Raw genomic sequence first — 57,671 nt, 5'->3', positions numbered from 1 at the left:
CCGGAGAAATGATTATAGATTCCATGAAACCCATGCATGAGCGTTCAAATGGGTTAGGAGGCGGTTTTACCGGATACGGTATTTATCCTCAGTATAAGGATTTTTATGCATTCCATATGTTTTATGACTGCAGAACCACGAGAAAAAAATGTGAATCTTTTCTGAAGGAACACTTTGAAATTATTCATTCTGAACTGATTCCCACATGTAAGATTCCTACCATTACAGATGAACCTATTATTTGGCGATATTTTGTTGATCCTCTGAAATCCGTTATGACAACCATGCAATTAGACGAGAAGGAATTCGTAGCCAGAACTGTTATGAAAATTAATACAGATATGCCCGGTGCCCATGTTTTTTCCAGTGGTAAAAATATGGGAACATTTAAGGCTGTCGGCTTTCCCGAAGATGTGGGTGTGTTTTATAAATTAGAAGAATATGAAGGATATTCCTGGATTGCTCATGGGCGCTATCCTACAAATACACCTGGATGGTGGGGAGGAGCACACCCCTTTACCCTGCTTGATTATTCTATTGTTCATAATGGTGAAATATCCTCTTATGATGCAAATAGACGTTTTATTGAAATGTTCGGATATAAATGTACCTTACAGACAGATACAGAAGTGATTACATATATGATGGATTATCTTCTTCGCGTACAGGAACTTACTTTAGAAGAGGTTGCCAATGTGATTGCAGCACCTTTTTGGAGCACCATTTCTACTGAAAGCAACTTAGAACTACGTGATAAATTAAAATACCTGAGAACCATCTTTTCCAGTCTCTTGATAACAGGTCCGTTTTCTATTGTTTTCGGTTTTAACGGAGGATTGATGGCTCTTAATGATCGTCTTAAACTACGCTCGATGGTTGTTGGCGAAAAAGACGATAAAGTGTTGATTGCCAGTGAGGAGGCAGCAATACGCATGATGGAGCCCCATGCAGAAAACATTTGGGCACCTGATGGCGGAGAACCAGTTATCGTTAAAGTGAAGGAAGGTGTAAATGAATGGGCTTAGAATTTATATATCCTGAATTTGAAGTTGTCAGAAATGAAACCAGATGTACCCATTGCCGTATATGCGAACAACAATGTGCGAATGAGGTTCACTATTTTGACGAAGAAAAAAGCATGATGAAATATGATGACACGAATTGCGTAAATTGCCAGCGCTGTGTTAGCCTCTGCCCTACTAGAGCTTTAAAAATTGTAAAAACCAATTGTACTTTACGTGAAAACGCCAACTGGCAGAATGATGTTATAAAAGAAATTTACAAACAAGCAAATAGCGGAGGTGTTCTTCTGTCCTCCATGGGTAATCCAAAGCCACTTCCTGTTTTTTGGGACAATATACTTATGAACGCTTCTCAAGTCACGAACCCCTCCATTGACCCTCTGCGTGAACCAATGGAGACACGGGTTTATCTTGGTAAAAAGCCGGAAAAGATCAAGCGTCTTTCAAATGGCAAGCTCTCTTGTAAATTACCGCCGCAACTAGAGCTATCCATGCCGTTACTGTTTTCTGCAATGAGTTATGGCTCTATCAGCTATAATGCTCATAAATCACTTGCTCTTGCTGCTACAGAGCTTGGCATTTTATATAATACCGGAGAAGGTGGTTTGCATGAAGATTTTTATTGCTATGGCGAGCATACAATTGTCCAAGTGGCATCCGGACGTTTTGGTGTACACGAACAATTTCTGAATACAGGAGCTGCAATTGAAATTAAAATGGGACAGGGTGCTAAACCGGGAATCGGTGGACATTTGCCTGGAACCAAAATTGTCGGTGATGTATCTCGTACTCGAATGATACCTGAAGGCTCTGATGCCATTTCTCCGGCTCCCCACCATGACATCTACTCAATTGAAGATTTAAGACAACTTGTTTTTTCCCTAAAAGAAGCCACAGCGTATAAAAAACCTATTATCGTTAAAGTAGCTGCTGTGCATAATATTGCCGCTATTGCCAGTGGTATTGCCCGTAGTGGTGCAGATATCATTGCCATTGACGGATTCCGTGGCGGTACAGGTGCCGCTCCAACCAGAGTACGTGACAGTGTAGGTATTCCAATCGAACTGGCATTGGCCGCAGTTGATCAAAGACTTAGAGATGAAGGAATTCGCAACAATGTATCTTTAGTGGTCGGTGGTAGTATCCGAAATGCCGCTGATGTAGTAAAAGCAATCGCATTAGGTGCTGATGCATGTTATATCGCCACTGCTGCTTTACTTGCCCTAGGCTGCCATCTTTGCCGGACATGCCAAAGTGGTAAGTGTAATTGGGGAATTGCCACGCAGAATCCTGATCTTGTAAAACGACTCGATCCAGAAATTGGAAGTAAACGGTTAGTAAACGTAATGAAGGCATGGCAACATGAAATCAAAGAACTAATGGGTGGTATGGGAATTAATTCTATAGAAGCACTGCGTGGTAACCGTCTGATGCTTCGTGGAATTGGTCTAAACGAAAAAGAATTAGAAATTCTCGGTATCTCCTATGCAGGTGAATAAACGGCTTATTTGGATTTTAACAGAGAAATGATACATCTGTTAGCATCGATTTTGAGACATTAAAAAGACATTCTAAAGAAACTCGTAAAAATGTGATGGGAGGTATGCTATAATGCAATTGATAAATGCTACAGGTTTAGATTACAAAACAATAAATGAAATGATCCGTAAAACGGATGATAGCTACACTATAAAAGCATGCTGTGGACAACGCTTTATCGGAGCCGGTATGTCTAATAAAAATATCACCATACTAGGGATTCCCGGAAATGCCCTCGGTGCATATTTAAATGACGCAGTCATTACAGTAAATGCAAACGCACAAGATGCAGTCGGTGATACCATGAATGAAGGAAAAATCATCATTCATGGTAATATCGGTGATGCTGCCGGCTATGCTATGCGTGGTGGTAAAATCTATGTAAAAGGCAATGCCGGTTATCGTGCCGGCATCCATATGAAGGCATACAAACGTAAGATTCCTGTCATGATCATCGGCGGTTCTGCAGGAAGTTTCTTAGGTGAGTATCAGGCAGGGGGAATCATTATTGTTTTAGGCTTAAATTCTAAGACTGAGCATATTGTCGGTCATTTCCCATGTACAGGCATGCATGGTGGTAAAATATATCTACGTGGGAATTATGATACTATTAACTTGCCAAAACAGGTTACAGCCAAAGTAGCAACTTCAGATGATATGAAAGAAATCGAAGAATACCTTTGTGAATATTGTCTTGATTTAGGACAGGATCTAGAAACTATATTAAATGCCTCTTTTACCGTCATTACTCCTGACAGCAAAAATCCATATAAGCAAATGTATGTAGCAAATTAAAAGAAAGTAGGTACGCTTATGAAGTATTCAAAACAAGAAATTTTACAGTATGTGAGCGAAGAAGATGTTAAATTTATAAGACTTGCTTTTTGTGATGTATTTGGCAAACAAAAAAATATATCCATTATGCCGGAAGAACTTCCTCATGCTTTTGAGGATGGCATTGCCATTGACGCCTCCGCTATTGCCGGCTTCGGCGATGAAACACATTCTGATTTACTTCTTCATCCTGATGCAGATACATTAATGCCTCTGCCGTGGAGACCGGAACATGGACGAGTTGTTCGATTGTTCTGCAATATATCGTATCCTGATGGAAGGGCGTTTGAATGTGATACTCGCTCTATACTGAAAAAAGCTATTCAGGTTGCAGATAAGGCAGGTATTCATTTTTACTTTGGTGCTGAGCAGGAATTCTACCTTTTTACAGTAAGTGAAACCGGAGAAGCCACAAAAAACCCATATGATAATGCCGGATATATGGACATTGCCCCGGATGACCGAGGTGAAAACATTCGACGTGAAATTTGTCTTACTTTAGAACAAATGGGTATTTATCCCGAACGTTCTCATCATGAACAAGGTCCCGGGCAAAACGAAATTGATTTTCGCTACTCTGATCCACTTACAGCCGCAGATAATGCAATGACCTTTCAAACAGTTGTGAAAACCGTTGCCGGATGTAATGGATTGATAGCTGATTTTAGCCCTAAACCACTAGCTGATAAACCAGGCAACGGTTTTCATATTAACATTTCAGCTAAGGCAGATGATAACTCAGATTATTTACACCAGATTATTGCGGGCATTCTTGCAAAAGTTTGTGATATGACTCTTTTTCTAAATCCATTAAATTGCTCTTATCAAAGATTCGGTAACGATAAAGCACCACAGTATATTTCTTGGTCTAGTGAAAACCGTTCGCAACTGATACGAATTCCCGCTGCAGTAGGAAAATATCGTCGAGCTGAACTTCGTTCCCCCGATCCGACAGCCAATAGTTATTTAGCATTTGCATTAATGATATATGCCGGACTCTATGGTATTCAGAATCACTTGCAATTAGCAGAACCTACAGATATCAATCTTTACAAAGCTAATGCAGATGTACTTTCAAAGTTCAAAATGTTACCATCTTCATTAAAAGATGCCTGTGAATCAGCCCTTAACAGTGATTTCATTAAACAACATATTCCCAATGAAATATTAGAAATATACTGTAATAGATAATATCAATAAGTGGAAGGAGGAATGCAGCATGAGTCTAAAAGAGCGTTGCTATAGCATACTTATCGTATCAGCAACAGATAGTTTTACTTCTGCCATCGGCGTGTTGCTTCCTGAATCCAGATATACTCCTATACATAACGCAACCACTATCAATGTGGCGAAAAGAATGATTGCTGAGCGATCCTACGATTTTGTTATTATCAATTCTCCATTATCAGATGATATTGGGACACGTTTTGCAATTGACACATGCACTCTAAAGCATACCGCTGTATTGCTCTTAGTAAAGGCCGATATACATGCCACAATTCACGATAAAGTTGCTGAACACGGTGTGTTTACATTACCAAAACCAACCTCCAAAGCGATTTTAATACAAGCACTTTACTGGATGGAAAGTATGCGTGAACGTCTAAGACAATTTGAGAAGAAATCAGTCTCTATTGAGGAAAAAATGGCAGAAATACGTATTGTCAATAAAGCAAAATGGCTATTAATCAGCGAATTGAAAATGAGCGAATCAGATGCTCATCGTTACATAGAAAAACAGGCGATGGATCAATGTATAACAAAAAGAAGCATTGCAGAGGTTATCATTAAAACCTACTCTTAGATCAACAAAGTCCAAAGTATAGTGATTTTCTTACTATTGGACTTTTTTACTATGCCATCCTAATCGACGGATTCAATACATTATTCTTATCCTTAATGTGATAATGCGCATTCCTATGGAATATATCAACTTTAAACATAAGCAGGGATAAATAAAAAGCAAAAACAATATTCAGAAGATCTAAGTTGTTTCTACAAACTCATTGACTTCACAATTTTACCTTTCTGTTTTCATTTATAAAATACACCGAGCTTGAACGCCTTCTTCTCTACCCTGAACTCTCATTTTTTACCTCGTGTTGCCTTGATGCTGATTTGATTGATCACAAAATGTATAGCATTTGCAATATTTTCCTCAATATTTCTCTAGTTGGAGCCGTTTAAATCGTTGAATTGATAAGAGTACTGATTTAATATACTCATTCTATCATTTTTTACATACTTGTCCCAATTTCCTAATTCTGTTCATATCTTTATATTTTAAATCCTTATCCAAAAATATTTACCTAAATCACCTAGAGCCAACTTTTTTATAAAATAGGAACGTAGGGCAAGCGTTGGATTTATTACGAAGGTTCATATACGGTCACCTACCCCTTTAAAGCACGAAGGGTAATGGAGCGCACGATGATTCAAATTTTGTCAATCCTGAGAAAAAAAAGACATTTATACTTTTTGGATTCTTACTTAAGCTTGCAAATTTTCAACTTCTAATTTACGAACAATCGATTAAGAACCACTTTTTGTATAAATGCATCTTTTTTATTCCTTTAACTTAATGACATTGGCTAAAACTCTTCCTCATCAAATCCTTCATCCAGATCACTGCTGTATTCTTCCATATAGCCTGCCTGTTCATCGGCGTCTGCACTGACTCTGCACAAGGCATACAGCAGAACGAACAGGAAGAAGACAGCTGCAATGCCTACGATCCATAGTACACTTGTCATCATATCCCTCTTTTCTGCTTCTATTGTATGTGTCTATGCAGAAGTCATGCGTTCGTTTACACGCCAAGTTCTGGCAATCAGGCAAGTGTATCGCTAAACGCCTTCATAAAGATATCCAAATAATTCAGCTGCTCCACGTCCTGATCAACACCGACTGGAGCCTCCATCGTATAGCCGTCACTCATCGTGATTTTCACCGTTCCGATAGCTTCCATAGCCTTATAAGGAGGCGTGTCTTTGGTAATCGTGATCTCCTTCTTTTGCTCTTTTGGTTCGCTTCCCTTTTCAAATACATAGACAAGATCCTTCAGGGTGACCAGATTGACACTGGAGGGCTTGCCGTTTTCCATCGTATAAGTCTTCAGCTTTGTTCCCTTCGGATACAGCAGTCCCTGTGCATACTGAGAAAAGCCATAGTCCAGCATCTGCTTGATTTCCGCATTGCGCTGCTTGCTGCTGGGTTCACCCATGGCTACAGCCACCAGACGCAGGTCCTTTTTCTTTGCCGTTACGGTTATACAGGACATAGCCTCTGTCGTAAAGCCTGTTTTCAGCCCGTCCACACCCTCATACTGCTTCAGCAGCTTATTGGTATTGACCAGCCAGAATTTCTTGTCCGTATTCTCGCGGATGTAGGCATCATAGGTGGAGGTGATACGCAACAGCTCCTCCCCGCCCTCGGCAATCAGAGCACGGGCGATAATCGACATATCCTTTGCACAGGTATAATGCTCGGGATCGTGCAATCCTGTCGCATTCATGAAGTGGGAATTGCTCAGCTTCAGCTCCTTTGCCTTGTCATTCATCATCGCCACGAAATGATCATTGCTGCCGCCTACTTTTTCCGCCATAGCCACCATGGCATCATTTGCACTGGCGATACAGATGGATTTCACCATATCGCGCACACTCATGGATTCCCCAGGCTCCAGAAACACCTGACTGCCTCCCATACTTGCAGCATACTCGCTTGCCGATACAGATTCATCCCAGCTGATTTTCTTGTCATGGAGTGCTTCAAAGATAAGCAGCAGCCCCATCATCTTCGTCATGCTGGCCGGATACAGCTTATCCGTTTCATGCTTGGCATAGATCACTTTGCCGGTTGTGTTCTCGACCAGATATGCCGCTTTGGCATTCGGTGCGAGATCCTGCGCATTCTGAGCAGGATCCTGTTTTGTTTTGTCATCCTGTGCGTGAATCTGCTGGGGAAGCAGACCCATGCAAAGACATATACTCAGACACAGTACAATAAGTTTTTTCATTTGCATCTACCTCACTAAAGTATATGGGGAAAGTGATGGCTTATGTCAAAAGAACAGGAAAAAAGGAAGGATCTGCTTTCTATAACAGTGACAGCACGCATATTTCATTTTGATGACAGCACAACCAGACAAAAAAAGACGCATCGCCATCCTTTTCAGAATATACGGATACGATTCACGTCTTTTCTTGTGAATGATGTTTCGCAGCTGTATGCTAACGCCCGGTCTGCTTCTTGCTTTTTTTATGCATGCCCGGTATACCGGCACGCGTCATTTCCCGAATATTAAGCACTTCCTCCAGCTTATCCTTACTCATCAGACCATTTTCCAGAATCAGCTCCTTCAGCTTCCGATTTTCCTTCAGGGCCAGCTTTGCCATTCTGCTTGCCTGTGCGTACCCAATATGAGGAGCCAGTGCTGTTGCTGTACCGAGGGAGTTCTCCATGACCTCTTTGCAATGTTCCGTATTGGCCTGTATGCCCATAACGGCATGTATACGCAGAGTATGACAGGCATTGCGCAGCAGGTCTATGGATTGAAACAGATTAAAAAACAGAACCGGTTCGAAAACATTCAGCTCCATCTGTCCGGCCTCCGCAGCCTTCGTAATTGTTACATCGTTACCGAATACCTGAAAGCAGACCTGATTGCATACCTCGGGAATGACGGGATTTACCTTACCCGGCATAATGCTGCTTCCCGGCTGCCTTGCCGGCAGAACGATTTCCGCAAGTCCCGTTTTGGGACCGCTGGCCATCAGACGAAGATCATTGCACATCTTTGATAAGGAAACACAGAGCGTTTTCAGGGAAGCATGCGCAAAAACAAAGGGGTCTACATTTCTGGTGCCATCGATAAGATCACGTGCACTCGTCAGCTCAATCTGCGTAATATCACACAGATGCTTTACACAGATGCGTTTGTAGCGTTCATCCGTATTGATGCCTGTACCGACAGCAGTTGCTCCCATATTTACGGATTTCAAATTGGAAAAAGCCACTTTGATCCTTCGGATGTCACGCACAATTGCCGTCGCAAAGGCATGAAACTCCTGTCCCATGCGTATCGGTACCGCATCCTGCAGATGTGTACGTCCCAGCTTGATGACATCATTAAATTCAATACTTTTGTCCAGCAGTGCCTCCTGCAGCAGCATCAGCTCCTCCAACAGGTCTTCAACCAGAAATAAGGCTGTCAGCTTTCCGGCAGTCGGAAATACATCATTGGTAGACTGACCGAAATTCACATGATCATTGGGATGTATGTAATCATAGACACCCAGCGCCTTCCCTGCCAGCTGAGCGGCACGGTTTGCCACAACCTCGTTGGCATTCATGTTGGTGCTTGTTCCTGCACCACCCTGTATGACATCCGTGATAAACCAGCAATCGAGCTTTCCCTGAATGATTTCATCACAGGCCGCTATGATATACCCTGTCCTCTCATCATCCAGATGCCCGCATTCGTGATTGGCCATGGCACAGGCCTTCTTGATCATGCCCAGCGAACGAATCATCGCCGGATGTGTCCGTAGATGTGTGATGGGGAAATTCTGTGCTGCACGCACCGTCTGTACTCCATATAATGCATCACAGGGTACCTGCCCCTCCCCCAAGGAATCTTTTTCAATCCGAAATTGTGTCGTCATAGTTTTCTCCATCTCCATTGTATTTTCTTTATCTTCATTATACTACGAAAGCGCTTTATTTACCTGTGCTTCCCGTATAAAATTTTCTAATATCCATTATAAGCCGCTTTATACATGCTTCACAGTTCCAAATTTCTGATTCACTGCTTATACACTGGATTCACATATCATCTGTAATCATCAAAATAGGCCGGTACCTCCTGCATCCTTTGGTATATGCCGTTTCTTTAATGAACGCCCTGCTCCTGTTTTCTATGCTTTTCTTTTCTATGTTATCAAAAGATACAAAAAAATGAAATGCCTGTATCATTCCATTTTTTGTATGATAAACTCCTGAAAAGCTCTCAACTCAATGCAGGATGCCTGCAGCACATGCACACTGCAATTTTGTTTCTGAAGGCTCTGTACCAAAGCAGAGCCGCCATCACTATCCTTACGGTAATGACTTCCCCGCAGCATGTACATGGGAAGAATTGCCACGCTTTCCTCTCTCCAAGACAGTATGCAATCCATTGTCTGCTTTTCATGAACGGCATGGAAATGGACATCCTCTTTCATAAGTCCCTGCAGCAGTTCACTGAATGCTCCGTCTACACACGAATGATAGATAACAAGCAGATTGGCACAGCCGCTTTCCCTGCGTACCTCCTGCAGACATTGCCAAACCTCTGAGCGTTCTTGAAACATAAGCGGCTTTACCCGTACATTCTCACTCTTTATGGAAAGAAGACGGCTGTAATAGCGGCCGTTTTGAAACAGCATCGGCACCAGGGTGACCGGAATATGCAGGGACTTAACGATTTGCAGCCATTGCGCAACCGGCTGTGCTGATGTATCACTGACACCTTCGAAGAGAAATGCCGCTGCAGCTACAAGATTTGTTTTCCTGTGCTCTATGGCGGCACAAAAGTTCTCCAGTTCCTGAGACACATCCTCCTTCACTCCATGAAAGCATACCAGCTGCAGGCCTTTCCCCTGCAGGGCCTGCTCTATACAATACAGATCACGCTGAGACATTCTTACCAGACGGGAAAGCAGCTGCGGGCGTTCCACCTTCTGGATATGCTGCAGGATATATGGACGCAGCTTGCGCAGCATGGCGATACGGGAAGCGTAGGTCTCCTTCACAACAGCATTCATTTCCTTCAGAATCTGACGGGCAAGCAGCGGACTTGCCCCTTTTGTCCCTGCTGCAAGCACATACTCTGCTGCTTCCTCCACAGCCAGAGCATGCATGCTGGCACCACAATTCTGCTGGACACTCATCGCAAAGATACCTGCCTGCTTGGCATCCGCGCATATCTGCCTATTGGTGATCAAATCATCACAGCAGGCAATGACCAGCATCTTCCCCTGCAGCTGCTGCGGGCGATAGGAATCGGTTATGCAGGGATAAGCAGCCCCTTGAAAGCATGCATCAAACTGCTTTGCGATAACGACAAGCTCTGCCCCCTCCTGCTCCAGCTGACAGCACTTGCGATAGGCGATGCGACCGCCTCCGATGACCAGTACCGGCACACCCTGCAGCGACAGCTGTACACACAGACTCATATAAGCTGCTTTAATGCTTCCCGCATGATTTGCAGGGTATGATCCAGCTCTTCATACGTATGGGCAGTAGAAAGAAACATTGCTTCATATGGCGATGGTGCAATTAAAATGCCATGATCATAGAGATAGCGGAAATAGCGCTCGAACAACGTCCCATCGCAGGTCTGCACATCCGCAAAGCTGTGAACGCTCTGTCGGGTAAAAAACAGGGTCAGCAGACTTCCCGCCTGATGAAGCTGATACGGCAGCTTCAGCTCCTGTAGAATTGTCTGCATACCTTCTTTCAAATACGCCCCCTTCTCCTCCAGCTCAGTATAAGTTTCGGGATGCTCCTTCAGATATCGCAAAAGACGGCAGCCCAGGTGCATCGCCAGCGGATTACCGGACAGCGTACCTGCCTGATACACCGGTCCGCTGGGACTTACCGATTGCATAATGTCCGCTCTGCCGCCATACGCACCAACCGGAAGTCCGGCTCCGATGATTTTTCCGAAGCAGGCCATATCCGGTACGATTCCATACAGCTCTGCAGCTCCGCCATACCGTACACGAAAGCCGCTGATCACCTCATCAAAAATCAATACGATGCCATGTACGTCACATAGTCTACGCAATCCCTGAAGAAATTGAGGTTCTGCTTTCACCACACCCATATTCCCTGCAATCGGCTCCAGTATAACTGCCGCAATCTCCTGTTCATTCGCTTTGATTACTGCCTCCACATTCTCCAGATCATTGTAGCTGCATACAAGGGTATGCTTTACAACATCCGCCGGAACACCCGGGCTGGTAGGCGTTGCAAATGTCAATGCTCCGGAACCGCTTTTCACCAGCAAGCCATCACTGTGCCCGTGATAACAGCCTTCAAATTTGATTATTTTATCTCTTCCTGTAAAACCGCGGGCAGCCCGTATGGCAGACATGGTTGCTTCTGTGCCGGAATTCACCATACGTACCATGGCAAGACCGGGATATGCATCCGTGATCAGCCGGGCAAGCTCCACCTCCTGCGCTGTGCAAAGGCCGAAGCTGATGCCCTTTTGAATAACCTCCTCCAGATGCCTGCTAAGCAGCGGATGGGCATGTCCCAGAATCATCGGTCCCCAGGAGCCGATATAATCCAGATAAGTGTTGCCATCCACATCGACGATATGGGATCCATAGGCATGATCCGCAAACAGACAATCCGCATGAGCGCTGGAAAAGGAGCGTACCGGTGAATTCACACCCCCGGGCATCAGCGCACAGGCCTCATGAAACAGAGCAAGACTCGATGTATGCTTCATATCACTGTACCCCCTCATCAATTTTACGGGCGAGATACAAAGCAAAATAGGTGATGATCAAATCGGCACCTGCGCGCTTCATTGCCAGAATGCTTTCAAAGATTGCTTCCTCACGAACCAGGCCCTGATCCACCGCCATTTTCAGCATGGCATATTCTCCGCTGACATTATAAACTGCCAGCGGCAGGGAGAACTGCTCCTTCGCTTCTCTGACAATATCCAGATAGGCAAGCGCCGGCTTCACCATCAAAACATCAGCGCCCTCATCCACATCCGCCTGCAGCTCCCGCAATGCCTCTTCCCTGTTTGCATAATCCATCTGATAGCCCTTTCGATCCCCAAAGCTCGGTGCAGAATTGGCAGCAGCTCGAAACGGTCCGTAGAAGCTGGAGGCATACTTTGCGCTATAGCCCATAATGGCAACATTCTGAAAGCCTGCACTGTCCAGTGTCTGTCGAATGGATGCTATATGACCATCCATCATATCACTTGGCGCAACCATATCGATGCCTGCCTGTGCATAGCTGAGTGCAATGCGGTTCAGATAGGACAGCGTTTCATCATTCATCACATCTCCCTCGGCATTGAGAATGCCGCAATGACCGTGGTCGGTATATTCACACATGCACACATCCCCAATCACATAGATTTCCGGTGCATACGACTTGATAAAGCGAATCGCCCTCTGTACGATACCCTCCTGTGCATACGCCTGAGTGCCGCAGGCATCCTTATGATTCGGAATACCGAACAGGATACAGGACAGAACCTGCGCTTCTCTCATTTCATCCAGAGCCTCACACAGACGATCAATGGAATAATGATAAACCCCGGGCAGTGTTTCAATTTCCCGGCATATATTTTCGCCTTCCACAACAAATAGTGGATATATCAAATCTCTTTTCGTCAGTACCGTTTCCTTCATCATGGAACGGATAACCTGGTTTTTTCGCAGTCTTCTTCCTCTATACATGCGCTTCCTCCTCTATGATACAGGTGCCGAACAGCCCTTTATCCGCTTTCGGCAGCTCGATAATATGTTTACAGCCATAGCTGCGTAATGCTCTTGTAGTATGTGCTCCCATGGAATAGACCTTCAGCTCAGTAACATCCTGACACTCCATGAGCCTTCCAAGACAGGCATGCACATGGAAGCTGCATGTGAACAGCGCTCCGTCATAGACGTGCTGCGGCAGGTCAAAGGGCAGCTCTTGCACCGTATAGGCCTTGCAAAGTGATACATGTGCATGCTCCTGCAGCTGCTCAAACAGCACACGATTATCATTGTCCGCCTTCACAAGCACGAGACGGTCATTTTTTGAAATATGCTTTTGCAGCTCCAGTGCCAGATGCTCGCTGTCCTCCTGCTGCGGCTGTATGTCCGCCTGTATGCCATAGCGGGCCAGCACCTGCCTGCTTTTCTCACCCACCACGGCGATTTTAACAGTAGAAAGCTGACGTACATCCTGTCTGCGCTGCACCAGCTGTGTAAAGAAAATCTCAATGGCATTGCGGCTTGAAAATACAAGAATATCTGTTTCCTGCAGATTGACATCATTCAACAGAGCCGGGTTTGCACAAATCCTTCCTGTTGTTATGCAATCAACGGCAGCACCCAAATCCTGCAGCTCAAGCTGCAGCTCTCGCTTCGCATCGGAAAACTGAGGAAGCAGGTAGCGTTTTTGAAACAAGGGACGCCGTTTCATGAAATTCAATTCCTCCTGCAAATTGATTACCCCGCCTATAACAATCAGTGCGGGAGAAACAATTGCGGAAAGATCTCTGTCTTCGATATCCTTTAGCGTTGCCGTCACCATCGTCTGTGTCGCTCGGCAGGCATTGCTGACAAGTGCAATCGGTGTATTTGGATTACGCCCTGCCTGCATAAGTCCGGATACGATTGCGGACAGCTGTTGCAGCCCCATATAGAAAATCAGCGTATCCCGGGTATGTGCCATACCTGCGTAATCAAGGTCGCTCATGGTGCCCGCTTTGCCATGTGCACTCATCAGGCGGGCACCACTGGCATAATCGCGATGCGTAATCGGAATACCGGCAAATGCCAGACCGCCGATTCCGCTGGATATACCGGGTATGATTTCAAATGGTACATGGGCCTGCGCCAATGCCTGTGCTTCTTCCCCGACACGACCGAACACACAGGGGTCCCCTCCCTTGAGCCTTACAACCGTATCAAACCGGGCCGCCTTCTCAATCATCAGACGCTGAATCTCCTCCTGTGCCATGGCATGCTTCCCTGCCTTTTTGCCAACATAAATGCAGTCACAGTGCTTTGGTGCAAATGTCAGGATTTCAGGATCCAGCAGACGATCATACAAAATGCAGTCCGCTTTTTGAATCATCCGCATCGCACGCAGTGTCAGCAGCTCCCAATTGCCGCAGCCGGCTCCGGTAAGATAAATCATAGACCTTCCTCCACTTTTTTCCGTAGGCGCTGCGCCGCTTCAATGGCCATCGCCTGTGCCTGTGCTCTTGGTCCGCTCACATGCAGATCAAACAGCCTGGCTCCATCCTCACTGCCATAGACCGCAAACAGCTCTGCATCAGCCTCATGTAGTATGCATCTGGCGCCCAGCGGTGTATGACAGCCACCGTTGAGCTCCTGTAGAAAGGCACGCTCGGCACAGACCTCCTCATCCACACGCTTTGTACACAGTGCATTGACAAGCTCCACAAGGTCATTCCTCTTTTTGTGCACCTCTATGGCAATCGCCCCCTGTGCAACCGCCGGTACCATGATATGCTCCGGCAGGGTTTGAGTTATATACTGTGCAAGCTGCAGCCGCTTTAATCCGGCAGCTGCCAGAACGATACCATCCAGCTGCTGATTCTCCAGCTTTTTCAGCCGTGTTTCGATATTTCCGCGTATGCCGACGATTTCCAAATCCTCACGCTGCCGCAAAAGCTGAAACCTGCGTCGCTTGCTTCCTGTTGCGATGCGGGCATGCAGGGGCAGTGACTCCAGAGATGTTGCATTACGCAGTACGAGGACATCGCGTGCATCCTCTCGTAAAAGCGTTTCGGTAAAGCACAGACGCCCATCCAGCACCGAAGGCATATCCTTCATGCTGTGTACAGCAAGATCAATCGTATGCTCCAGCAGCTGCTGCTCTATTTCCTTTACAAAGATTCCCTTATCCTTCATCTGGTCCAATGCCACATGCTGGATACGGTCCCCCTTTGTGGTAATCACACAGATTTCAAAGCTATGCTGGGGATACGCCTTTTCCAGCAGTGCCTTTACCTCTTTGCATTGAGCCAGCGCCAGCGCACTTCCTCTGGTTCCCATTCGTATATGCATGATCAGTCTCCTTTCAGCATCGCTTCCAGCAGCCGCGCATACAGCTGCTGATCCTGCCCCTTCGCTTTTTTCAAGGCCAGCATCGGCTCCTTGACCATTCGCAGAAAGGAGGTGTGCAAAACCTTTTTCAGCACCTGCTGCTCATGCGGGCTGAGCTGCAGCCTTGTTTGGAGCAGGGCATAGGTATCAGCAGCCATCTGCTCACTACGCTGCTGCAGAGACTGAATCAGATGATCCACCTCCTGTGAATGCAGGCTGGCATACGCTTCCTGTGCCGCAGCCTCCAGCATGGCGTGAGCCTTCTGCAGCAAGGCTCTTCGCTGCTCCAGCTGCTCATCGGCCTCCCGCTGCAAATGATCGATATCAATCACCACACGCCCCCTTTGTGCCAGCTGCGGATCGATGTCTCTTGGCATCGCCAAATCCACATACAGCTGTTTTCGATCAATCGGCGGCATGTCCTCCCTGCGCAGAATCCGATGCGGGGAGGCTGTCATGGAACAGATCACATCACAGTATGGAAGAACCTCATAGCGCTTTGAAAAGGGAATGTATTCCATAGCAGCTGACATCACCTGCCGGGCCTTGTATCGGCTGCGGCTGCACACATACAATGCGGACAGCTCCTCTTCCTGCAGGTACTGCAGCATCAGTGCAGCCATTTCTCCACTCCCGATAACCAGAACACTCGCATTGCGCAAAGACATGGCATTGCGGATATTTTTCACAGCCAGATAGGCAATTGATATCGGATGCTCACTGATTTTATATGCTGTTTTCAGCTGTTTAACCGCCGCAAAGCAGCTTTGAAACATGCGATGCAGCTGTTTTCCACACGCCTGACACTGATTGGCCATTTGATAGCAGCTCTGTACCTGCCCCAGAATCTGATCCTCGCCAAGCACCATGGAATGATATCCGGCAGCAACCTCAAACAGATAACAGGCAGCAGTCACGCCTGTTTTCAAAAACAGCGGAACAGCCTTTCCGGCAGCCGCCAGAAACAGCTCCCTTATCTGATCCAGCTGTTCCTCCTTTTCATATATGAAATACAGCTCGCTGCGGTTGCAGGTGGATAGAATCACAGCCTGTGTGATATCCACATCCAGCAATTGATTATACAGCTCCATTTTCTGTGTATCGGAAAATGCAGTACAATCTCTCACATCCGCATCGGCTTCCTTATAAGACACACCGTATATCCCGAACTCCATGCCTTCACCTCTTCCTAAAAATCCAACCAGATATATTATAAAGGCTGTAGGATGCAGATACAAGCAGGCAGGATAGAAACCGTATAAGAATTCCTTATACCCCTATAACACAGAACAATTTGTCGATGTGCCAAATTCGTGCTACTATGATACATGAGTGCAATTTTAACAAGGAGGAATTTATGAACGACAATCTGAGAGAAGAACTGCGTTCGGAAATAGAGGATTTCCGTACACAGACCAAACGGTTTCTGGACAAGGAACTGAATGTAAAGGAATTTAAAGGCTATTCCGGAGGCTTTGGAAGCTATGCCCAGCGGGGTGCCACCAGCTTCATGCTGCGGCTTCGTATGAATCAGGGGGTCATGACAAAGGACAAGCTGAAATTCATATGTGATACCTGTAAGGAGCATGGGGTAAGCAGAGCGCATTTTACGACCTGCCAGACGATCCAGCTGCATGATTTAAGCGGTATGGAGATTCCCATTATCATGTCAAATGCTCTGGATCACGGCATTGTCTGCCGTGGGGGCGGCGGTGATTTCCCGCGTAATGTCATGTGTTCCCCACTGAGCGGTGTGGATCCGCAGGAGGCTTTCGATGTCCTTCCCTATGCGGCGCGTGTCGGCGAATACCTGCTGTCCATCGTAAACAAGTACACCCTGCCACGCAAGCTGAAGGTTGCGTTTACAAACTCTTCGCGCAACGAGGCACATGCGACCTTCCGTGATCTGGGCTTTGTTGCCAATCCGGATCATACCTTTGATGTATATTGTGCAGGAGGACTTGGTAACAATCCGCGCATGGGTGTACGTGTGGGTGAGCATGTCGCACCGGAAACAATTCTATATTATGTATCCACGATGGTATTGATGTTCATGGAATTTGGAAATTATGAAAACCGCGCCAAGGCAAGAACCCGTTATATGCAGGAAACGCTTGGCAGTGAGGGCTTTGTGGATGCTTATCGTGAGCGTCTAAAACGCGCTTTGCAGGGACAAAGCCTTACCATAGCTGTCCGTGAGGAAGCAATCACGAAAACAGGTGATGCACAAGTGCTGAGCGATCGCAGAGTCTTTACCCAGAAGCAGCATGGGCTGTATGCTGTCTATTATCACCCGATCGGCGGAAGTCTGACACCGCAGAAGCTGCAGGAAATCTATGACTGCATTCGGGATATGGAAGCTGTAGAGCTGCGTCTGACTCCCCAGCAGGGTGTTTACATCATCAACTGTACCGCTGCCGAGGCCAAATGTGTACTGGCTGTCACAGGGGATGGTGCCCGCAATACCTTTGAAGAAAGTACGGCGTGTATCGGAGCCTCCACATGTCAGGTGGGGCTGCGCGATTCTCAGGGTGTGCTGAAGGATGTCATCCTCTATCTCAGAGAAAAAAATTATGCAGATCATGTATTGCCGAAAATATTTATTTCCGGATGTCCAAGCTCCTGCGGAACCAATCAAATTGGACAGCTGGGCTTTCAGGGAACGGTAAAGGTCATTGACCGCAAGCCGTATCCGGCCTTCACCCTCAGTGTATCCGGCAGTGATTCTTTGTATCACGAACGCTTTGGAAATGTTGCCGGTGTTGTTCTGGAAGAGGACATGTGTCTGTTTTTAGCGGCCATTGCCGATGCCGTAACCGCAGCGGGTATGGATTTCAACACCTGGCTGGAAAAAGAAAAAGAACAGCTGGATGCCATTCTGAATACATATTTGAAATAAGAATCCGACAGTATGGAAATGCTTAGCTTCATCCTGAGTATTTCTGTCACCACTGTCTGTAGGGTGCAGGTTCATCTGCACCTTTTCTTTTTCGCTTCCGCACTCTCTTTGATATATGATGCATAGAAGCCCCTGTCAATCTGATTCTTTCGGTAACAGACCCGCACAGGCAACCATATACCGGAGCCATTTCGGATAATAGGGATACTTCGGGTGTATGCCATCATACTCATAGACCTCATCCTCCCATTCCATCAGCGAGCTGTTATCGATAAAGGTGAGCTGAAGCGCATCGCACATGTCCTTAAGCGCCCGGTTGTAGCTATGATACCTGTGCTCCCCGCCATTGCGCCGCATGACATCTCTTCTCAACGGAAGAATGGAATTTATATAAACTGCCGTCTGTGGCAAAGCACTCTGCAGCATCTGTATCTGTCTTCGGTAGCAGGCAATAAAGGCATTGAGATCTTTCCCGGAACGGAGCATATCATTTTTTCCATATTCCATGAAAATCACCGAGGGCTGCATGGAAATAGCAAACAGCAAATCGCCCTGAATACTGTCGATGCAGCGGTTCCGCTTTGCCACAACATTATGTTTTCGAAGCAGGCGGAAATCCAGTATGGATTCTGCCAGTGAATCCCCCAGAATCACTGCTTCCTCATAGCAGGGCACCATCTCGTAAATCGGCTGTGTCTGCTTCTTTTTTGAAATCCGGTAGCGTCTTGTTTTTTGTCCATCTGCATCTGATTTTGTCATCATTCTATCCACCTCGGATTTCCATAATCCTTTATACACGATCCTTGACCGTAGTAGTACCACTTATCATTATATGATGCATGTGTGATAATTTCAACAGTAAGAGCAACGGATTTCATCAGATGTATATGCGATGCGAACTCAGCCGGTGCTATATTTTTTCTATGTCTGTCATTATGAAAGCAAGGGCTGCCACAGCTAACCCACAAAGCCTTTTCGCCTGCATATCAGGATGATATTTGTCCTATCGGCTGCTTTTCTGCTTGTTATATCACATATGCTTTAACTGCAAAAATACCGCATTCATATCTTCTGCTTTTGCTCACTTCCGCTATCTGCAAAAAGGCAATGAGAAAAGGCAGTTACACGAAGCTCTGCTTCGATTGCCCCAGATTTCCTACAGATAAAAGAGGTATGCTTATGAGCTTTCTTTTATTTTTATCCGGTATACAGGCCTGCCCAAATAAAAAAACTTACCAGGCAATATCTTTCCTGATAAGTAGTAGTATGCTGCATTTCTCATGTATGCAAAGAGCGTGACAGCAATATGACAGCGCCTTTAGCACCTCTTCATTTTCCAGCTGCCCGTTTCATTATGCAGCAGGGACTGCATAAGCTGTATCGCCCTGCGTCGTTCTCTGTTGCGCAGTGTTTGGCACAGACTTTTCATATCCTGCTGTATCTGTTCATCGGCTTCATGTCCAAACAGCGTTCGGATCAGCATACTGCCGCATACCGCTTCCTCGAGCTGCTCTGCGATATTGCAGATACACGGATTCTCATGATGCTTTATAATGAACAGAACCGATTCCGGTGACAACCTCTTTTTCTCCTGTATCTCCTTTGCAAGACCTTCCAGCTCCTTCCATGTACAGCGCTCCATACATACGGAAAGGGTTGCCTTGGCGAGGAGCTCTGTCAGCTCCAGCATACAGATGTAATAATCCAGCAGGGGATGCAGCTGTTCCTGCTGCTGAGAGGATATCTTCTGCTGTGAAGTATATACAATGCGGCTGCCAAGTCCGTTGCGTGTTTCCACAAGCTGCAGATCATTCAGAAACTTCATTGTCCTGCGCATTGTACGCAGGGATACCGCATAACGCTCGCTCAGCTGCTCTAGGTTCAGCAGATGACCATCCGGATAGCGGTTTTCCGCAATATCCTTTACGATGCTTCCCGCCGTCTTCATATACAGAAAGGACACCTCACGCCCCGTATACCATTCAAATTCAATTCCCTCTTGCGGATGGATTCCCTTACAGATCCGCTCCAGATAACGCATGCTGTCCTTTTTTGTAGTCTCGCAGAAATAGCGTATCGTCTTTTTCATCATGAATGGATTATTCTGCATGACAAAGAGCAGAATCTTGGCAAGTGTTTCACTGAGCTTCACCTTATTATCCGCAAGCGCTTCCTCGGAATTCTCTTTCTTTGCATAGGGCAGATACAGAAAATCAAGAAGCTGCTTTGTCAAATCCAGAAGATAGGCGTTTCCAAGAAAGCCTAAAACCTTCAGATACAGCTGCTGCAGAGCCTCGTTCAGCTCATACAGGGTATGCTCCTTCTGCGTCAGCTGACGAATCCCGAACTGCAGCTCCTCCAAATGCTGTGCATCGGCATGCTGTAAGGCTGCATGGATTGCTGTCGGCATTAACATCCCCAGAGCATCATACACATGAGCAACCCCATCCCGTGAACAGGCCATGCGATACAGAAAATACCGATTCTTCTCGAGATGATGTATATCCAGACTTACCCGGGCACAGCTCCCCTTTTCCCGCTGCAGTGCCCCATCCTTCTCCAGCAGTGCTAGAGCTGCGCGAATCGTATTTCTTCCGACTCCGAACTGCTCACACAGTGCCTGCAAAGAAGGCAGCTTTGTACCATAGGGGTAGGTTCCTTTATAAATATCCTGCAGAAGCTGACGACTAATCTGCCGATATAATGTTGCTTCCTGTTCCATGCGATCACCCTCCAACAGCTACAGTATACCGCACCAGCCGCTGTTTGGGTACTCTTTTTTACTTCACTTCTTTTTTCAGTATCTCATTGAGGGAATCATCACTGAAAAAGGTATTTGCATTATATAGAAACAGAATTTCCTGTATTCCCTGCTCTTCGATCAGCTTGTCCAGATCATCATAGTAATAACGCGGATCAACAACGGTGATACTTTTGTAATACGGTATCAGAAACGGCAGAAAGCAGTTGGCGTAGGAATCCTTGATAACGAGCAGCCGTTTGCCACTCTGCGCTGTATCCAGCTGCATCAGACCGTGATTGCCGCCGAAGAATACATCATACGGATTTGCGGATGCCGCCTTGTCTCGTTCAAATACAGTCGCAGTCCTTCGCTGCTCCTGTACATAGGTGACCACAAGCTCCTGCGATTTCTCTGGCACATAAATATCCACATGATCTTTTTTACCGCGATAATAGCCGCTGGCATTTGCCAGTGTACCGTAAAACTGATCGTTTACCGTATATACCTCATAGTCTGTTTTTCTCTTCTTCTTTTCCGCTGCACACCATGCATCAAAGGCAACGGCTGCCCCCCGCGTTGTCCAGTGATGATCACTGGCATAATACAGCTCCTCACCCCGGTGCTGCCAAAGCGGTGCTGCCGCATCGATCCAGGTAATGGCAGCCGGCAGCTTTTTATGAAAATCCTTTAACGTTTCCAGCTGGTCCTCCCCCTGCTCGTACACCGGCAGCTTCTCTTTCCAGATTGCCGACTTATTGGGGATAAGCAGCATGGACAGCTTCTTATCCCCATGCCGCTTTGCGAAAGACCGCAGCTGCCCTGCTTTTGTCTGAAGCCGTTCTTGATTTGGCCTTTCCTGCTTTTGAAACAGAATACCGTCCTGGCCGATAATAACATCCTGCAGCTCTCGCTTCCCAAGTATATAATTCAGGTTGGCGTGAAGCTGTACAAGTGCAAAGCGCTGATCAAACTGATCCCGGAGCCATGCTTCACTCTCCTTCTGAAAGCTGCCATGGAATACGGCTGCCATATCCGCAGCGGGGCGCTGCTGTAAAACACGGTTTTCCTTTTCTGAAAAGGCAAGGTCCCGATGTCCAAGATGCAGCAGGATAAAGCCGATCATACAAAGCAGCATCGTCGAGATGACACCATAGCTGCGAAGAGCATTCCTGATTTTCATAGCGATACCTCCTTAAAACTGCACATACAGAAATGACTGGTATCCTGCAGACATCAGACAGGACAGCAGAATGACAAACACGACAACGGTCAGCACCGGCTTCAAAAACCACTGCTGATCACGCAGGGCATACATGAGATTACTGCTTACTACAAGCGGAGCACGGGTGGAGAACACCGCTGCCGCACACAGCCAGAAGCCGTAATTCACAAGCAGGGAAAGTGTCTGCCTATCGACGACTCCATGGGTTGTCGTAAACAGCTGTCTGTAGTACACGACCGCCTGGGACAGTCCGTCACTCGCAAAGAGCACCCAGCCCAGCATCACCATAGCGAAGGTAAGCATCATGCGAGCAGCCGACGGCAGCCGCTTCAGGTAGGGATGAAGCACGAATTTTTCCAGTATGAGCAATATGCCGTAATACAGTCCCCAGAGCAGAAAGGTCCAGCTTGCACCGTGCCAGAATCCGGTAAGCCCCCATACAAGCATCAGATTTCGCAGGGTACGCCACAAGCCCTTTCGATTGCCTCCCAGTGGAATGTACACATAATCGCGAAACCAGCTTCCCAGAGTCCTATGCCAGCGGCGCCAGAAGTCCGTGATGCTGGTCGATGTATAGGGATGATCAAAGTTTTCCTGCAGACGAATACCGAACATCCTTCCCAGTCCGATTGCCATATTCATATAGCCCTGAAAATCAAAATAGATCTGAAAGGTGTATGCAAGCAGGCCCAGCCAGGCGCTGGCCATGGATACGCTGTGCGTGCTTGTATAGGACCAAAGCGGTGCCAGTGCATCTGCCAGCAGCAGCTTTTGAGAAAGCCCCATCAGAAAGCGGATGGCCCCTTCCTCCAGCATGGCAGGCTGCCAGGTGTTTTTCAGCTGCCCTCCCCATACATCATAGCGTTCAATCGGTCCCATGATCAGCTTAGGAAAAAACGTCAGATAGACCGCAACCTGTAAAAAGGAGGCAGGCCGTATGACTTCGCGACGGATATCGATGAGATATGCCATTGCTGTAAAGGTGATAAAGGATATCCCGGGCGGCATAGGCAGCACCTCATAGGATATGGGTACGGATAAGACCGCAAACAGAGTATCCAGAAAAAAGCCGTAATATTTATAATAAAACAGAAGCACTACCAGCAGCAGTATGCTTTCTGTTAACCGTCGTGCACGCCGCTTTTTCTCAACCGCCCCGATATAGCGGCCAAGAGCGTAAACCATGCAGACAAACAGCAGTAATAAGCAGGCATTGCCAATCCCGCCCCATGCATAAAAGAATAGGCTGAACAGCAAAAGCAATACCTTCCTGACCTTCGGCTTCACCACGATGTACAGTCCCAGTGCACAGGGTAGAAACAGAAACAGGAATATCAGGGATGGAAATGTCATAGCACGGTTACCAGGCCTTCTTCAACAGCTGCCGCAGCCGGGACTGCTGCGGATGAATCAGGACAACGACATAACGCCCATCCTCGTAAACGGCGGCTTTTTCCAATAGTGCACTCTGTCTGGGCGCATAACCCTGAAAGCTTTTCAGCTGCCGGTTTGTACGCTCCTGACAAAGCTTTTGAAGCGCTTCCCGCTTCGTCTTGTCCGCTTGCTTAAATACTGCGATTTCATTGACCTCCATCGCAGAGGCTGCACCGTAAACCAGCGCCTGCTCATATGCGGCACTATCCAGATGGTACTGCTTGCGTAACCATGCGGCATCCTTCTTCTCCATATCTGTCACATAGGGGGCAAGCGGCTTCTTCAATGTATCCAGATTGATTTCCCTGCTGCCTCTGGCGAAGGGTAATGCAAATGCGAAAGCAGCCAGCAGCATGCAGAGTACGTATATCATATTGCGTTTCATATTCCGGCCTCACTTGCCATATGTGCCAGCCAGATCGGATAGTAGGAATATTGGGGATGCACACCGTCGATTTCATACACGGCAGGTGACCAGTCCATCAAAGCTGTATTATCGATATAGGTGATATGTTCTTCCTCACACATCTGTTTTAAGGCCTCGTTAAACTCCTTATACCTGACATATACGGGTACTTGGGCAATTGCTGCCGCATCCATCGGTATGAGTGAATTGATAAAAATTTTCGTATTCGGCAAGGCCTCTTTCAGCTTATGGATCTGTTTCTTATATTGTCGGATAAACCGCTGTGCATTTCCCCGGCAGTATTCCAGATCGTTCATGCCGTAGGACAGAAAGATCGTACGCGGTGCCAGTGATATCGCAGTTGCTATTTCCTGATCGATATTATCCGTACGCCGCCCCCGTGTGGCAAGAAGATTACTGCTGCTCACAAGCTGATAATCACCAAATGCCTCAGCCAGAGAATCTCCCATGATCAATGCATTTTGAAACCGGAGCGACAGCGGCTGCGAGGAAAGCTTCTGCAGACGCTCCTTCTGCTCCTGGGCAGCTATCTTCTTATCCACGGAAGCCACGCTCTGCTTGGCGAGCTTTTCCATGACCGCATGTCCCTTCTTGACCTGTGTGCTTTGTCCATCAGCTGCCACCGAGGGCAGCAGAGCGTCCAGCATAAGCAAGGCCAAGGCCGCAAGCACAAGGGAAACTGGTGTTTTGTACTTCATATAATCTCTCCCATCTTCAACAAGCTTTTGTGTATTCCGTTAGAATTATACAGGATATCAAAAGGCTTCCGCCAAAAAAGCAGCGTTTTTGAAGAAATCCTGAATTCTTACATTCTTTAGACGAAGGTCAGTCTAAAAAAGTTTATCATATGCCCAAACTTATTTTCTTATAATGTTACCATTTGTATAATCGAAAGAAAAACCGAATGTGCAGGACACACATTCGGTTCACGTTCTACGATACATCTGCTGTTCACTCACAATCATATCCAGAGGCACGTCATGCGCATGAAGCTGCAGGATGTCCTTCTGACATTCAAAGGCGATACCGATTGTTGTTGCTCTGCACGCCGGCAGATAGCGGTCATAATAGCCACAGCCATGTCCCATGCGGTTACAGGCTTCATCAAAGGCTACCAGCGGCACCAGAACAATGTCCAGTTGCGATGCTTCGGCAGGCAGTGCATGGATCGGCTCCCAGATACCAAACCTGCTCTTCCGATATTCAGTTGATTCATCAATGTGATAAAAGCGCATATCCGCTTTGCTGCATGCCGGAAGACAAAGATGCAGACCGCTTTTATCCAGATAGGAAAGATCAGCCTCACTGCCCACAGCACGATACAGTGCAACGATACCGTGCAGCAATGGCTGTACACGTTCACAGATTCTGCGGCTGTATTGTATGCGTTCTTCCCTGCTCAGTGCATTCCTGCGCTTCAGCGCACGCGCTCTGACATCATCCAATGGAGTCACTCATATCCAGCTTCAGAAGCTGGTTCAGCTCCACCGCATATTCCATCGGCAGCTCTCTGGTAAAGGGCTCCAGAAAGCCCATTACGATCATCTCGGTCGCAGCACTGCGGCTCAGTCCCCTGCTCATCAGATAAAACAGCTGTTCCTCACTGATATTGGAAACGGTTGCCTCATGTTCAATCTGCGATGTCATATTTTTGGAAATATTGGTCGGTATGGTGTCGCTGCGGGACTGCTTGTCCAAAATCAGCGTATCACACTCCACCTTGCTTTTCGCAAAGGCGGCATTGGGACCATGCAGCACCAGCCCACGATAGTTGACCTCTCCACCGTTTCGGGAAACGGATTTGGATACGATATTGCTGTAGGTATGGTCTGCCAGATGAATCATCTTGGCTCCGGCATCCTGTATCTGATGCTTCCCCGCAACGGCAATGGAAATGCACGTTCCCTTTGCATACGGCTCTGCCAGAATACAGGCCGGATATTTCATATTCGTCTGAGAACCGATGTTTCCATCGATCCACTCCATACTTCCGTTTTCAAACACCTTGGCGCGCTTGGTCACCAGATTGATGATGTTATCGCTCCAGTTCTGTACGGTGGAATAGCGGCAGCGTGCATTTTTATGCACGAAGATTTCCACGACAGCCGCATGCAGCGAATCCTTGGAATAGGTCGGTGCCGTACAGCCCTCGACATAATGCACATCTGCGCCTTCATCCACGATAATCAGCGTACGCTCAAACTGCCCCATCCGCTCCGTGTTGATACGGAAATAGGACTGCAGCGGTTTTTCCAGCTTTACCCCTTTCGGCACATAGATAAAGCTTCCCCCGCTCCACACACAGCTGTTTAAGGCTGCGAATTTATTGTCGGTATACGGTACCAGCCTGCCGAAATATTTCTGAAACAGATCCGGATGCTGCTTTAAGGCTGTATCGGTATCCAGAAAAATGACGCCCTTGGATTCCACCTCCTCCAGCATATTGTGATACACCGCCTCGGAATCATACTGCGTGGTTACGCCGGCCAGAAACTCCTTTTCCGCTTCGGGTATCCCAAGCTTGTCAAAGGTATCCTTGATCGTATCCGGAACATCCTCCCAGCTTTTCTCCGTTTTATCACTTGGCTTGATGTAGTATGTATAATCATCAAAATCCAGATTGGTCACATCCGGACCCCAGGTCTGGATATCCATGCTTTCAAACTGTTCAAAGGCACGCAGACGGAAATCCAGCATCCACTGCGGCTCCTTTTTTTTATGAGAGATTGCCAGAATTGTATCTCTGGTCAGTCCCTTTCCCGTATTGTAAATACTGACATTCTCGTCATGGAAGCCGTATTTATATTCTTCATTTACCGGAATTCTGGTTTCACTCATGACGCTCCTCGCTTTCCTCGATCATTTCCTCCATCGCCTTCCAGCCGATGGTGGCGCATTTGATCCGGTTGGCCTGACTTCCCACATTGTGGAATGCCACCGCCTCCTCCAGCTTCTCCTCATCATAGTCCCGCTGATCGATCATGTGAAAATAATTGGCGATGATGTCCTTTGCCTCTTCCACGCGTTTTCCCTTCAGCAGCTCACTCATGATGGAGGTGGAGGCTGTGGAGATCGTGCATGCCACACCGTCAAAGCGCACGTCCTCCACAACACCGTCCCGTATTCTGCTTTGTACATAAATATCATCAATGCAGGATTCACTGGCCATATGCTTCTGCACATAGCCGTCCTCCTTTGTCAGCTCATGATTTCTTGGATATTCATAATGATCCATGATGATGGAACGCAAAATCATCGGATCCTTCATTAAGTCACTCATTTTTACGACCTCCTAAAAAAAGACATCCAGACAGGCTTCCATGGTTGCTCTGCGGCATACATCCAGAAACCGATCGACATCCGCATAGGATGTATACAGATAAAAGCTTGCCCGGATGGTTGCGGACGTATCCAGCATATTGTTTAACAGCTTGGCACAGTGCTGTCCGCTGCGCACGGCAATCCCGTTCGCATTGAAGAAGGTCGCCGCATCCTGTGCAAATACATTTTTTACATTAAAGGTAATGATGCCCGTGTCTGCATCCGGATTGTATACCTCAATATTATCCAGCCTGCGCAGCTCACGGATCGCATAGTCATGCAGCTCCATTTCCCATGCGTGGATATTCTTTCGTCCGATGCTTTGGATATACTGTAAGGCTGCATGCAGACCGAAGATGCCTTCAATCGGCTGTGTGCCGCTCTCAAATTTATAGGGTGCGTTTTTCAGCTGAATATTTCCGCACATGTCAAAGCGTGCATTGCTGTCCCCGCCCAGATACAGCGGATCCATGGCATCTAACAGCTCCAGCTTGCCATAGAGTATTCCGATTCCGGTCGGTCCGCACATCTTGTGCGCGGAGAACGCCAGAAAATCACAGTCCATAGCGACGACATCCAGCGGGATATGCGGCACACTCTGCGCACCGTCCACGACAACCACGGCTCCATAGCGGTGTGCAAGCTCGCATATTTCACGCATCGGTGCCAGATAGCCAAGCACATTGCTGATGTGTGCAAGCGCAACCACACGCACGCGCTCATTCATCATGGAAGCAACTGCCTCCAGGGTGATGCGTCCCTGCGCATCCAGCGGCACATACTGAACAACAGCTCCGCATTCCTGTGCAACACGCATCCACGGCAGCACACACGAAGCATGCTCCGCCACACTGGTCAAAATGATATCGCCCCGTTGCAGAAACTTGCGGCCATAGCCGTATGCCACCAGATTCAAAGCAGAGCTGGCTCCACTTGTATAAACGATTTCCCGTGCATCCGCCGCATGCAGAAAGGCTGCGACATCCTTACGGGTCTGTTCATATTCCTGATCCACAAAATAGCTCAGATCATAATCTCCGCGGTGCGCATTGGCACCGTAATTCTCATAATAGTTGACGACCGCATCGATTACCTGCCGGGGCTTTAAGGTCGTTGCCCCGCTATCCAGATAAACGAGCGGATGTGACTGCATGGTTTTCTGCAGCATAGGAAAATCTTTTCTGATATTTGCATTGTCAAGCATGTAGACCCACCTTCATTTCGATTTCGTCCTTCAATGCAGTACGTACTTCTTCCTGATCAAACAGCTCTGTGATCGGCATGATATAGCCGACGGTCAGCAGACCGAGAGCCTGCCGGCGGGAAAGCCCGCGTGTCTGCAGGTAATACAGCTGATTTTCATCCGGCTGTCCAAGCGTTGTCGCATGGCTTGCCTTCACATCATTTTCATCAATCAGCAGCACAGGCACCACTTCACTGCTGTGCCGCTCACTCATCGTCAGCACTCTTGTCTTCTGATGGGAATTGCTTTCCCTGGCACCCTTGATGATTTTTCCGGTGGCCTCCATGCGATACTGTCCGCCTTCTTCCACGACGGCATAGTTTTCCATGAGACCCTCCGTATGTGCCTGCAAATGATTGCACTGCATGTGAAACTGCTTGCGGCTTGCGGCAATGCATGCGCTGCGCAGCATGGCAAAAGCCCCCTCTTCACATAAATCAAGGGTAACCCTTGCCTGTGTATTGCCTGCATTCAGCTCACACAGAGCCAGTGTCAGGGAGGCGTCACGGTAGACACTGCCGCTGACCTGCAGCACCACATCCTCACTGCCATCGTTTTTCAGCATGAGCGTTAATGAGCTGTATGGAGAAGCGATGACCTCCACCTGTAAAGACTCCCACGTTCCACTGTATGTCACAAGCAGAGAAGCGTTTATGCGTTCGTCCACCACAAGCTTCAGCTTTTCCGTATTCCGGGGTGAAAGAGCCAGCGTTTCAAAGCCGCTGTGTACGCTATATTCCATATTATGCACCCCTGCTTGCGCCGCAGGAGCCAAGCAGCTCGACTTTCTTTTCTTCCTCTCTGACAACCTGCACATCGTATTCCTGTTCGATCCAGTCATAGCCCTGCTGATCAATTTTCTCCACCAGCTCGCTTCCCCCGCTGACAACGATGCGTCCATCCACGAGAACATGCGCATGGGTCGGCTTCAGCAATTCATAAAAGCGGGCATAATGGGATACGATCACAAGCCCCATATTCTGTTCCCTCTGCATAGCCGCAACAGCCTCGGCTACGATTTTCAAAGCATCCACATCCAGTCCGGAATCAATTTCATCCAGCATGGCGATCGACGGCTTCAACAGCTTCATCTGGACGATTTCATTGCGCTTCTTTTCTCCACCGGAGAAGCCCTCATTGAGAAAGCGGTGCGCAAGATCCTCCTTCATCTGTAAATCTCTGATTGTCTTTTCCATTTCACGAATAAAGGAAAACAATGGGATCGGCCGCTCCCTGCGGGCATTGATGGCAGCACGCAGGAAATCGGAATTGGTAACACCGCTGACCTCACTTGGGTATTGCATTCCCAGAAACAGTCCGGCCTTGCTGCGCTCATCCACCTCCATGGCTAAAACATCCTGATCATCCAGTGTAATGCTTCCACCGGTCACCTGAAACTTGGGATTGCCCATAATGGCCGCAAGCAGGGTGGATTTTCCATTCCCGTTAGGTCCCATCAGTGCATGGGTTTCTCCGCTATGTATATCAAGGGACAGCCCCTTTAAAATTTCTTTTCCATCTACACTGACGTGCAGATCCTTAATACGTAAACAACTCATCATTATCATCCTTTCGTCCGGTTATTATCATACCAAATTTTCCTGCAATTCACAATTCAAACGATTGATTTCGCTGTATTTCATACAAAAGAAATAGGAATTGTATAAAAAACAGCCGCAAAACCCCGATTTTACAAAACTCAACCTTTCTGTGACATATACCGAATGCCATGTGATTTCTTTCTGAACTTTTGTGTGAAATTACAGGAAAGACTTCCAAAAAATTGCATTTGAAAGGCAAATACACTATAATGTTACGGTATTCATTTAGGAGGACATTATGATCAAGATACTGAAAAAGCAATGGTTTGTCGTACTGATTGCGCTGATTTTTATCGGCTTTGCGATATTCAGCGTCTATGACACCAACAAGGGAAAGCTTCCCGGAAAAAGTGTCGATGGCAAAGATGTGGTTGCAGGACTGAAGGGTGATGTCAATATCACTGCCGATGAGCTGTATAAGAATCTGAGTAAAACGTATGGAAAAAGTATGCTGTTCATGAAATTTCAGGCAGAGGTTATCAACAGCAGCATCAAGACTACGGATGAATTGAAAAAGACGGCTGAGGAGTATGAATCCAATATCAAACAGAGTGCGGAAAGTCAGGCAGCCAGCAGCGGTACCGATGCAGAGGCTCTGATTTCGCAGAACATCGCACAATACGGATTTACCTCCGACCAGCTGTATGACTACTGCATGACCGTGGCAAAAATGGAAAAAATGCAGAATGACTACATTTCCAAGCATCTGGATGAGCTGTTTACACCAATCTACAAGGAAAAGAAATCCCGTACGGTTTCCCATATCCTGATTAAGATGGAGGATGCAAACAAGCCGACCAAGAAGGAACTGGAAAAGGTGCAGAAGGTTGAGGATGCATTAAAGAAGGGTGACAGCTTTGCGGATGTTGCCAAAAAATACAGTGATGACGGAAGTGCGAGTGATGGCGGATATCTGGGCTATATGGATTCCGACACCTCTTATGTGGACAGCTTCAAGAATGCCGCCTTCAAGCTGAAGGCCAAAGAAACCAGTGACTGGGTCAAGGAAAGCAATGACAGCTACAACGGCTGGCACTTGATCAAGGTGGAAGAAACGGATAAAGCAAAATTGGAAAAAGACAAGAAGGCAAAGGATTCCCTGTACAAGGCGATTGCCAGCGGTACGGAAAACCTGTCCAACACGTATTTGTGGGAAGCTGCAAAGAAGCTGGATATCAAATATGCGAATGATGATGTCAAAAAACAGATCATGGACATCCTGGACGTAAAGGAATAGGAGGACGAGAGATATGAAAAAGCTTTGTACACTGCTCGCCGCTATGATGCTGTTCACTCTGGCAGGCTGTAAGGATGCCACGGCAGGAATTTCAAACGGAAGCGAAGCACTGATCACCATCGAAGGCAACAAAATAACCAACGGTGATATTTACGGTCTGATCAAAACCAGCGCAGGAGCAAACGAAACGCTGAGCCTGATCAAGACACAGATCTACAAGAAGGAAAATATCAAGGTCTCAGACGCCATGAAAAAAGAAGCAGAGGAATCTGTAAAATCCTTGAAGAGCATGTATGGTGACAGTCTGCAGGACACACTGAAGCAGTACGGCTTTGATAATCTGGAGCAGTATAAGGAAAAAAGCATCTATCCGGGACTGCAGCAGAAGGAATTAAACAAAAAGTATGTAAAAGCTAAGGAAAAAGCCATGTTTGACAGCTATTATCCTGTTAAGGCACAGATTCTGGAGGCTGATTCCAAGAAGAAAGCGGAAAATGCATTGAAGGCACTCAAGGACGGCAAGGATTTCAAGGCTGTTGTGAAGGAATACGGATCAACAACCACCTACAAGGGATCAGAAGAAATCTATAACTCCAAAAGCGGATTGCCGACAACGGTATTTGACAAGATCAAATCCACAAATAAAAAGGGTCTGATTGAAAGTGTGATGGAGGATACATCCAGCAAGAAATACTATGTTGTGAAGGTCACAAACGCAACACCGAAGGATTTTGAAGAGGATGCCATCAACAGCATCGTTGAGAAAGCATCTACCGATATCGAGCCGGCCGCAACCGCTTATTATCTGAAAAAATATGATTTCACAGTTTACGATAAGGATATTTATGACGGTATCAAATCCACCAATGAATCCTATATCGTTCAGGATTAAGAGCTTCGTGCTCTTTTTCTTTTTGCCTGTTTCTGCTATAATACGTAAAAAGGAAAGGAAGGATTTTTATGTGTATATTCTGCAGTATCGTAAAAGGTGAAATTCCCGCAACCCGCATCTATGAGGATGATACCGTGCTTGCCATTCTTGATATTTCACAGGTGACAAAGGGACATACGCTCGTAATCCCCAAGCAGCATACAGAGAATTTCATGAGCTGTGAGCCGGAGCTGATGAAGCATGTCATGGAGGTTGCACAGATGCTCGCAAAACGCATTATGGAGCGTACCCATGCCGAGGGAATGAATGTATTAAGCAATATCCATGAGGTGGCCGGACAAAGTGTCATGCATTTTCATGTACACCTGATTCCCCGCTACAGCGAGCAGGACGCCTGCGTGATCCGCTTTGACAAGAGTGACCCGCAGGATCTGGATGCAATTGGCACCTTACTGAAATAGCCCTGCTTTTCACACAACGAAAGGCTGTCTAACAGTGCAGACAGCCTTTCGTTGTGTGTGTTTAAAGAACTATACTTCCTTATGTAATCCATATCCGGTATATCAGCTGTTTGCTTCGGATTTCATGATTTGAACCTCATATGCGCTCTTGTACTTGCTCTCCATAAAGCTGGTAAACTGCGTTTCCTTCGTCAAATCGTTAGATTCGGAGATAATCAGCTTTTCTCCATACACGTTCTCATCCAGTATACGTAAGGATGTATTGATTTCATTATATGTAATCATATAATAAATGGTATCCTCCTTCATCTCCAGTGTCTCCTTCTTGCTGGAGGTGTTGACCTCACCCTTTGCCGTTATTGCATAAATATCGATGATTTTATCCTTTGCACTGGATTTCTTTCCATCCAGAAAGACACGATACATCTGCTTCTGATTGACCAGCTCCGGCTGGGAACGGATGAAGAATGAGGTGAAATCCTCATTTAATATCTGTTCCATATTTTTATTGAGATAGCTCCTGGTTCGATCATCCAGCGTAGAAAGAAACGAAGCAGGGATTTCATTTACATCCGCAAACCGCTCCGGAAGATCTTTCACCTTCACTCTGCGAACAGTCTGAATCGGATTTACATGGTAACGGCTGGCAAGCGTTTCATCATATCGGGCGGTTATGGTCAGCTCATCACCGTTTTTCAGCTTTTTCGCCGGCTTCACCTCATAGGTGATGGAATCCATAAACTCCTGTATACGCTGATTGTAATTCTGGTTTCGATTGATTACCCGCACACTGGCGGAACCATCCTCTCCCCTGTATTCGATACCTGCATCCTTTGTCACATCCACCTCTACGGTGCGAAAGAACAGCATATAGCAGGTAACATAAAGACTGACAACAATGAGCAGCATGCTCATGGACGTAATAAATTTATTTTTAACCGCATCCTGACTCGGCGGCTGAAAATGCATCGAACTCATACGGTTCATCCTTTCTGCAATATCCTTGTAATTATACCATGCTTTGACCTGAAATGCTATGTGCCCAATCTGAATATTTACTTACAAAATTAAGAAGGCTCTGCGAATCTTGAAAGTACGATAACAAAAGCTGTACAGCATCGCATATTTCAGGGTATGCAAAATATCATCCTATAAGGTGCATGTATGTCCAGGAATCATGCTTCTCTTCCGGAATACCGTATAGCTTCTTTTTCAGTTTATCGAATTTTCTACATAACCATCAGGCATCGTTGGCTCTTTCTCAAATGTATGATAAACTATAAAAGGAATGGAGTGTTTCACATGTACGATCCTATTACTGCCTATGTAAAACATCATATCACCGTTACCAAAAGCAGCCAGGCTGCAAATGCGATTCTGCTGCTGGCAGCCGTATGCACCGCAATGTCCACTTTTTTGTTGTTACAAACCTTTCATGGTTTCTTGCCACACTGCAATATATTGCAGCTGAGCAAAGAACCTCCTATCTGTCCACCCTGTTCATGTATGGCTGCTGCACACTGGCCGCTTTGATATCCATTGTAGTCATGATACAGTATTACCTTCTGCAATGGCATACGCATGCAGCGCTCATACAAAGGAGTTTATATTGGGGCATCCTTTTTCTGACGATGATACCCGGGTATATGATATTGATGTATGTGGCATCGTCCACAGACCTCATGGATATCTGTATGCTCGTGCTGCTTGCCTGTATTCCCTGCTATGCATGCATGCGATGCTTTCTTATGAATCGAATAAAAAAGGAAAGCTATCATCCGGCGAACCTTCTGCAGAAAACATTCCTACGCGCTCTGGGCATCTTTATTCTGTGCATGCTCTTCCTCCAGCTGCTGTTACCCGAGCGACTGCAGCCATTGCTGTATATGGTACTGCTTGCTGTTTCGGCATTTACCCTTACCGGTTTGGGATGTCGCTTTCTAACCGCTTACCGACTGTTTTATCGCAGAAGGGAAGAATTTGTAGAATTCGAGCAAATGGTCTATGACGAGGATGCCTTTACGGATGATGCGGATATCAAAGAGCGGCTTACCATACGGAATACAGCAGCCACGATGACTGCCGCAGACATCCTGGAGGAATTCGGCTTTGATCGAAAAACGGTACTCGATGCAATTCTGGCTAACAGAAGCATCGCCACCTTCTCTGCAGGATGTTATCAAGACCCTAAGCTGCTGCATATTCTTCTGCAGCGCCTGAAGTTTGAAGCTGTTCCCTTTCAGGTAGAACGGTTTCGCCGAGGCAGCTGGGAGCCGTATTCGCAGGAAGACTATGCAGGCATTCCACCGGCAGATATTCATAGACGTGCAATCGTGTATGAAAGTGCAGCGCAGCGTAGACGTCTGTCGGATTTCTCCATTTTAGGTCTTATCCTTTGTATGCTGTTTCCGGCTAATCTGTATCGGCCAATCAACTGGATGTCCAAAAACAGCATGGTGATCACCTATCATGCCTTCACCTTTTTGAATATACAAACACTTCTGCACATGCTTTTCATTACCGCCTCTTCGATTTTCGTGTTATGCTCTTCCAGTCTGCAGACAGCTGTCGCACAGCTCATGCAGCAAAGCATCTCCACTCTGTGGCTGATCAGCGCCTTGTTTTTCTTTATTGAGCTGTTTCACTTCCCTGTCTATATGCGAAAGCTGGAAGCTGCAATTCAAGAAGCCGAGCATAAAACACACAATTATTTTGTTGCTGCATTTCTGCTTTACCTGATTTCAACACTGATAAAAATGATAAAAAGAGGCTTTCTGACTGCCCTGTGTCAGCTGTTGATCCTGATCTTATCAGTGGAAGCCGCAAGAGTGATTCTTCTATGCTATCGTTTTATAAAATATCGAAGGCTAACGCAATCACAGATACTGGAACAATATGAATACTATCTTCCGGACACTGTTGAAGAGGATGCACAGGCGGTACCGCTCACAAGCCAATGAACGCCATGCCTATATCTCAAAGCTCATATAGAAGCCCTGCAGCTATCAAAGAACTACATGACATGGGTGTGGCAGCGTTACGAGACATGGATTTCTTTCTCTTACGGCAGAGATCGTTCGATTAAGCAGACGCTGTTAAGCTCCAGCAGATACTGATATTCATGTTGCCATAAAAAAAGAGCCACACGCAGGTTGCGGAGCTGATTGAGAAGCATGAAAAGGAAGATGATCAGGCATTTAGGCCGCGTCATCTTCCTTTTCTTCATTCATTTTCAATATTTCCGTTACTGTTAAACGTCTCTCCCTGATATCGGTATATTAGGAATTTCATTCTTTAATTTAAAACAGCTTATACCGGTATTCAAGCGTTAGGAATGATATACCTATCCGCTGCTTTTCCCTTCCCTGCTTTTTATCTATTCACAAAGGCCTCCGTTACATCCTTCGGTACATAAGCAGAAATATCCTGTCCGTATTTCACCAGCTCCCGTATGATAGAGCTGGACACATAGGAAAATTCCGGGGATGCGTACAACAGTACAGTTTCCACCTCAGGCGCAATATGCTGATTCACACTGGCGATATCCAGCTCATATTCATAATCCTTCACACTCCGCACACCGCGCACGATAGCAACCGCCTCCTGCTTTCTGGCAAAATCAACCGTCAGGCCGTGATCAGCGGCTACCTCGACATTGGAAAGATGCGCTGTGTTGCTGCGCAGGAATGTCAAACGCTCCTCCATGGAAAAGGTGGCATGTTTTTCTGAATTTTCCAGGATAACGACAATCAGGCGATCAAACAATCTGCTGGCGCGCTCAATGATATCCAGATGCCCCAGTGTAACAGGATCGAAGCTTCCGGGAAAGATTGCTGTTTTCATTCCATGCACTCCTTTCGATAATACGTTATGCGGGTAATTCCATAGGTGACATCCTTTACCTTATGCAAAGCACCTACCTGATCAGGAAATTCATCCTCCTTCAGACTCTCACAGATGATATCTCCCAGCTCATTCACCAGATCATGCGTATCGAGATACTGCAGTATATGCAAAATCTGCTGCTTCTTGTACGGGGGATCCAGATAGACCAGATCAAAGGTTCTTTGTTCCTGTGAAGCCTTGGCAAGCACCTGACGATAATCCATTTTCCAGATGGTCACACGTGAGGCAACATCCAGCGTCTTCACATTTTTACGAATGGTTGATACAGCTGCATAACTGACATCACAAACAAGCGCATGCTCCATACCGCGGGAAATCGCCTCCAAAGACATATTCCCGCTGCCGCCAAATAGATCGAGCATGTTTCCTCCGTCAAAATAGGGCCCGATACGGGAGAAAACAGCTTCCTTGATTTTATCCGTTGTAGGCCGTGTCGTATTGCCTTCGACCGCTGAAATCACACGGGATCGAAATTCACCTGCAACAATTCTCATTTTTTTCAACTCCTCATGTATAAAGCAAATGCATAGGGGAAGTATAATAGTGCAGCCGGTAAAACGGCTGTTACCCCCCAATCTTTGTTTCTCCTCTTCCCTTTCTTAAAGAGCCCTTTACCCCTTAGGGCTCTTTTTTATGTATGTGGCAGCTGCTTGGCTGCCGCACTGACTGCCACACTGCCCTGTCTTCGTATTCTGGAAATGACAGACTGGGAAATACCGATTGCCGTCATGATGGACATCAGGGAGGACCCTCCGCTGGAAATAAACAGCAGCGGTACCCCGGTCAGCGGAATCAGGCCGCTCACTCCGCCGACATTCAGTGCAAAGTGAATGAAAATATACATGGCGGTTCCTACCAGTATGACCTTATAGCCCTCACTCTTCGTGTGAAAGGCATAATAGAACAGCCGCTGCAAAATGACCACATAGCCAAGCACAACGACCATAAGTCCGAAAATCCCCAGCTCCTCAACGATGATCGACAGGATAAAGTCATTGTCCGACTGTGTCAGATAACCGTATTTCTGAATGGAATTTCCCAGTCCGACTCCCGTAAAGCCGCTGCGGGCAAAGCCATACAGACCGTTGATCAGCTGATACCCGTTGTTATGCGGGTCCGTAAACGGATTCAGCGCATTTTCAATACGGACGGCAACATGCTGCAAAGGTCCGATGCCGTTCAGGAAATCAATAACAGGCTCACTCATGATAAATACAATGCTGATACATCCGATGATCAATCCAAGACGCACCCATCGCTGCTGCTTGCGCAAGCTGATATGCGAAGGTATCAGAAAACAGATGGCACACAGCAGAACCAGAACAAAAAGAGTTCCCAAGTCCTTCTGCAGCAGGATAGCGGCTGCGATTACCATGAAAAAATATACCGGAATACGGACAATCGTCCAAAACTTAAACTTGCGCCTTCGGGCCGTCAGCTCTACAAATACCGCCATCACGACAACCATATAAACCTTTGCGAACTCTGACGGCTGAATCGTCATTTCGCCAAGACCGGGTATCGGAATACGAATCCATGCCTTACTTCCCAGCACACCTTCAAACAGCTGTGTGGAAAACAATGCGATGATGATGCCGATACCAAAGATAGGAAACAGCTTTTGTGCGCGCTTCATTGTAAAATTATTCGCAAAAAAGGTCATCAGCACATAGGATACGATGATAAAAAACAGCTGCTTTGCCAGAACCTTGGGTATGATATAGGGATCCTTGGTCGTATTTCCAACATTGGTGGATACGATCATCAGAGTACCGAACAGGATTAGAATCAGCACGGCAAACTGCATTAGAAAATCAAATTTTTTCGGCATCTTCAGCGTTAGGACTATATTTTTTATCCGCATGCGCATTCCTCCCTTTTTCATTTCTCATGTATCTTTTATAATATCATAGATTCCATGTTTTTTCACAATAATTTCGCAAAACACTTCCATTCTCGGAGAAAAGCGTTTAAAATAGTATCGTAAGAAAAGGAGTTTGCATATGAGTTTGAACTATGATGATATTGTAAAAGATACAGATGCAATCGTTCGTACGAAAAGTGAACCTGTCACGCTTCCCCTCTGTGCTGAGGATGAAACGCTGCTGCATGACATGCTGACCTATGTCAAAGACTCACAGGATGCAGAAATTGCAGAGAAAGAGAATCTTCGTCCTGCGGTGGGAATCGCCGCTATACAGCTTGGCGTTCCGAAAAGAATGCTGGCCGTGGTTGTCCCTAATGAGGAGGGGGTTGATGAATATGCGCTTGTCAATCCGCGAATCGTATCCGAGTCCGTGCAGCGCGCCTATCTGAAAAACGGAGAGGGCTGCCTGTCCGTTGAGAATGAGCATGAGGGTATCGTGCCCAGAGCTGCGCGAATCACCGTGAAGGGATATGATCTGCTGCAGAAGCAGGAAATAACGATAAAGGCTAAAAATTATCTGGCCATTGTCCTTCAGCATGAAATCGATCATTTTTCAGGAACGTTGTTTTATGACCGCATAAACAAACAGGATCCATGGCGGGAGGATCCAACAGCAATCGTCATTGAATAATGCTCAGAAATGAGCATTTTCTTATGGCTGAACGGCGCAGTCAGTAAAAGACATGCGCTTACATAGGAAAATTAGCGGGAAAACACGTTTATTTTTTTCAAAGTATGCTATAATAGTAAAAGATATCAGGTGCAGATTCAACTAAGGTATGATAAGAAAGGAGTTATTTATGAATAACAATCATCGAAATAATCGCAACACTGCACCGAGAAACAATCAGGAGAATACAAAGAACAGTTATAATAAAATCAATACGGAACGCGGAGACACTCTCATCTATGCTATGGGAGGACTGGGCGAGGTCGGTAAAAATATGTACTGCTTTGAACACGAGAATGAGATACTGATTATCGATTCTGGTGTTCGTTTTCCTGAGGAAAACCTTCTCGGTGTTGACTATGTCATTCCGGATTACAACTATCTGGTAAAAAATAACCGCAAGCGAAAGGTTCTGATCATCACCCATGGTCACGAGGATCACATCGGCGGGATCCCGTTTTTGTTAAAAAGCGTGGATATTGAGGCAATCTATGCCCCTGCCTTTGCAGTGGCACTGATCAACAAAAAGCTGGAGGAGCGCAGAATGCTGCGCAGTGTGAAAATCATTGAAATCAATGATCGCAGCTCGGTTAAGATGCAGCATTTCACATGCGGCTTCTTCAATACGACACACTCCATTCCCGATTCTCTGGGAATTTTGATCAACACGCCGAACGGACGCATCGTTCATACCGGCGATTTCAAATTTGACCTGACCCCGGTCGGCACCAATTCCGATTATCAGGTCATGGCGTATATGGGACAGATCGGTGTCGATCTGCTGCTGAGCGATTCCACCAATTCCGGTGTGGAGGATTTCTCCATTTCCGAGAAAAAGGTGGCAGCGGAAATTCTCGATACGATGAAAAAAACAAGCGGACGGCTCATCGTCGCAACCTTCGCTTCCAATGTATACCGTGTATCCCAGATTCTGGAGGCTGCAGTTGCCTGCGGAAGAAAGGTGATCATCTTTGGACGAAGCATGGAAAATGTTGTGACGATCGGACGCAAAATGGGTAAAATCAAGGTTGGCGAGCAGCATTTCCTTAGTCCGGATCAGCTGGGACGCACACCGGCAAACAAAACCTGTATTGTATGTACCGGAAGTCAGGGAGAGCCTTTGGCCGCCCTGTCACGGATTGCGAATGGAACTCACCGCTACATCAAGCTGATTCCAGGCGATACGGTTGTCTTTTCCTCCAGTCCGATTCCGGGCAACGGAGCAAGCGTCAATCAGGTGGTCAACAAGCTGTTTCGCGCCGGTGCCAATGTACTGACAAAATCCATCCTGAGCAATCTGCATACAACAGGACATGCCTCTCAGGAGGAACAGAAGCTGATGCTGCAGCTGATCAAGCCGAAATACTTTATGCCGATTCACGGCGAATACAAAATGCTGGTGCAGCATAAGGAAACCGGAAAGGAAACCGGACTGGCGGATGATCACATCTTCACCTGTGCAAACGGTGATGTTCTGATACTGCGCAATCATCAGGTGTTTGAAAGCAGCTGGCGAATTCAGGCGGATGATATATATGTTGACGGCAATGACATCAGCGGTGTATCCACAGCCGTCCTAAAGGACCGAACCATTCTGGCTGACAACGGTCTGGTTGCCGCTATCATTGCGATAGATTCCAAGGAAAACAAGGTGCTGTGCAAGCCGGTCATCGTTTCCCGGGGCTTTGTCTTCATCAAGGATTCACAGGGTCTGCTGCGCGAAGCTGAGCAGATCGTGTATGCGGCTTTAAATGAGAAAATGAAGGAACGCACCACCTTCTCCGAGCTGAAGAACTGTGTGCGCTCGACACTGGAGCCGTTCCTGTATAACAAGACGCATCGTAATCCGATCGTCATCCCTGTCATTATCAATTCCAAGACGGCAATGGCTGCCATGGCACAGGCCAGAGCTGCCAGAGCAACCAAGCGTCCGGCGAAAAAGAAGGAACCGCAGAACGCACAATCCTAGACAGTCAAACGACTGTCTTTTCTTATGGCAATGCACCGCAATTTATGATAGAATAGTAAGGAATATGAGGTGTCGGCAATGGTAAAAAAACTACTTAAAATCGTTTCTGTCCTGATACTTCTTGCTCTGATCGTCGCCGGAGTCTTCTTCTACTCCATCTATATTTCCGTAGACCGTGTGAACCTCTCCTATCAGACGATTTCCTCCAGCAAGATACCGGAAGATATGAACGATTTGAAAATCGCATTCATCAGCGATATCAAATACAATGAATACATGAACAAAGAACGTCTTACGAGTATGATCAGCAAGCTGAATACAACCGGTGCCGATGTTGTGATTTTCGGTGGTGACATGTTCTCCAACCCGCAGACAAAGGCTCCAGATTCTCAGATGAGCAAGGATTTGACAACCATCCTGAAAAGCATCGATGCACCACTTGGCAAGTTCGCCGTTCTCGGTGATGAGGATCTGGCGAATGACAAGACAAAGAAGATCGTTTCTCAGATTTTATATGACAGCGATTTTGAAATTCTGAGTGATACCAGTATACGGCTCAGAAACAAGGGCGATTCTAGCATATCACTGATCGGTTTAAACAATATGCTGAACGGCGATCTGCAGCCGGACAGGGCTATGAAAAAGGTCAGTGAGGACGAATTTAATATTCTGGTGACGCACTGTCCCGATATTGTAAAAACAAGCGGAATCAATACAAAATATCTCAATCTGATCATCGCGGGGCATTCTTTGGGCGGACAGATCTATCTGCCGCTATTAGGACCGCTGCATACCATGGAAGGAGCTGCAACCTATAATCACGGCTCCTATGATATCAATGGTACCAATCTGTATGTATCCAATGGTCTTGGAACCAAGGATATCGACATGCGCCTGCTGGCTCCTCCGCAAATTCTTGTATTCCGTCTCCAGCATGAGTCCGGAAAGAAGTAAAGAGGATGGGAAACAGCCGTCTCAGCATAAACACGCATTTTCTCTATATAATGTAGAGTAAAGGCGTTTTTTTATTTCCTTTACAGGCATATAGAATTGCGGCATGATAGGGATTATATGCGCAATCAAACCGGTACAGCCCTTTTGCATATCAGCTTCATTTATTGCCTTCCTTATAACAGGGAAATCAAAAGAATAAGGCTGTTTCTGTTGTTTCTTTCGCAACCGTTCCATGTTTTTTATGTACGCTGCCATTGGATTCTACATGGCATCCTGATTTCTGAAAGCAGATATAAAAAAAGGATGACATGTGCGAAATGCCTGTCATCTCTTTCTATAAATTATCGGTATTCCTGAAACAGGTGGTTATGCTCGCAGCTGTGCGTGCAGATCCTTCTCCAGTGTTTCCAGAATCCTGTTGTGGATTTCATTGATATCCGCATCCTTCAGCGTACGCTGTGCAGATTGGAAAACAATGCTCAACGCGATAGACTTGCTTCCCTTCTCCACATGTTCTCCGGTGTAAACATCAAACACCTCCACATTCTGGATAATATTCTCTTTCTCCAGCTTGCCGTTTTTCTTAATGCTGCTAATGATATCCGCTACCTTAACATCCTCCTTCACGACAAATGCAAGATCGCGACTGATGGATGGATATTTACTGACCTCAGTGAATTTGACCTTTCCCGGCTTGTTTTTCAACAGAACCTCCAGATTGATTTCCAGAGCGAGTGTTTCCGCAATATCATAGGCCTGTGCCATTCTCGGATGAATCTGACCGACCAGTCCAAGAAGCTCTCTTCCAAGATACACCTCTGCACTGCGATATGGATGGAAATGTACAATATCGGTATGATTTTCCTTAAACACTACACGGCTTCCCTGATAACCGATACTCTCCAGAAGTGCCTCGACCAGTCCCTTCACGGTATAGAAATCCACCTCCATGCGGAATTTCTGCCAGCGGTTTTCCTGCAGAGCACCGCTTGCTGCCACAGCCAGACGTTCCTCCACGTGTCCCAATCCATAGACATTGCTGATTTCAAACAATGCAATATCCTTGATGGAACGCGCCTGATTATAAGCCACACACTCCAGCAGACTCGGCAGAATGGAATCCCGTACATATTTGTGATCCTCACTCATCGGAGCTGCCAGCTCGACAATGTCCTTGTGCGGCATGACTGCATCCTCGATTTCCTTTTTACCAACCAGAGAATAGGTAACCGCTTCATTGTAGCCCAGATCAGAAAGCATATTTCTGTATTTTCTGCGCAGCTGCTGGCGTCTGTTCAGCGCTCCGACAGTGGAAGGCATCTTCGGCATTGTACTTGGCAGACGGTCATATCCCAGAATGCGGATGATTTCCTCTGCGATATCGGCCTCGATTGCCAGATCCATTCGATAGCTTGGGATTTTCACATGAATATCCGAATTGTTAACAGACGGCTCCAGATGCAGATCATCCAGTACCTTCATAACCTCTTCCTGCTGGAAATCCGTGCCAAGTAGAACATTGATGCGATCCAGATTCACATCAAATTCCAACGGTGTATAGCCGTTGCTGCCATACTGCTTGGTTTCTTCCAATCCACTTGCATCTGCATATTCAATCAGCAGCTGCACTGCACGATCCACAGCCTTGAAGGTAGCCATCGGCTCGATCCCCTTCTGATAGCGGACACTGGCATCCGTGCCAAGATTCAAACGGCGGCTGGTGTTTCGGATGGATACGTGATGGAAGATTGCTGCCTCGATAATGATTCCCTTTGTCGTTTCCTCAATCTTGGAATCATCACCTCCCATGATACCGGCAATACCGATTGGTTTCCCCTCTGTCGTAATGACGATATCATCCTCTTCAATGTGATAGCTTTCTCCATCCAGTGCTGTGTAATCAAACCGCTGCTGATCCTTCACTGTGATTTCCTGTGCCGGAATAGCATCAAGATCATAGAAATGCAGCGGCTGCCCTGTTTCCAGCATAACAATATTACTGATATCAACAACATTGTTGATTGACTTCATTCCGGCTGCCATCAACAGCTCCTGCATCCATTTCGGTGAAGGCTTAATGGTTACGGAATTGATGACCTTTCCCAAAAAGAGCGGACATTTCTCTGTTTCACTGCGAACGATCAGCCTGCTTGCTTCCCCTACATTGGCAGCACCCTCTACATATGGGATATTCACTTCCTTATGCAGAATCGCACCTGTTTCCAGTGCCATGGACCACGCAGCCATACAGTCATTTCGATTCGGTGTTAATCCCACATCCAGAATTTCATCATCCAGAGCGAGGTAGCCCAGCGGATTTTCATTCCCCACCGGTGCATCCTCATCCAGCACCTCAATGCCGTTTTTGCTTTCCTCACTCAGCTGATGCGGATCAACGCCCAGCTCCAGCAGGGAACAGATCATTCCATTGGACTCCTGTCCACGGATAACACCTGCCTTGATGTCACCACCCAGAAGCTTCGCTCCGACACGAGCCACAATTACCTTTTGTCCGGCTGCCACATTTGGCGCACCGCATACGATTTGTTCAATTTTATCTCCAAGGTCAACCTGGCATACATGCAGATGATCGGAATCCGGATGATCCTCACAGCTTATCACCTTACCGATGACCAGATTGCTTCCCTGACTCATTTTTTCAATGCCCTCTACCTCAAGACCGGCAGACGTTATTTTATCCGCAATTTCCTCTATGCTCATATCGGATAAGTCCATATACTGGCTTAGCCATTTCTTACTTATTTTCATGTCAGCGTCCTCCTACTCAAACCGGTTGAATGTCTTCAAGAAACGAATGTCATTGGTATAGAAATTACGGATATCCGTAATTCCGTATTTCAGCATTGCCACTCGTTCAATTCCGATACCGAAAGCAAAACCGCTCAGCTTTTCCGCATCATATCCTGCCATGGAAAGAACATTCGGATGTACCATGCCGGCACCCAGAATTTCAATCCAGCCGGTTCCCTTGCAGACCGGACAGCCCTTGCCACCACATACATGACAGCTGACATCAACCTCCACACTTGGTTCTGTAAACTGGAAATAGCTTGGACGGAACCGTATCACACGTTCTTCCCCAAACATCTTCTGTGCCAGAAACTGCAGCGTCCCCTTTAAATCGGACAGCGTGATGTGTTCACCGACAACCAGCCCCTCACACTGCATAAACTGATGGGAATGGGTTGCATCGTCATCGTCACGGCGATATACCTTCCCGGGACAGATGACCTTGATCAGCTCCTTGCCCTCCTGAGCAAATTTTTCAAGCTGTCTTGTCTGTATTGCCGTGGTATGTGTACGCAGAAGCTCTTCCGCATTTATGTAAAAGGTATCCTGCATATCCCGGGCCGGGTGATCCTTTGGTATGTTGGCACGCTCAAAGTTATAGAGATCCATCTCTACTTCCGGGCCTTCCTCTACCGTGTAGCCCAGACCGATGAATAAATCCTCCATTTCCTGCTGTACGATCATCAGCGGATGTGCATTGCCCAGATTCGGCTTCTGGCCGGACAGGGTGATATCAATTTTTTCTTCCGCAATCCTCTTTTCCATTTCTGCGACTTCCAAAACTGCCCTGCGTTCTTCAATCGCATTCGCAAACAGGGTCTTAACCTCATTTACCTGTTGACCAAATGCCGGGCGCTCCTCCTTCGGCAAATCCTTCATGGATTTCATCACTTCCTGAATCGGCCCTTTTTTACCAAGATACAGCACACGCAGCTGCTGCAGCTGGGCAAGGTCCTCACATGCTTCGATTTGGGAAAGACCTTCTTCTTTGATACTCGTTAGCTTTTCCATATTCAACTTCCTTTCTGCTTATAAAAAAAGCCACAAGACACAGGAACCCTTGCGGGCGGTACCATCCTGTTTCGTCATGCGACACACTTACTTTCTGTCATGGATAACCGTCATGGAACGGGGGTGTATTAAACCCACTCACAGGTGAATTCATAAGGTCCTGCAGTGTGCCGACTCTCAGTGCGTCATCAGCTCTCCCTGTCCTGCGGTGTCCAAATTACTACTCCTGCTCAACGTTTTCTTTTATTATTATACAGAACTTGCACGTTGTTTACAAGTCTGATTTTTATTTTGTGCACTGCTGAAACCGGATTCTATTGCAGATACTGCTTCAGCTCCTGCGGATCATCGCTGTATTTCTCTGCCACTTCCCTTGTCACCATGCCGTTTCGCACCAGACGTGCCAAAGCAAAGTTCAAAGACTGCATTCCCTCACGCATCCCTGTCTGTATAATGGAATTGATCTGATGGACCTTATTCTCTCGAATCATGCTGCTGATCGCATCTGTTCCAATCATAACCTCCAGCGCGGCAATTCGTCCGCTGCCATCACGTTTTGGAAGCAGCTGCTGCGTAATTACAGCTTTCAGTATACCGGAAACCTGCATACGGATCTGCTCCTGACGGTGAGGTGGAAATACGTCGATGATACGGTCAATTGTCTTTGCTGCCCCGATGGTGTGCAGAGTGGAAAACACCAGGTGTCCGGTCTCTGCCAGTGTAACGACAGCTGCAATTGTTTCATAGTCACGCATCTCTCCCACCAGAATGACATCCGGATCCTCACGCATGGCACTGCGAAGCGCTGTATCAAAGCTGTCCACATCCCGACCGATTTCCCGTTGATGAATAAGCGCCTGCTTACGCTGATACACGTATTCCACCGGATCCTCAATCGTAAGTATATGACAGTTTCTGCGTTCATTGATATAGTCCATAACAGCTGCCAGCGTCGTGGATTTACCACTGCCGGTAGGTCCGGTCACCAGTACAAGACCGCGCGGCTCCATAGCGAGCTGCTTCAAAATATCCGGCATCAGCAGCTCATCCAGTGTCAGAATCGTATTATTGATGATACGAATCGCTGCACAGAGCTTATCCTGCTGGCGGTATACATTCACTCTCTGCCGGTTCTCTCCCTTGCTGACATAGGTAAAGTCCAGATCCTTCCCCTGTTTAAAATCCTCCATCAACCGCTCATCCACCATAGAAAGGATCATCTCTGTCGTCTGTGTATCCTTGATGAATGCGGGATATTCCCGCAGCACGCCATTTGCCCGAATCATGGCGGGACCACCGACATTCAAATGGATATCACTGCAGCTATGCTCTCTGGCATAGGCAATCATACCTTCCAGTAAATCGTTCATAAACAGACCTCCTAATCGCTGTAAGCCGTAATCTTATACAGTTCATCCATCGTTGTCTGTCCATTGATTACAAGCTCCACAGCCTCATCCTTCAGGGTATGCAGCTGCTGTGATTTCTTCACATAGGCATAGATATCATCAATATCTCTGTGAGAAGAAATCATTCTCCGCATTTCCTTATCTATCAGTATGATTTCATGCACAGCCGTTCTTCCCTTGTAGCCTGTCTGGTTACAATGATGACAGCCTGCACCGCGATATACATATTCTATTTCTTTTCCCAGCACCTGACGTTCCAGCTCTGTCGCCTTCAGCTTTTCTCTGCAATGCGGACAAATCGTACGCACCAGTCGCTGTGAAACACTTCCAACCAGTGAATTCGCAATCAGATATGGTTCAATTCCCATATCCTCCAGACGGACAATCGAGCTGATTGCATCATTGGTATGCAGAGAGCTCAATACCAGATGTCCGGTAATGGCAGCTCGTACAGAAATGGATGCCGTCTCCGCATCACGTGTTTCACCGACCAGAATAATATCCGGATCCTGCCGCAGCAATGCCCGCAGTCCGCGCTCAAAGGTCAGTCCCGCCATGGTATTGATCTGCATCTGATTCACGCGTTCGATATTCTTCTCCACGGGATCCTCAATGGTTGCTATATTCACCTGCCGTTTTGCCAGCGTTTCCAAAATCATATACAGTGTTGTTGTTTTACCGCTTCCGGTAGGTCCTGTAATATAGATGATTCCATGCGGCATCTCCATCATACGACACATTTTCGCATAATTATCCGCATTCATGCCGTACTGCTTTTCATTCAGAATCGGCGTATTGCTGTTCAGAAAACGCAGAACAGCTTTTTCACCATATACAGTTGGAATCACAGAGACACGAAGGTTCATACGAATTCCCTCAATCGTGGTTAGAAAGTGTCCATCCTGAGGAACACGCTTTTCAGCAATATCCATATTGCTTACAATTTTGATTCGGACAATCAGCGACTGGTGCAGATTTTTCGCAAGCTGCACATAATCCACGATCATACCGTCAATACGCATACGAACCATTGTCTTATCCTCAAACGGCTCTATGTGTATATCACTGGCATTGGCATTGTAGCCTCTTGTCAGAAGACTGTTGAACAGCTTAACAACCGGTGTGTCATCCTCCTCCGAGTTATAAAGCTCGGTATCATCGAATTCAAAGGATACAACGTTTTCATTTGCCACATTGGCTGCTTCTCTGGCTTTGATTTCCGCATAGTAGTAATCAATGGCACGGTCGATTGCCGCCTTTTCACACAGACATACGGAAATATTCATGCCGGTCACCAGACGTACATCCTCGATTCCGTAGAAATTCAAAGGATCACTTGTTACTACCGTCAGGCGCCCGTTGTTTTCGCTGATGGCAATCAAATTATATTTCTGCGCCAGTGCTTTCGGTATCTTCGCAACAGCATCTACTTCGATTTTTTCTTCGTTCAAATCAACCATCGGCTCATTCAGTTTATCACTCAGTGCCTTCAGCATCTGATTCTCACTGATAAAGCCTAAATCAATCAAATGCTGTCCAAGCCGTTTGGAACGATCCTTTTTCTGTTCTGCAAGTGCCCTCTGCAGCTGTTCTTCATTGATATAACCGTAATCCTTCAGCACTTCACCTATTGGTATATTTTTCATATTTTCTACACATCCTTTTTAAATTAACTATATGTCTGACAAGTCACAGATATATTAGTATTTCCAAGCAACTCTTCAATACTTTCAAAACCTTTGGACCATCCAGCATTTATAGTAGAAGGATTCCAAACACCATCTATTCGTTGAAGAGCTTGATAAAATAACTTTTTTCCATTCACGGTGTATGAAACTATATCTCCTTTAAAATATGTTCCATTCATATTCCAAGCTTCATCAATTTTCTTCCAATAATTTCTGGCAACGCCTCCTGGAGCCCAAGCGTTATCTTCTTGAGCATTAGGCTGTAAAGGTGATGAATATACATAACGATACCACTGACCTGGATTCATTGGGTCTTCTACATAATCTCCAGGCTCAATTACCTGCCCAACATTCCATTGTTTTTCTGGTGCATCGCATCTTGCTTTCTCTCCCCCGACAGTCCAATCGCCTTCATCTTTATTATCTATATCACAAAAATCTTTACTCTTATGTTCTTCTATAATCTCATTCAATTCCGCCGTATTTAACCTATGCCATTTCTGCTTATCGTTATCCGGTGACTCCACGCTATTATGAATCTGCACTGTTGCTTGATAATATGTGTTTGTGATTTGGTATATAACAACATCCCCTGCTTCATAGCTGGCACCCTTCACCCAATATGGAGGATTTACCGGCTTCCATGCATTTCCATGATTCGTCAAGGGATCATTTCCATTTCTAACATCCTTTACTGCACGATATGTCATACCCAGATAATCAACAAATTCCCCTTTTTTATAATCATGATTTGCAAGCCATGTTCCCTTATTGTTCCCTGCCTCATTCGGCTTGGTAATGGAAGCATCTCTACACATCAGCTCATCGTATACGGTACCTTCAAATACAGGATCATCATAATCGATATCCGGATATTGATAATCCGGATCATCCACGATCTTCAATGCCCCATTTATTTTATAATAGATTTTATAGCCTGCTTCTGCCTGATCGTGATCTGAAATATCCACCTGTTTTCCTTTTATTCCTGCATTAGCAATAGCTTCTCCTTTTTTATCCTTTGCTTTAATATTCACCAGTTCCAGCGTAGAAGCTGTTTTATAAACCTGCTTCTCATTATCAGTAAACGCGAAAGATAAATCCAAACAATAATTATCACTATAGCATTTTGCAGTGATTTTCAAATTCCTTCCTCTATAAAAATCAGCATTGTATACTGCCGTATCATCCTTCATCAGGCGATTATCGTCATTTACTGAAATCCAATGCCAGTCATCAGATTTATCCGGTTTCTGCGTGGCAATCTGTACTTCACTGGCATAAACCAATTGCCCCCTTACATAGGATGAAATAGCATCCACAGCCTGCTTCTCATAATTGCTTTGTGCCGTACGATTAAAATACCCCATACTATTCAAAAGCAGACCACCCGCAATTACCATTAAAATGGAGGACAGCAGCAGAACTACAATTACTTCAATCAACGTCATTCCCTTTTTATTCAAGTGCATACCTGCCGCCTCCTTCCATCATCAGCTTACACTCTTCCACATAGAATCTGTATTCGTATTATATTCTGCATCGATATCCAATACTTTCCATCCATTTTTCGGATTCTTAACAATGTCTTTCATATCTGTCCAAGATTTGATATAGCCATTATTTTTCACATCATACAGCACTTTTCCATCTGAAGAGGAAAAAACAACCTTGATTCTATAAGTGTCCTGATCACAATAATACCAGCGTTCATTATCATAATCATAAATCATATAAAGATAATCATCGAAATCTATATCTGTATCTACTAATTCATTCCTTGGATTTAACATGATTATAAGACCACCATGGTCGTGCTGTAAATCGCCTTTTTTTATCTCCCATGGATAATATGGAAAGACGTAAACATCCTGTGCTCCAAGCTTTGAGCGATAACTTCCCGGAAGAAGCTCTTTTGGAAACTGTATCCAATTAGATGACATCAGAATATGCACATTTTTCAAAGAAGCGTTATAGGAGTCCCCGTTTTCCATTTCTTCATGTGCTTCTCTTGCTTTCTTAATTGACTTATAAAATTCATCAAGATTTGATTTAAATTCTTTATAAACGGAAGTATTCTTTACTTTTTCCTGATTACCCGGTTCTTCCAGTGTCTTTAGATGTACTCTGTCATCGTCCTTTACATTCAGTATTGCTATATTTCTAGCGACAGGTACACTTACACGATCAGATGAAATCGTATAGGTTACTTTATCTGTATCTATTTGAATATTATCTCGCACATCATTGTTCATTGTTTCTTCTGCATAAGAAAGAAGCATATCACTGTTGTTTTTAATTGTGCTTGAATTCCCCATAATTTTTAATACTGCAGAAAATCCTCCAAATAGCGTTAAACTGGCTATGGAAAGAATCGCTAGAGCTGCAATCATTTCAATTAAAGTCATACCCCTTTTATTCATTTCCATCACCTCTATCTTTAATCAACACATCGTTCCGGTATAAAATACTTCTTTTTAAACGCTTCCCATTTAAGCAATTCATTTTCAGGTTCTTTACCATCTACCAGCTCACCTAAAATTTTAAGCGGTATAATTTTATTGCCATTGAGTTCCGTTACATCATACCAATGCCCATCCTCAACATTAAATATCATAGAAGCTTCCCAATCGCCATTATTCATAGTGCTTTTTTCATTCGCATATACAAATGACAATTTCTTGCCATCCGAGCAATAGGTTTTCATATAAAATGTTTTACCCTCAAATTTTTCCGGAAAATTTGATGCTGCACTATTATCGAATTTCGGTATGCTGCTGTTATAAACACCTGTGTAAAGATATTCTCTCATACGATCGTTGCTATAATATCCATTGTTGGCATATTTTTCCCATGTTTCTCCATACTCTGCAATCATTCTTTCATATATTTCAGCATCGCTTTTCACATATTCCTGCATGACTTTATTACCTGTGCACGCTGCTTCATATAAAGGTGTTAAATGCGACATCATAATCTTCGCATTCTTGATATTGATATTTTCCTGTACCTCAGCACCCTGTCCTTTATAGTATTTTAACAACTGCCATTTTTTCAAATCTCCGGTTCTTCCCAGCTGCATATCGGCATTCACAGTCTCTGTCTGCTCTGCATAATCCACAGTAACCGATATCGTAATTTTGCCACGTATATCTTTATCCTTATCCACCGCAACACGGGAAATTTTCGCTTCCGTCACCTTTCCGATATTGGACGCTTCCGGAATATCTATATTCAATGGTGTTGACTGGTTTTCCTCTTCTGGTATCATAGCGATATAATCACTGTTGTCCAGCTCGATTTTCTCTACAATATTCTGAATAACACCCTTTGCGGTCAGATAAGCCTGGCGCTTGCTGTTATTGTTTACACTTCTGTTATAGTAAGAATATGAAATACCCAGTGCAGCTGCAACGGTTATCATCAAAACCATGATGACAGTGATGGCCCACAGCAAAGCCGATCCCTTCTGATTTCTTCTCATATTCTCACCTCTCTATCTCTATATCATGAACAGCTTAAATGTAATCGTTGTTGTTTTTTCATCATCCTCTTCCGAATATGTAATACCGGATACTTTTAATGACTTTGTCGTTCTCACATCATCTACAAGTGTCTGAACATCCGTAATTGCACCGGACACACTCAGATTCACATTATAAACCTTCAGTTTTCCATCCTTGTTCTTGGAGGAAGAGCCTTTTTTCTGCTGCAGCTGATATTCGGTATAGCTCAGAATGTCTTCCTGATCAGCCTCGGCGATACTCAGGCTGACAGGCGTCAGTCCATGCTCAATCGTCATGGAGGTGATAAGATTATCAACATCTTCCTTATTCATTTCTTCATAAAATTTATTCTTGATATTCTTTAGCTCCTCCGAAGTCTCCTTCAGCTGCTTATCCAAATCACCATAGTCAATCATCGATGCCTTCGCTGACTGCAGCTCCAGCTGGGCAGTATCATATTCCGCCTTCAGTGTGTTATGCTTTTCCAATGCCGGCAATAGCATCCAGAACAGCCCTCCGGCAAAAACAACAATACACAATAATACATACAGCAATATTTTTTCTCTCTTCGTTAATGTCTGCATACTTTCACCTACTTCAGTTTACAAAGGACCGTAGCCGAATATACTGTCGTTGTCTGCTTATCCGCCTGTGTATTCGATTCATTTGTCTTATTCAATAAATCCAGCAGCTGCTGTGCTGCGGATTCTGTATCTGTTTTTGTATCCGTATTCTTTTCTGTATTATCTTTTACATTTTCTGCAGCTTTTTCATTTGCTTCCGCAGTCTTTGTTGTCTTCTCTGTTTGCGCATATCCTGCATAATCAACGGTTTCAAAGGTCTTACTCTTTTTCAGTCTTCTGACAAACTGCTCCGTATCCTCCGCTGTAAGCGATTCCACCTGTAATGTCACCACCTGTGTTTCTCTTTGATAAGATAATGATACAATGGAAGTATTCACATCGGAAGCAATCAATATCTGATCGAATGTATTCTGACTCAGCTGCGGATAAGACTGAATGTCCTTATGCAGCGTCTTATACTTTTCTACATCATTCATCGCCTTTTGCAAGGACTGGTATTTCTCTAAATTGGGATCCTCTGCAATCTGCTTCTGCACCTGCTTCAATTCTGCTTTTGCTGCTGCAATATCAGAGTCCAATGCATGGTTCTGATAGGTCACAATACCAAACCAGGATATCAAGATAACAGCTGCACTGATGGGAAACACCAAATATTTCAAGGTGCCGACATATGGAGAGGCTTCTTTTTTCTGTTTATAGACCTTCAGTAAATCAATATCTTTATTTTTCAATCCATTTTGAAACATCTCCTGCACCTCACTTTCTGATCAGACACCCTACGGGGAACACATAATCATGCAAATGGAAATCCTTATAGTGATCCCCGGTTACATAGACAATCTTGGAATCCGGAAATTGTTCCGCCTGCAAATTCAGATTGCTACGTATACTTTCAAAAACCATCAGCTCCTCCGCATCATCCAGACCGCAGAAATATGCTCTCTCAATAGGGTACGGACTCTGCTTGGATTTGCTGAACTGGATCAGCTGGGATATATTACTGTTCATTTCAGAAATAAAAGCCTGCGTTCCCCGCTCTGAGAACAGCCTTGTTCTGTTAGAAAAGGTATAGTGGTTTTTCTCAAACAGATAAGAGGATACATTATTACCGTCCAGAACCGATACAATATAGGTTTTTCCATTCAAATCTGCCAGCTCCTGCGTTAGCTTATGCAAGGCATTAATGGAGATATCAACACTTTTCAGCCTGATACCTGTGGCATCAAACAGTTCAATATAGCTGGTAAGCAATTTTCTTTCAACAGCACAGCATAAAATCTCTCCGCCCTTTTTCTCTTCCTCTTCAAACGATGACTGCAATACACTGTAATCGTAAATCAGATCCTCATAGCTGCCATCAATATCAGCTAATTCATCCTTTGCGACCTTCAGCAGCTCCTTTTTTGAAAGCTGGGGAACCCGTATGTTTTTCACAAGAATCTGCCCGCTGTCGATTACAAGCCGGGCTTCCTTTAAGCCGTTTTCCTGCAGCTCCTTCAAAATGTCAAGGATGGAGGAGTCATCGGTAATCACACCATTGATCATTGCGCCTTCTTCCAGAGGATATTCATGAAAGGCTTCTACCTTTACCATATCTTTTTTATCACATGACCCGTAAATCATCTGTACGGCATGTGATGATATAAATAATACATATTCTTTTGCCATAAGCTTCTCCCTTTACTTTAGACTCGTTGGATTTTGATACATCTGATAGATTGGCAGCAATACCGCCAGCATGACACACAATACGATCAATGCCAGAATTATAATCATTACCGGCTCCAATAGTGTGACCATACGCTGAGATGCAGCCTCGGATTCATAATCAAAATCATCTGCCAGAGATGTCAGCATTGTTTCCAGACGTCCGCTTTCTTCTCCAATGTAAATGGAGCTTGCGAGCTTTGGATCAAAGCCGTCAATTTTCTGTATGCTCTGTGACAGTGAGGTTCCGTTTCTCACCATATTCACGACTCCGTCAAACTGAGATTCTATATACTTATTCCCGATCGTATTGCGTATGATCTGCATACCGTTGATGATGGAAATACCACTTGTATAAAGCGAGCACATATTTCTGGCAAAGCGCGCTGTATAAATGATACACAGCAGCTTACCGATTTTCGGAACATTCAGCTTCAGTTTATCAAACCGATACCGAACCTTCTCTATGCGAAGCAGCGTTGTGATGAACGCAAATATACATAAGATGCCAATCAGAAGCCAGTACCAATAATGTATCATAATCTGCGAAAGACCATTTACAATTTTCGTAATCAACGGAAGCTCCATTCCTTCAAACACACTCGAGAAGCTTGGAATAATCCAAGTAAATACAACAATGATAACAAAAACGGTTACACAAAACAGAATAATCGGATAAATCATGGCATTGCGTATCTTTCGCTTGATATGATCATCCTTCTCATACTGCAAAGCCATCGTCATAGCAACCTTTTCCATCTGTCCGCTGCTTTCTCCGGTTCGATACATATTGATCATAAGCTCCGGAAACGCCTTTCCTTCAGATTCCATAGCCATTGACAGTGTCTGTCCCTGCTGCAGCTTACGGTACATATCCGTATAAATACTTTTGATTTTCGGTTTGCTTTCTCGTTGTACAAGAATAGACATTGCACGTATCAGACTGACACCGGAGCCAATCATCGCTCCCAGCTGTCGAGAGAAATCAGACAGCTCCTTCAGAGTCAGTTTATATGTATTCTGCTGTGTGTTTGTCACATCCTTACAGTCAATCAGATACTGATCCCTGGAACGCAGAAAAGCAGCAAGCTCACTCCTGCTGTTCACTTCCATTTTTCCGGTTATCCTTTTGGCATTTATATCCTTCGCCGTATATTTATAAACCGCCATATCTGTATTCCCTCCAAGCCTGTTTTATAATCCAAATAACGATAGATACCTCTGTATCAGAGTTTCACCATAAAGTAATGATATCATAATCCCTGCACACAGATACGGTCCAAAGGCAATATGCGCTCCCTTTTGTGTTTTTCTTGACAAAAGCAGATATACTGCATAGCTTCCTCCTATCAGTACGGAGATAAAAAACGCAAGGAGTGTCAGCTTCCATCCCAGCAGAAAGCCGGCTACAGCAATCAGCTTGATATCCCCGCCGCCAAAGCAGTCCGGAATCAGAAGCGTCAACAGATACATCGGAAGACTGACAATGAAAAAGCCGATAGCTCTTGTCATTAACGCTGTTTCCGGATGCAATACTGTGAAAATGCCAACAGGAACAATTAAAGATATAATTAAACCATTTGGTATTGTCATAGTATCAAAATCAATCATGGTGATTGTGAAAAGAATCATGAATACTGCAAACACAAGAACAGTATCCCAGGAAAACCCATAGGTATAAAAGCAAAACATCCCGATACAGCCTCCAAGAAACTCCAGTACAGTTTCACGTGCTGAAATCTTATTACCACAGTATCGGCATTTCCCTTTCAGAAACAGATAGCTGAACACCGGGAATAAATCATACCACTGCAGCTGATGATGACATGAAGGACAGAAGGATCTCCCCTTTACAAAGGATAAGCCCTGAGGAAGTCTCCATATTACCACGTTCAAAAAACTAGTGATACAAATTCCAATAAGGAATGCATATAGATATAGCAGTAATAGTAAAGAGTCCATTTACTCACCATCCTTCTTTAATTAAAAGTGTAAATATAAAGCCTCTTGGAAGAGGCTTTATATTTAATCAAATCTATTGGTTTTTCTTAATTTCTGTTTGCGTTGCTGTGTACGTATCATCAGATCCTTCAACTTGAATCTCACACTTATCTATCTTCTTTTCTGTCAGCGTGCATGTAATCGACTTAACAGCACCTTCCGGATATTTAGCATCGCCGTCATCACCGGTTTTAGAAAGACCTAATTCACCATTAATGGCATCAACATTATTAACTTTTGTTGTCAAATCATCATTAGAAATACCTGGATTTTCACCAATCTGGCTTGTGGCATAAGACTGAGCTGCAACATAACCTGCTCTTACCTGAGACTGCACCTTCGTATCTGCTGCCTCATTGATATACTTCATAACAGCCGGTACTGCCAGCGCCATCAGGATACCGATGATTACCAGAACCACGATGATCTCAACCAGCGTAAATCCCTTCTTGTTCTTCTTCAATTTCTTAACATTCATTTTTCTCTTCTCCTTTTTTCAGCAGGCAATGCTTCACAAGTTATACTTTATGAAACAGGTAATTTTCATAATCAGCTGTTCTCTATGCAGGATATGCAGAAAACTCCATTCTCACCTGTGAATTATGCTAATTCCCCATTCCATAATAGTTCAGGTTCATAGACATTTAAGGTATGAAAAGTCAGCCAAATTTCCACAAAAGCCCTTCTGCATTGCCAAAATCTTAACGTTTATATTATAACATAGAAAAAACAGGGAAAGTTTTTTTTGTCATATTTTTATATTATTTTTCAGCTATAAGCATTCAAACT

Annotated in this window: 51 protein-coding genes (1 of these 51 running past the window's edge); 13 read left to right on the top strand and 38 right to left on the bottom strand. The window is 45.5% G+C overall.

Annotated features, from left to right (window positions below; genetic code table 11):
* From ACESPQ_RS14130 to ACESPQ_RS14110, 5 genes are all read left to right on the top strand, one after another.
* Positions 1–1,025, top strand: the 3' portion of a protein-coding gene (locus ACESPQ_RS14130) for a class II glutamine amidotransferase (protein WP_002608854.1). 79 nt of this gene lie to the left of the window's left edge; 1,025 of the gene's 1,104 nt are visible here — the last part of the coding sequence; its start codon lies off the left edge, out of view; its stop codon occupies positions 1,023–1,025.
* Complete coding sequence (locus tag ACESPQ_RS14125; RefSeq protein ID WP_002608853.1) at positions 1,016–2,521, top strand: glutamate synthase-related protein; 1,506 nt, start codon at positions 1,016–1,018, stop codon at positions 2,519–2,521. The genes ACESPQ_RS14130 and ACESPQ_RS14125 overlap by 10 nt, the downstream gene beginning before the upstream one ends.
* A gap of 112 nt (positions 2,522–2,633) precedes the next feature.
* The gene (locus ACESPQ_RS14120; protein WP_002608852.1) at positions 2,634–3,356 is read left to right on the top strand and encodes a glutamate synthase; all 723 of its coding nucleotides are present in this window, start codon (positions 2,634–2,636) and stop codon (positions 3,354–3,356) included.
* An 18-nt stretch (positions 3,357–3,374) separates the two neighbouring features.
* On the top strand, positions 3,375–4,586 hold the full coding sequence (locus ACESPQ_RS14115) for a glutamine synthetase family protein (protein ID WP_002608851.1): 1,212 nt from the start codon (positions 3,375–3,377) through the stop codon (positions 4,584–4,586).
* Between the two features lie 28 nt (positions 4,587–4,614).
* Positions 4,615–5,199, top strand: a complete 585-nt coding sequence (locus ACESPQ_RS14110) for an ANTAR domain-containing response regulator (RefSeq protein WP_002608850.1) — start codon at positions 4,615–4,617, stop codon at positions 5,197–5,199.
* 787 nt (positions 5,200–5,986) lie between these two features.
* Here ACESPQ_RS14110 and ACESPQ_RS14105 read toward each other — a convergent pair.
* The 9 genes from ACESPQ_RS14105 to hemA all read right to left on the bottom strand — a co-directional run bounded on the left by ACESPQ_RS14105 (position 5,987) and on the right by hemA (position 16,434).
* Positions 5,987–6,148, bottom strand: a complete 162-nt coding sequence (locus ACESPQ_RS14105) for a hypothetical protein (RefSeq protein WP_002608849.1) — start codon at positions 6,146–6,148, stop codon at positions 5,987–5,989.
* Positions 6,149–6,225: 77 nt separating this feature from the next.
* Positions 6,226–7,413: a D-alanyl-D-alanine carboxypeptidase family protein gene (locus tag ACESPQ_RS14100; protein ID WP_373144506.1), complete on the bottom strand. Its 1,188-nt coding sequence runs from the start codon at positions 7,411–7,413 to the stop codon at positions 6,226–6,228.
* Positions 7,414–7,627: 214 nt separating this feature from the next.
* Positions 7,628–9,061 (bottom strand): aspartate ammonia-lyase, encoded by a 1,434-nt coding sequence (locus ACESPQ_RS14095; protein ID WP_109770204.1) that lies wholly within the window; start codon positions 9,059–9,061, stop codon positions 7,628–7,630.
* A gap of 306 nt (positions 9,062–9,367) precedes the next feature.
* Positions 9,368–10,612, bottom strand: a complete 1,245-nt coding sequence (locus ACESPQ_RS14090; protein WP_002608846.1) for a precorrin-2 dehydrogenase/sirohydrochlorin ferrochelatase family protein — start codon at positions 10,610–10,612, stop codon at positions 9,368–9,370.
* Positions 10,609–11,898 carry a glutamate-1-semialdehyde 2,1-aminomutase gene (gene hemL, locus ACESPQ_RS14085; protein WP_109770206.1) on the bottom strand — a complete coding sequence of 430 codons (1,290 nt, stop codon included), beginning with the start codon at positions 11,896–11,898 and terminating at the stop codon, positions 10,609–10,611. The genes ACESPQ_RS14090 and hemL overlap by 4 nt, the downstream gene beginning before the upstream one ends.
* Before the next feature lies 1 nt (position 11,899).
* Positions 11,900–12,871, bottom strand: a complete 972-nt coding sequence (hemB, locus tag ACESPQ_RS14080; protein ID WP_002608844.1) for a porphobilinogen synthase — start codon at positions 12,869–12,871, stop codon at positions 11,900–11,902.
* On the bottom strand, positions 12,864–14,324 hold the full coding sequence (gene cobA, locus ACESPQ_RS14075; protein ID WP_373144505.1) for a uroporphyrinogen-III C-methyltransferase: 1,461 nt from the start codon (positions 14,322–14,324) through the stop codon (positions 12,864–12,866). The genes hemB and cobA overlap by 8 nt, the downstream gene beginning before the upstream one ends.
* Positions 14,321–15,220: a hydroxymethylbilane synthase gene (gene hemC / locus ACESPQ_RS14070; RefSeq protein ID WP_002608842.1), complete on the bottom strand. Its 900-nt coding sequence runs from the start codon at positions 15,218–15,220 to the stop codon at positions 14,321–14,323. The genes cobA and hemC overlap by 4 nt, the downstream gene beginning before the upstream one ends.
* 2 nt (positions 15,221–15,222) lie before the next feature.
* Positions 15,223–16,434 (bottom strand): glutamyl-tRNA reductase, encoded by a 1,212-nt coding sequence (gene hemA / locus ACESPQ_RS14065; RefSeq protein ID WP_118002376.1) that lies wholly within the window; start codon positions 16,432–16,434, stop codon positions 15,223–15,225.
* A gap of 182 nt (positions 16,435–16,616) precedes the next feature.
* Between hemA and ACESPQ_RS14060 the strand changes: the two genes are divergently transcribed.
* Positions 16,617–18,158 carry a nitrite/sulfite reductase gene (locus ACESPQ_RS14060; protein WP_373144504.1) on the top strand — a complete coding sequence of 514 codons (1,542 nt, stop codon included), beginning with the start codon at positions 16,617–16,619 and terminating at the stop codon, positions 18,156–18,158.
* A gap of 135 nt (positions 18,159–18,293) precedes the next feature.
* Here ACESPQ_RS14060 and ACESPQ_RS14055 read toward each other — a convergent pair whose 3' ends face one another.
* The 12 genes from ACESPQ_RS14055 to sufC form a co-directional block, all read right to left on the bottom strand.
* Positions 18,294–18,920, bottom strand: coding sequence for a GDSL-type esterase/lipase family protein (locus ACESPQ_RS14055; RefSeq protein ID WP_373144503.1), 627 nt, complete (start codon positions 18,918–18,920; stop codon positions 18,294–18,296).
* Between the two features lie 556 nt (positions 18,921–19,476).
* Positions 19,477–20,880: a GntR family transcriptional regulator gene (locus ACESPQ_RS14050; protein ID WP_373144502.1), complete on the bottom strand. Its 1,404-nt coding sequence runs from the start codon at positions 20,878–20,880 to the stop codon at positions 19,477–19,479.
* Between the two features lie 58 nt (positions 20,881–20,938).
* Positions 20,939–22,081 carry a DHHW family protein gene (locus tag ACESPQ_RS14045; protein ID WP_002608837.1) on the bottom strand — a complete coding sequence of 381 codons (1,143 nt, stop codon included), beginning with the start codon at positions 22,079–22,081 and terminating at the stop codon, positions 20,939–20,941.
* Positions 22,082–22,093: 12 nt separating this feature from the next.
* Entirely contained in the window at positions 22,094–23,476 is a 1,383-nt protein-coding gene (locus ACESPQ_RS14040) for an MBOAT family O-acyltransferase (protein WP_008727697.1), read from the bottom strand.
* A gap of 7 nt (positions 23,477–23,483) precedes the next feature.
* Positions 23,484–23,942: a DUF4358 domain-containing protein gene (locus tag ACESPQ_RS14035; RefSeq protein ID WP_002608835.1), complete on the bottom strand. Its 459-nt coding sequence runs from the start codon at positions 23,940–23,942 to the stop codon at positions 23,484–23,486.
* Entirely contained in the window at positions 23,939–24,682 is a 744-nt protein-coding gene (locus ACESPQ_RS14030) for a GDSL-type esterase/lipase family protein (RefSeq protein WP_257379149.1), read from the bottom strand. The genes ACESPQ_RS14035 and ACESPQ_RS14030 overlap by 4 nt, the downstream gene beginning before the upstream one ends.
* Positions 24,683–24,910: 228 nt before the next feature.
* Positions 24,911–25,429: a 5-formyltetrahydrofolate cyclo-ligase gene (locus ACESPQ_RS14025; RefSeq protein WP_008727696.1), complete on the bottom strand. Its 519-nt coding sequence runs from the start codon at positions 25,427–25,429 to the stop codon at positions 24,911–24,913.
* Positions 25,422–26,822 (bottom strand): Fe-S cluster assembly protein SufB, encoded by a 1,401-nt coding sequence (gene sufB / locus ACESPQ_RS14020; RefSeq protein WP_373144501.1) that lies wholly within the window; start codon positions 26,820–26,822, stop codon positions 25,422–25,424. The genes ACESPQ_RS14025 and sufB overlap by 8 nt, the downstream gene beginning before the upstream one ends.
* On the bottom strand, positions 26,815–27,264 hold the full coding sequence (sufU, locus tag ACESPQ_RS14015; RefSeq protein WP_002608831.1) for a Fe-S cluster assembly sulfur transfer protein SufU: 450 nt from the start codon (positions 27,262–27,264) through the stop codon (positions 26,815–26,817). Before sufU ends, sufB begins: the two co-directional genes overlap by 8 nt.
* Positions 27,265–27,276: 12 nt before the next feature.
* A complete protein-coding gene (locus ACESPQ_RS14010; RefSeq protein WP_002608830.1) occupies positions 27,277–28,509 on the bottom strand; it encodes an aminotransferase class V-fold PLP-dependent enzyme in 1,233 nt (410 codons plus the stop codon).
* The gene (locus ACESPQ_RS14005) at positions 28,502–29,290 is read right to left on the bottom strand and encodes a SufD family Fe-S cluster assembly protein (RefSeq protein WP_002608829.1); all 789 of its coding nucleotides are present in this window, start codon (positions 29,288–29,290) and stop codon (positions 28,502–28,504) included. Before ACESPQ_RS14005 ends, ACESPQ_RS14010 begins: the two co-directional genes overlap by 8 nt.
* Before the next feature lies 1 nt (position 29,291).
* Positions 29,292–30,110: a Fe-S cluster assembly ATPase SufC gene (gene sufC / locus ACESPQ_RS14000; protein WP_002608828.1), complete on the bottom strand. Its 819-nt coding sequence runs from the start codon at positions 30,108–30,110 to the stop codon at positions 29,292–29,294.
* 277 nt (positions 30,111–30,387) lie between these two features.
* Between sufC and ACESPQ_RS13995 the strand changes: the two genes are divergently transcribed.
* The 3 genes from ACESPQ_RS13995 (at position 30,388) to ACESPQ_RS13985 (ending at position 32,739) form a co-directional block, all read left to right on the top strand.
* Positions 30,388–31,386 (top strand): peptidylprolyl isomerase, encoded by a 999-nt coding sequence (locus ACESPQ_RS13995; RefSeq protein ID WP_002608827.1) that lies wholly within the window; start codon positions 30,388–30,390, stop codon positions 31,384–31,386.
* A gap of 13 nt (positions 31,387–31,399) precedes the next feature.
* Positions 31,400–32,278, top strand: a complete 879-nt coding sequence (locus tag ACESPQ_RS13990) for a peptidyl-prolyl cis-trans isomerase (protein WP_002608826.1) — start codon at positions 31,400–31,402, stop codon at positions 32,276–32,278.
* 68 nt (positions 32,279–32,346) lie between these two features.
* Positions 32,347–32,739 (top strand): HIT family protein, encoded by a 393-nt coding sequence (locus ACESPQ_RS13985; RefSeq protein WP_002608825.1) that lies wholly within the window; start codon positions 32,347–32,349, stop codon positions 32,737–32,739.
* A 102-nt stretch (positions 32,740–32,841) separates the two neighbouring features.
* On the opposite strand, the gene ACESPQ_RS13980 is transcribed toward ACESPQ_RS13985, so the two are convergent.
* The gene (locus ACESPQ_RS13980) at positions 32,842–33,717 is read right to left on the bottom strand and encodes a hypothetical protein (RefSeq protein WP_002608824.1); all 876 of its coding nucleotides are present in this window, start codon (positions 33,715–33,717) and stop codon (positions 32,842–32,844) included.
* A gap of 416 nt (positions 33,718–34,133) precedes the next feature.
* On the opposite strand from ACESPQ_RS13980, the gene ACESPQ_RS13975 reads away from it, so the two are divergent.
* Entirely contained in the window at positions 34,134–35,699 is a 1,566-nt protein-coding gene (locus ACESPQ_RS13975; RefSeq protein WP_373144500.1) for a hypothetical protein, read from the top strand.
* A gap of 412 nt (positions 35,700–36,111) precedes the next feature.
* Here ACESPQ_RS13975 and coaD read toward each other — a convergent pair whose 3' ends face one another.
* The 3 genes from coaD to ACESPQ_RS13960 all read right to left on the bottom strand — a co-directional run bounded on the left by coaD (position 36,112) and on the right by ACESPQ_RS13960 (position 38,509).
* Entirely contained in the window at positions 36,112–36,582 is a 471-nt protein-coding gene (gene coaD, locus ACESPQ_RS13970) for a pantetheine-phosphate adenylyltransferase (protein WP_002608820.1), read from the bottom strand.
* Positions 36,579–37,148: a 16S rRNA (guanine(966)-N(2))-methyltransferase RsmD gene (gene rsmD / locus ACESPQ_RS13965; protein WP_257316452.1), complete on the bottom strand. Its 570-nt coding sequence runs from the start codon at positions 37,146–37,148 to the stop codon at positions 36,579–36,581. The genes coaD and rsmD overlap by 4 nt, the downstream gene beginning before the upstream one ends.
* 128 nt (positions 37,149–37,276) lie before the next feature.
* Entirely contained in the window at positions 37,277–38,509 is a 1,233-nt protein-coding gene (locus ACESPQ_RS13960; RefSeq protein WP_002608818.1) for an FtsW/RodA/SpoVE family cell cycle protein, read from the bottom strand.
* Between the two features lie 139 nt (positions 38,510–38,648).
* On the opposite strand from ACESPQ_RS13960, the gene def reads away from it, so the two are divergent.
* The 3 genes from def (at position 38,649) to ACESPQ_RS13945 (ending at position 42,165) form a co-directional block, all read left to right on the top strand.
* Positions 38,649–39,203, top strand: a complete 555-nt coding sequence (gene def / locus ACESPQ_RS13955) for a peptide deformylase (protein ID WP_002608817.1) — start codon at positions 38,649–38,651, stop codon at positions 39,201–39,203.
* 169 nt (positions 39,204–39,372) lie between these two features.
* A complete protein-coding gene (gene rnjA, locus ACESPQ_RS13950) occupies positions 39,373–41,211 on the top strand; it encodes a ribonuclease J1 (RefSeq protein ID WP_002608816.1) in 1,839 nt (612 codons plus the stop codon).
* 78 nt (positions 41,212–41,289) lie between these two features.
* Complete coding sequence (locus tag ACESPQ_RS13945) at positions 41,290–42,165, top strand: metallophosphoesterase (RefSeq protein ID WP_373144499.1); 876 nt, start codon at positions 41,290–41,292, stop codon at positions 42,163–42,165.
* Between the two features lie 366 nt (positions 42,166–42,531).
* Here the strand turns inward: ACESPQ_RS13945 and pheT are convergent, their stop codons facing one another.
* The 13 genes from pheT to ACESPQ_RS13880 all read right to left on the bottom strand — a co-directional run bounded on the left by pheT (position 42,532) and on the right by ACESPQ_RS13880 (position 57,360).
* Positions 42,532–44,934 (bottom strand): phenylalanine--tRNA ligase subunit beta, encoded by a 2,403-nt coding sequence (gene pheT, locus ACESPQ_RS13940; protein WP_257271361.1) that lies wholly within the window; start codon positions 44,932–44,934, stop codon positions 42,532–42,534.
* 12 nt (positions 44,935–44,946) lie between these two features.
* Entirely contained in the window at positions 44,947–45,987 is a 1,041-nt protein-coding gene (pheS, locus tag ACESPQ_RS13935; RefSeq protein ID WP_002608813.1) for a phenylalanine--tRNA ligase subunit alpha, read from the bottom strand.
* A gap of 314 nt (positions 45,988–46,301) precedes the next feature.
* Positions 46,302–47,357: a type IV pilus twitching motility protein PilT gene (locus ACESPQ_RS13930; protein WP_002608812.1), complete on the bottom strand. Its 1,056-nt coding sequence runs from the start codon at positions 47,355–47,357 to the stop codon at positions 46,302–46,304.
* Between the two features lie 11 nt (positions 47,358–47,368).
* Entirely contained in the window at positions 47,369–49,042 is a 1,674-nt protein-coding gene (locus ACESPQ_RS13925; RefSeq protein ID WP_008727692.1) for a GspE/PulE family protein, read from the bottom strand.
* Positions 49,043–49,065: 23 nt separating this feature from the next.
* Positions 49,066–50,556, bottom strand: coding sequence for a type II secretion system protein (locus ACESPQ_RS13920; protein WP_373144498.1), 1,491 nt, complete (start codon positions 50,554–50,556; stop codon positions 49,066–49,068).
* Positions 50,557–50,577: 21 nt separating this feature from the next.
* Positions 50,578–51,507, bottom strand: coding sequence for a type II secretion system protein (locus ACESPQ_RS13915; protein WP_373144497.1), 930 nt, complete (start codon positions 51,505–51,507; stop codon positions 50,578–50,580).
* Between the two features lie 17 nt (positions 51,508–51,524).
* Positions 51,525–52,568, bottom strand: a complete 1,044-nt coding sequence (locus tag ACESPQ_RS13910) for a hypothetical protein (RefSeq protein WP_002608807.1) — start codon at positions 52,566–52,568, stop codon at positions 51,525–51,527.
* Positions 52,569–52,586: 18 nt separating this feature from the next.
* Entirely contained in the window at positions 52,587–53,174 is a 588-nt protein-coding gene (locus ACESPQ_RS13905; RefSeq protein ID WP_109770239.1) for a hypothetical protein, read from the bottom strand.
* Positions 53,175–53,182: 8 nt separating this feature from the next.
* Positions 53,183–53,905: a hypothetical protein gene (locus ACESPQ_RS13900; RefSeq protein ID WP_257327266.1), complete on the bottom strand. Its 723-nt coding sequence runs from the start codon at positions 53,903–53,905 to the stop codon at positions 53,183–53,185.
* A 25-nt stretch (positions 53,906–53,930) separates the two neighbouring features.
* A complete protein-coding gene (gene pilM, locus ACESPQ_RS13895; RefSeq protein ID WP_002608804.1) occupies positions 53,931–54,842 on the bottom strand; it encodes a type IV pilus biogenesis protein PilM in 912 nt (303 codons plus the stop codon).
* A 12-nt stretch (positions 54,843–54,854) separates the two neighbouring features.
* Positions 54,855–56,051: a type II secretion system F family protein gene (locus ACESPQ_RS13890; protein WP_373144496.1), complete on the bottom strand. Its 1,197-nt coding sequence runs from the start codon at positions 56,049–56,051 to the stop codon at positions 54,855–54,857.
* A 24-nt stretch (positions 56,052–56,075) separates the two neighbouring features.
* Positions 56,076–56,843, bottom strand: coding sequence for a prepilin peptidase (locus ACESPQ_RS13885; protein WP_002608802.1), 768 nt, complete (start codon positions 56,841–56,843; stop codon positions 56,076–56,078).
* Positions 56,844–56,916: 73 nt separating this feature from the next.
* A complete protein-coding gene (locus ACESPQ_RS13880) occupies positions 56,917–57,360 on the bottom strand; it encodes a prepilin-type N-terminal cleavage/methylation domain-containing protein (protein ID WP_002608801.1) in 444 nt (147 codons plus the stop codon).
* Between the last annotated feature and the right edge of the window lie 311 nt (positions 57,361–57,671).

This window comes from Clostridium sp. HGF2 (assembly GCF_964240115.1).
Classification (GTDB): domain Bacteria; phylum Bacillota_I; class Bacilli_A; order Erysipelotrichales; family Erysipelotrichaceae; genus Clostridium_AQ; species Clostridium_AQ innocuum.
This window is presented reverse-complemented; position numbering and strand designations above follow the sequence as displayed.

Excerpts from the sequence above, each read along its gene's own strand:
- ACESPQ_RS14125 (WP_002608853.1), top strand. The coding sequence starts at position 1,016 with ATGGGCTTAGAATTTATATATCCTGAATTTGAAGTTGTCAGAAATGAA.
- ACESPQ_RS14120 (WP_002608852.1), top strand. The coding sequence starts at position 2,634 with ATGCAATTGATAAATGCTACAGGTTTAGATTACAAAACAATAAATGAA.
- ACESPQ_RS14115 (WP_002608851.1), top strand. The coding sequence starts at position 3,375 with ATGAAGTATTCAAAACAAGAAATTTTACAGTATGTGAGCGAAGAAGAT.
- ACESPQ_RS14110 (WP_002608850.1), top strand. The coding sequence starts at position 4,615 with ATGAGTCTAAAAGAGCGTTGCTATAGCATACTTATCGTATCAGCAACA.
- ACESPQ_RS14105 (WP_002608849.1), bottom strand. The coding sequence starts at position 6,148 with ATGACAAGTGTACTATGGATCGTAGGCATTGCAGCTGTCTTCTTCCTG.
- ACESPQ_RS14100 (WP_373144506.1), bottom strand. The coding sequence starts at position 7,413 with ATGAAAAAACTTATTGTACTGTGTCTGAGTATATGTCTTTGCATGGGT.
- ACESPQ_RS14095 (WP_109770204.1), bottom strand. The coding sequence starts at position 9,061 with ATGACGACACAATTTCGGATTGAAAAAGATTCCTTGGGGGAGGGGCAG.
- ACESPQ_RS14090 (WP_002608846.1), bottom strand. The coding sequence starts at position 10,612 with ATGAGTCTGTGTGTACAGCTGTCGCTGCAGGGTGTGCCGGTACTGGTC.
- hemL (WP_109770206.1), bottom strand. The coding sequence starts at position 11,898 with ATGAAGCATACATCGAGTCTTGCTCTGTTTCATGAGGCCTGTGCGCTG.
- hemB (WP_002608844.1), bottom strand. The coding sequence starts at position 12,871 with ATGTATAGAGGAAGAAGACTGCGAAAAAACCAGGTTATCCGTTCCATG.
- cobA (WP_373144505.1), bottom strand. The coding sequence starts at position 14,324 with ATGATTTATCTTACCGGAGCCGGCTGCGGCAATTGGGAGCTGCTGACA.
- hemC (WP_002608842.1), bottom strand. The coding sequence starts at position 15,220 with ATGCATATACGAATGGGAACCAGAGGAAGTGCGCTGGCGCTGGCTCAA.
- hemA (WP_118002376.1), bottom strand. The coding sequence starts at position 16,434 with ATGGAGTTCGGGATATACGGTGTGTCTTATAAGGAAGCCGATGCGGAT.
- ACESPQ_RS14060 (WP_373144504.1), top strand. The coding sequence starts at position 16,617 with ATGAACGACAATCTGAGAGAAGAACTGCGTTCGGAAATAGAGGATTTC.
- ACESPQ_RS14055 (WP_373144503.1), bottom strand. The coding sequence starts at position 18,920 with ATGATGACAAAATCAGATGCAGATGGACAAAAAACAAGACGCTACCGG.
- ACESPQ_RS14050 (WP_373144502.1), bottom strand. The coding sequence starts at position 20,880 with ATGGAACAGGAAGCAACATTATATCGGCAGATTAGTCGTCAGCTTCTG.
- ACESPQ_RS14045 (WP_002608837.1), bottom strand. The coding sequence starts at position 22,081 with ATGAAAATCAGGAATGCTCTTCGCAGCTATGGTGTCATCTCGACGATG.
- ACESPQ_RS14040 (WP_008727697.1), bottom strand. The coding sequence starts at position 23,476 with ATGACATTTCCATCCCTGATATTCCTGTTTCTGTTTCTACCCTGTGCA.
- ACESPQ_RS14035 (WP_002608835.1), bottom strand. The coding sequence starts at position 23,942 with ATGAAACGCAATATGATATACGTACTCTGCATGCTGCTGGCTGCTTTC.
- ACESPQ_RS14030 (WP_257379149.1), bottom strand. The coding sequence starts at position 24,682 with ATGAAGTACAAAACACCAGTTTCCCTTGTGCTTGCGGCCTTGGCCTTG.
- sufB (WP_373144501.1), bottom strand. The coding sequence starts at position 26,822 with ATGAGTGAAACCAGAATTCCGGTAAATGAAGAATATAAATACGGCTTC.
- sufU (WP_002608831.1), bottom strand. The coding sequence starts at position 27,264 with ATGAGTGACTTAATGAAGGATCCGATGATTTTGCGTTCCATCATCATG.
- ACESPQ_RS14010 (WP_002608830.1), bottom strand. The coding sequence starts at position 28,509 with ATGCTTGACAATGCAAATATCAGAAAAGATTTTCCTATGCTGCAGAAA.
- ACESPQ_RS14005 (WP_002608829.1), bottom strand. The coding sequence starts at position 29,290 with ATGGAATATAGCGTACACAGCGGCTTTGAAACGCTGGCTCTTTCACCC.
- sufC (WP_002608828.1), bottom strand. The coding sequence starts at position 30,110 with ATGATGAGTTGTTTACGTATTAAGGATCTGCACGTCAGTGTAGATGGA.
- ACESPQ_RS13995 (WP_002608827.1), top strand. The coding sequence starts at position 30,388 with ATGATCAAGATACTGAAAAAGCAATGGTTTGTCGTACTGATTGCGCTG.
- ACESPQ_RS13990 (WP_002608826.1), top strand. The coding sequence starts at position 31,400 with ATGAAAAAGCTTTGTACACTGCTCGCCGCTATGATGCTGTTCACTCTG.
- ACESPQ_RS13985 (WP_002608825.1), top strand. The coding sequence starts at position 32,347 with ATGTGTATATTCTGCAGTATCGTAAAAGGTGAAATTCCCGCAACCCGC.
- ACESPQ_RS13980 (WP_002608824.1), bottom strand. The coding sequence starts at position 33,717 with ATGAGTTCGATGCATTTTCAGCCGCCGAGTCAGGATGCGGTTAAAAAT.
- ACESPQ_RS13975 (WP_373144500.1), top strand. The coding sequence starts at position 34,134 with ATGCACCGCAATGTCCACTTTTTTGTTGTTACAAACCTTTCATGGTTT.
- coaD (WP_002608820.1), bottom strand. The coding sequence starts at position 36,582 with ATGAAAACAGCAATCTTTCCCGGAAGCTTCGATCCTGTTACACTGGGG.
- ACESPQ_RS13960 (WP_002608818.1), bottom strand. The coding sequence starts at position 38,509 with ATGCGGATAAAAAATATAGTCCTAACGCTGAAGATGCCGAAAAAATTT.
- def (WP_002608817.1), top strand. The coding sequence starts at position 38,649 with ATGAGTTTGAACTATGATGATATTGTAAAAGATACAGATGCAATCGTT.
- rnjA (WP_002608816.1), top strand. The coding sequence starts at position 39,373 with ATGAATAACAATCATCGAAATAATCGCAACACTGCACCGAGAAACAAT.
- ACESPQ_RS13945 (WP_373144499.1), top strand. The coding sequence starts at position 41,290 with ATGGTAAAAAAACTACTTAAAATCGTTTCTGTCCTGATACTTCTTGCT.
- pheT (WP_257271361.1), bottom strand. The coding sequence starts at position 44,934 with ATGAAAATAAGTAAGAAATGGCTAAGCCAGTATATGGACTTATCCGAT.
- pheS (WP_002608813.1), bottom strand. The coding sequence starts at position 45,987 with ATGGAAAAGCTAACGAGTATCAAAGAAGAAGGTCTTTCCCAAATCGAA.
- ACESPQ_RS13930 (WP_002608812.1), bottom strand. The coding sequence starts at position 47,357 with ATGAACGATTTACTGGAAGGTATGATTGCCTATGCCAGAGAGCATAGC.
- ACESPQ_RS13925 (WP_008727692.1), bottom strand. The coding sequence starts at position 49,042 with ATGAAAAATATACCAATAGGTGAAGTGCTGAAGGATTACGGTTATATC.
- ACESPQ_RS13920 (WP_373144498.1), bottom strand. The coding sequence starts at position 50,556 with ATGCACTTGAATAAAAAGGGAATGACGTTGATTGAAGTAATTGTAGTT.
- ACESPQ_RS13915 (WP_373144497.1), bottom strand. The coding sequence starts at position 51,507 with ATGAATAAAAGGGGTATGACTTTAATTGAAATGATTGCAGCTCTAGCG.
- ACESPQ_RS13910 (WP_002608807.1), bottom strand. The coding sequence starts at position 52,568 with ATGAGAAGAAATCAGAAGGGATCGGCTTTGCTGTGGGCCATCACTGTC.
- ACESPQ_RS13905 (WP_109770239.1), bottom strand. The coding sequence starts at position 53,174 with ATGCAGACATTAACGAAGAGAGAAAAAATATTGCTGTATGTATTATTG.
- pilM (WP_002608804.1), bottom strand. The coding sequence starts at position 54,842 with ATGGCAAAAGAATATGTATTATTTATATCATCACATGCCGTACAGATG.
- ACESPQ_RS13890 (WP_373144496.1), bottom strand. The coding sequence starts at position 56,051 with ATGGCGGTTTATAAATATACGGCGAAGGATATAAATGCCAAAAGGATA.
- ACESPQ_RS13885 (WP_002608802.1), bottom strand. The coding sequence starts at position 56,843 with ATGGACTCTTTACTATTACTGCTATATCTATATGCATTCCTTATTGGA.
- ACESPQ_RS13880 (WP_002608801.1), bottom strand. The coding sequence starts at position 57,360 with ATGAATGTTAAGAAATTGAAGAAGAACAAGAAGGGATTTACGCTGGTT.